The sequence below is a fragment of the Maribacter polysaccharolyticus genome (assembly GCF_028882255.1).
Lineage (GTDB): Bacteria > Bacteroidota > Bacteroidia > Flavobacteriales > Flavobacteriaceae > Maribacter_A > Maribacter_A polysaccharolyticus.
This window is the reverse complement of sequence record NZ_JARBUY010000002.1, coordinates 12,342-70,012: the sequence shown is the minus strand read 5'-3', so window position 1 is coordinate 70,012 and position 57,671 is coordinate 12,342. Positions and strand designations below refer to the sequence as shown.

The following is a 57,671-nucleotide window of genomic DNA, read 5'->3' as shown; positions in this document are numbered from 1 at the left end:
CACAGCTCTGGGATATCGTGAATACCTTTACCCATGCGAAATGCGGCAACGATTCCCGACCCAAGTTACAAATTGCCCTTTACCAATACGGCAATGACAACCTTTCTTCAAGGGAAGGCTATATACAGCAGGTATTGGATTTCAGCAGCGATCTGGACGAAATCTCGGAGAAACTATTTTCCCTGACCACCAATGGAGGGGAGGAATATTGCGGACAGGTCATAGCGACCTCTTTAAAGCAATTGGACTGGGGCAAGAATCCCGACCACCTAAAGATGATCTTCATTGCCGGCAACGAACCTTTTACGCAGGGAAAATTAGACTATAAGGATGCCGTAGCCCATGCCATGGAAAAAGAGGTGGTCATCAATACCATATTCTGCGGCAATTATGAACAAGGCATTTATACCGATTGGAAAAAAGGGGCCGTGATGACCGGAGGGGAATACATGGCCATAGACCACAATAAGCAAGTCGTGCATATCGACACCCCCTATGACAACCTTATCATTGAATTAAACGGTAAATTAAACCAAACCTACATATCGTACGGTAGTCTTGGGGCCTCCAAAAGGGCCATGCAAAGCCAACAGGATGCCAATGCCAAAGCCCTTGAAGAGGTGGTCATCGTTAAAAGGGCCGTAAGTAAAAGTTCAAGGATGTACAATAATGCATCTTGGGACTTGGTCGACGCCATGGAAGACCGGGATTTTGATGTTACCAAACTCGAAAAGGAACAATTACCTGCCGAACTGCAAAAGAAGTCCACCCCCGAGATAGAGCGTTATATCGAAGCCAAAAAGAAAGAACGCAGCGCCATTCAAAAAAAAATCCGGGAATTGAATACGAAAAGGGACGCCTTTATTGCGGAAAACCAAAAAGAAAACACCCAAGGGGAATTGGAAAACGCCATGTTGGCCGCCATAAAAAAACAAGCTGAAAAGAAAAAATACAAGTGGGAATAAACCTATTGGAATTTGCTTTACGCCATCTGCCTTGATCCCATAATCGATAAGGCGGTTGGCGTTTGGTGATTTTTGTCCCGATCAATTGGCTGCCGGGCAATAACAATCGTATCTGCGCTCGGATTGCCCAAAATCGTACCCCAAGGTAATCTGATGGAACCCTCCATTATCGAAACGGACATCGCCCATCTGATAGGAATAATTGTAAGAGACCATAAAATTTTTGATGTTCGCCCCTACGATCGGCGTAATCAATTGAAGGCGCTGTTCCCCAAAACTACCATCGACCAAGTACTGCGCCCCATCGAAGCTTCTACGGTACGACAAACCTCCCCAGATCCTTCCAAAATCGACATCCTTATATACCTTGAAATTGATATCCATCGTTTTTTCCTCGGTAAATTCGGTAAGCTGAAAAAGAATGGATGGCTCATATTGCCATTCGTTCCTTCCAAAAACATATCCCCCGGAAATCAAATACCTCCTAAGGTTATCGAACTCATTGGCCGTATAAAGATCCCTTCCACTCCCCAGAATATTCAAAACGGCAAAGTGGGCATAGAACTCCATAAGGCTATAAGACATCCCCAAATCCAAATTAAAATAACTGACACTATTTTTTCCGCCTGTGATAATGGGATCGGGAATGACCGAACGAAATTCGGATTCATCCAAGTTACTCTGTAACAATCCGGCACTCATACCGAATGACAATTGGTTCAAATAGCGAACATCGCCCCCCAATTTCAAATGATGGGCATAGGTCAACTTGAGACCTGTTTGGGAATGATAGCCATTGGCATCATTAAAAAATATCGCCCCTACCCCGCTAGGGCCATCCCCTAACCGAAAATGGGCATTCAACGTCTGTAGGTTGGGGGCATCATCAACGGAAAACCATTGTTTTCTAACGGTAGCCCGTATTTTACCTCCTTCCCCGATCCCTGCCATTGAAGGATAGACCAAATAGTAATTGTCCGACAAATAGTCAAAATACACGGGAACACCCTCTTGTGCCATTGACCGAAAGCCAAAAGCCATAAAAGCGATCATTAGCAGCAAGCGAAATTTCATACGGATTATGGGAATTGCTAGATTAAAGTCGACCAAACACTATCTATAACGGTTGAAATGCCACATTATTATATTTCCTTGAACTAGCAATAAGTTTGTACTTTTGCAGAAAACAAAATTATATGAAAGCGTACTCAATCTCCGTAAAAGAAACCAATAATCCAGCGGTTTTAAAATTTGAGACCAACCATTTCATTACCAAGAACACGAATTACGAATTTAAAAATATAGATGAGGCCAAAAATTCACCCTTGGCCCAACAATTGTTCCACCTGCCCTTTATCAAGACCGTGTATATATCCGGGAATTTCATTGGACTGGAACGTTACAACATCATCGAATGGGCCGATGTTCAGGAGGAAGTTGCACAGCAGCTGGCCGATTATCTGAATTCGGGGGATCCTGTGGTCATCGAAGAGGAAACCGGTAAAAAAGTACCCATTACCGTGTATGCCGAAGTAACCCCTAACCCTTCGGTAATGAAATTCGTATGTAATATGCATATTGTCCCGGCTACTTTCGAATTCAAGAACATCGATGAGGCCAAGGACTCTAAATTGGCCATGCGGTTATTCCAATTCCCATTTGTAAAGGAAGTATTCCTGGATGAGAATTATGTTTCGGTAACCAAGTATGATGTTGCCGAATGGAATGACGTTACCATGGAACTTCGTGACATGATACGGGAATTCATAGCCGATGGCAATGAAGTGGTTTCCGAAAACAGTATCGCCGCCTCAAAAACCGCGTCCCAAAAAACATATACCACCACCGATTTCATGGACGAAACGTCTAAACAAATCATCGATATCCTGGAGGAATATGTGAAGCCTGCGGTGGCCAGCGATGGGGGCAATATCCTTTTCCAATCCTATGAATCGGAAAGCAAAACGGTAAACGTTATCCTGCAAGGGGCTTGTAGCGGGTGTCCGTCTTCCACCTTTACCCTGAAAAACGGTATAGAAACCATGCTCAAGAACATGTTGGGGGACAAAGTGAATGAGGTCGTTGCCCTTAACGGCTAAGGACCCAATACCGATCCCATACGTTATAAGTGACCGAAAAAATCACTTATAAAGTTCATCGACCTACGGTCGGAATAAAGACAAAACGCCCCAAAAAGGGCGTTTTTTTTACCCTATACTTTGTTAACCCATTGCAAAAATCGCCCCCCTTGCCACATCCTTTCAAGATTAACATTTGTTTAGTGATTTAAATTTGACAAGGAATTGGAATTATCATTTTTTTGCAAAAAATTTTAAAGTACATGAAAACACTTAAAGTCTACGAAGAAAATATTGTCAAAGCCCAAGAATGGCTATGGGATATCTTACCGGGATTGATCACCGCCCTAGTTACGGCCACTATCATTTTAATAGTCGGACTCTGGGTCATTAAACTGATCAACGGAATGGTGAAGAGATTCTTCCGTAAAACCGAATACGACCCTTCTTTGGAAACTTTCCTGCAAAGCTTTCTCAACATTGGCCTAAAGCTCATGCTTTTCGTATTGGTCGTTACCCAGTTGGGCGTACAGTCCTCTTCCTTGGTAGCTGTTATCGGTGCGGCGGGTTTGGCCATTGGTTTGGCCCTCCAAGGTTCCTTGGCCAATTTTGCGGGCGGGGTGCTTATCCTAGTCTTCAAACCCTTTAAGGTAGGAGATTTTATCGCTGCCCAAGGTGTTGAAGGCACTGTAAAGGAAATCACCATTTTCACTACCAAACTAAGCACCTTTGGAAATCAAATTGCCATAGTGCCCAACGGGCAACTGTCCAATAACAACATCGTTAATTACAACGCCCAAAACACCCGAAGGGACAAGATATCCGTAGGGATAGGATATGGTTCCAACATCAAACAGGCCAAGGATATTTTACTCCAGATCTGTGCGGAAAACGAGAACATCCTTAAAGACCCCGCACCGGAAGTATATGTTGCGGAACTGGCGGACAGTTCGGTTAACCTTTCGCTGCGCTTTTGGGCGGAGAACGAAGTTTTCTGGGCGGCACATTTCCATGTCATGGAAGAATTGAAAAATAGGTTCGATGCAGCCGGAATTGAAATTCCATTCCCACAAAGGGTCATACATCAAGGGTAATCCTAGGATTTTTTACGTTGTACCATAAAATCCTTTAGATAATAAGGTTCAAAGTAAGCCACATTCTCAAAGTCGCTTGCTTTGAACTTTTTAAAGGACAATTTTCCCATATCCCGTGAAGAGGGCACGATTTCGGTATTGAACACCACATTTTCGTGTGCTATTTCCCCTATACATTTTTCGGCCCCACTACCTACTAAAAGCACTTTACCCGTACTGAGGTATTCGTGAAAGGAATCCCCATCGATGATTTCGGCCTTGGTGGCCCGTACCTCCTGTAGGTGCTTATCAAAAATGGTCGCATACACTTCCATCCGGCGGGCGTCCAACATGGGAACGATAAAATCCACTTCAGCACCTTCGACCTGTGCGGCCATACTCTTGAGGGTAGGCACCGAGATCAACGGCAGATCCAAAGCAAAACACAAGCCTTTAGCTGCAGATACCCCAATGCGCAATCCCGTATAAGACCCTGGCCCTTTACTGACGGCCACGGCATCTAGGGCATGCCGGTCGATGCCGGCTTCTTTCAGGACCTCTTCGATAAAAACATGCAACTGTTCCGAATGGGAATAATTAGGGGTGTCATGCTCTTTAATAGCGACCACCTCCCCATCCTTAGCAAGGGAAACGGAGCAATTGGTCGTAGCGGTCTCTAAGTTCAGAATCAAAGCCATAGCCCGCAAAGATATACCTAATGCCTAAAAATAAAAAGGCCCATGATCAGAATTAATCATGGGCCATATATTCGGTGAAAATGGTTTACTCCAACGAGATAGGAATGCCAAAATAGAATTCGAGGATCTTTAATCGAAAGATATAGGCATATTTGGCCCGTATCACCTCTGCCTCGGCATTATCGACCCTCGCTTGGGCCTGACTGTAGTCAAACGAATTCATCAGGCCGACGTTAAACCGTTCCTTGGCATACTCATAGGCCAGTCTTCGGGCTTCCAACGTTTTTTCGGCCGCTTCGTACGATTTGTAAAAGGTGGTAACATCCACATAGGCCTGATTGACCGTGGTTTCCAAATCCAATTTATCCTGCTCGAATTGCAATTTTGTTTTCTCCAAATTGATTTTATACCTACTTACACTATTACGTGTACTCCAACCATTGAAAATAGGCAGGCTCAAAGATGCCCCATAGGAGATACCATCAAAAATCCACATCTGGTCCTTAAACCCCGGCGTATAATATACCCCATCGGTATTGGGGATTTCCGTCGCATCGGAATAACGGTTATTGTATTGAAAAAAACCGGACAAGCTAGGGTAATAAGCCCCTTTGGCGATCTGCAGGTCTTTTTCGGCTAGCTCGACATTGGTTTTGGAGAGTTTGATATCGTTACGGAACTCCAAGGCCTTGGCGAATATGGTCTCTGCTGAATTGTTCAAAATATCGGACGGTGGAATCTCAAAGGCTTCGTCGGCCACATCAAAATTCCCATAATCGGTAATCTGTAAAAGCTGGGCCAGGTTGATTTTTGAAATCAATACCAATCCCTCATTATTTACGATCTGCTGTTCCTGGTTCGCCGCTGTGGCTTCGATCTCCAATAGATCACCTTTGGCCACCACCCCGGATTCCACCAACTCCTTGGTACGTTTCAAATCCTGCTCGGTAACCGCATATTGTGCCTTTGACACCTTTAGGGCTTCCTTATTCGACAAAACCTGAAGATAGGCATTGGCCACGTTCAAACTAATATCATCCTTTAGATCATCCAATTGATATTGGCTCGATATGGCCGCCAATTTTGCCCGGCCCAAAGACCGGATACTCTGTAACCCGTCGAACAAAGTGACCCCGGCGGTTAGACTACCACTATAGTTGAACGTCGTACTGTTGGTGGGAAGGTTGTTGGTCGGGTTGATCGAGAAACCCGTATTGCTCGAAACCGATGAGGACCCATTTAAAGAAGGCAATAAATCACCCAAGGCATCTTTCCCATCTATTTTCACATCTTCGAGGTTCAATTCGTATTGGGCAATGCTCAGGTTGTTTTCAAGGGCATAGGCAACACATTCCTCCAAGGTCCATTTTTTTTGCTGGGCCGACACCCACCCGACGGTCAATACCAAAAGTATTGCTGTTAATTTAAATTTCATTTGTTGATTTTTTGATTATTGATCGATGATTTATGCTTCACTTTCCTCGGAATCTTCATCCTCCCCTTTTTTGATCGGTTCGGTCTTGTTCCATTGTTTTATTTGATCATCCTCAGAGATTCCGGATATGATTTCCACATTCACCCCATCGGAGATACCGATTTCGATATCCTTACGTTCAAATTTTTGATCATCCACATTACCAACGGCCACTTCAACATAGGGTTTATCGGTTTTCTTATCAAATTGCAACAAAGCCTCAGGAATGACAAGGACACTATCTTTTTTCTCCAAGACCATTGAGGCGTTGGCACTATAACCCGCCCGTATGAATACATCTTCCTTAATCTCAACATCCCCTTCGATCTTAAACTGTACGGCTCCTGTTTCTTCGATGCCCTTAGGGGCGATAAACCGCAATTTGGCATCCAATTCCGTTCCTTCAACAGCGCCAAGGCTTATTTTCAAAGGCGTTCCTACCTGTAGTTTCCCCACTTCCCCTTCATCGACCTTACCTTCAAAGATCATCTTGCTCAAATCGGCAATGGTCGCGATGGTCGTACCATCGTTAAAATTGTTACTTTGGATAACTTGATCCCCTTCCTCTACGGGAATTTCAAGAATGGTACCTTCAACAGTAGCCCTTATATTGGTATTTGCGGTCGTAGAGCCTCCGGCAGAACCCCTTTGGATAATTTGGTAATCGGCCTGGGCATTACTTAATTCCTGCTTTGCCTGATCATATTGCAATTGTAGGGTGTTGAAATCCTGACTGGATATAACCCCCTTCTCGAACAAGGCCTTGTTCCTATTATATTCAATGGTCACGTTGTTCAAAGACAATTCGGCATTCCGTACCCGTCCGCGGGCCTGGTTCAGCGATTGTTCATTGGGCACTACCTTGATCGTGGCTATGAGGTCGCCCGATTTTACTTTGGCTCCTTCTTCCATATAGATTTTTTCGATGATCCCGGAAATCTGTGGCTTGATCTCGATTTCATCTTCAGGAACCACCTTACCCGTAGCAACCGTTTTCTTTTCAATATTGGAAATGAACGGTTTCGAAGTCTCGTAGGTCACGGCAGATTTGCTGTTCGATTTTATAAAGAATGCCGCAGCCCAAAGTGCCCCTAGTACTAGAAGTCCGATCAACGAATATTTTAAAATTTTGTTCATCTTGGTAGTTGTTTATTTATATACTTATTATTTTATTTTTCTTTTTTATTCTTCACGTAAGGCATCAATGGGTTTTATGCTTACCGCACGTTGGGCCGGAATCAACCCGATCAAGGTGCCCAATACCACCATGATCACCAATGCCCCCAAAACATAAGGTATGGGAACGGTGGGGTTTGCATAAGGAAAATCGGCCCCTTCGGTAAAACCATTGATAAGACTAAGGGTACCGGCCCCTAGGATAATTCCCATGATACCCGCTATAACGGTCAAGAAAACCGATTCAAGGATGATTTGTGATTTTACCTCATTGGGTGTTGCCCCCAAGGCCCTGCGTACGCCGAGTTCCTTGGTACGTTCCTTTACCGATATCAACAGAATGTTGCCTATGCCGATGACCCCGGCCAAAATAGTGGCAATACCTACCACCAAGGACAAGAACGTCATTCCTTTGGCAAAACCTACGATCCTATTGAAAACCTCCCCCAGGTTAAAAGAACCAAAGGCCCTTTCATCTCCAGGATCCACACGATGTATCCGCTTTAGCACGGTCTTCACATCGGCTTCGGCCTGTACCACATCGGCATCGTCATAAGCCGCGATCGTCAGCCATCCGACATTATCCCCCGTGTTGTACAATTTTCTATAGGTTGTAAATGGGATATAAATATCACTATCGGTTTCAAAGCCTCCTCCAGGGGTGAATTTATGAACACCCACGATTTGGAAATAAATATCATCGATCCTAATATAGGCCCCAATGGGATCCTCATCTTTGTTGAAGAGCTCACTTTGTGTCCGCTCACCGATCACACATACCTTCCTGGTTTGATCGATATCATCATCATTGATAAACCTACCCCTGTCGTATATTTTTTTGGTGGCGATCTTTGTAAATACCGGGTAATCGCCATAGATCGAATAATTGCCCGATTTTTGGCCATTGACGACCAGGGCCGGTTCATCACCGAACACCCCTTTTGCATTTCGGGGAGCGATATTCTGGATGGCAGGTACCCGATTCTGCAATACGGTTACATCGCCCATTTTCAATTGTAACTGCCTTCCGGTCTTAAACCCTTCATAGGGCATACTGGTTTGTTGGGCCCAAACGAACATACTGTTCATGGCCACGGTTTCAAAGGCTTTTTCAAACCCATTGTCCAAGCCTTTGGCCGAACCGGAAAGTGCTATGTAGATAAAAATACCCCAAAGAACCCCGATTACCGTGATAATGGTCCTGGTTTTGTTCTTTCCGATAGAACCAAAAATCTCCTGCCACGTATTTTTATCAAAAATGAAATTCATCTTATTCGTCCCTTAATGCTACAATCGGTTTTATTCGTGCTGCGCGTCTTGCCGGTATATAGCCCGCCAAGGCCCCGAAAATTATAAGTACTACGGTCGCAAAAATTGCCGTACCCAAATTGATATTGGGATTGGTAATGAAATAATCCTTTAGTTTTTCCCCTAACGAACCCAAGATCCCTATTCCGATCAACATACCGATAAACCCAGAGATCGTCGTTATGAAAATGGATTCCAAGAGTATGGTCCCGATTACGGATCTTGGCGTTGCACCAAGGGCCTTTCGAATGCCCAATTCCTTGGTACGTTCCTTGACCACGAATACCATGATGTTACTGATCCCAATGATTCCGGCTATTATCGTCCCGAAGGCCACGAAAGCCACGATCAGCTGCAAGACCCTGGCAAACTGCTGGTTTTGTTTTAACTGGTCCGCTACATTTCGGATAAACAATCCGTTCTGATCTTTTGGGTTTATATATTTCTTTTCCCGTAAGAAGGTATTCAAACTTTTTTCAAAAGCCATGGCCCCGGCATACCCCAATTCGGGTTTAAAGGCCAAAACGATCTGATCCAATTTATCGTTGTTCTTTTCGATCAACTGCCTTGTGGTGTATGGGATATAGATATTCCTTTCCTCATTATCACCCCCATCATCCTGGAATACCCCGATTACCTTAAAAGCACTACCGGAAATATCGACATACTCCCCAATCGACGTATTGGTCCCGAACAGATCCTTCTCGACCAATCGTCCGATTACCGCATATTTCGTTTTATTCTTGATGTCCTCCTTATTGAGGTACCTCCCTTTCATCATTATGGTTTTCTCTGCATATTGATAATCGGGACCCACGGCACGTGTGGAATAATTGTTCGATTCCTCTTTATACTTTACCAAGCCACTTCTAAAGATACGTGGTGTTGAATATTCCAAAAAGGGCGCAAAATTCTTATTGATATCCGCAAGATCCCCATTATCGAATTCTATCTGCCGATTGGATTTATACCCCTTATAGGGCATGGAGGTCCTTCCTGGAAAAAGGTAGAACACATTGGTGGCATCGTCCCCGAAAAAGTCGTCAAAAGTATTGATCAACCCATTGCCAAAACCAAAGAGCACCACAAAGATGAGAATCCCCAATGCGACGGTAAACCCTGATAAGAACGTTCGGAGTTTATTCTTTTGGATCGTCTCGAATATTTCTTTCCAGTTGTCCCTGCTAAACATATTGCGAAGCCCTTACCTGTGTCACTTTTTCATCTTTTTCGATCACCCCGTCCTTTAAATGGATAATGCGTTTGCACATGTGTGCGATATCATCTTCATGGGTGACTACCAATATCGTATTGCCTTGATCGTTTATTTTTTGGATCAGATCCATAACTTCATAAGAAGTGGTGCTGTCCAATGCCCCGGTCGGCTCATCCGCTAGGAGCACTTTCGGCTCTGCAGCCATGGCACGGGCAATCGCAACACGTTGTTTTTGCCCCCCGGACAGCTCACTGGGCAAATGATGGGCCCATTCTTTCAAACCCACTTGCCCCAAATATTTCATGGCCCTTTCTTGTCGCTCCTTTCTTGGGATCCTTTGGTAATATAACGGGAGGGCCACATTCTCCAAGGCACTTTTGTAGTTGATCAAATTGAAGGATTGAAAAATGAATCCCAAAAATTTATTCCGGTATTTTGCCGCTTTCGTTTCATTGAGGTTTTTGATGGGAACCCCGTCCAAGGTGTAATCCCCCGAGTCTGCCTCGTCCAACATTCCAAGGATATTGAGCAAGGTGGACTTCCCTGAACCTGAAGAGCCCATTATCGCCACCAATTCCCCTGATTCTGCCGTGAAATTTATTCCCTTGAGGACATGAAGGGAATTACTTCCCATTCTATAGGATTTATGAAGATCTTTAATTTCAATCATGTTGGTTTGTTTGTTGTTCGGAATCGTCCCTTTCGAAATACTACCATAGGACTTCTAAGTTGTTTAATTGTTACAACATTAACTCCAAATATTATGTTAAAAATTTTGATATACCGCTTCCGGGACCTAATGAATTTTAAGTCTTAATAGTGATTATGGGTATTTGGATCAATCTGAAATACCGTCGGAACCGATCTTATTCCAGACCTTGATCTTATCCCCTTCCGATATGCCCGATTTTACCTCAACGAAAATACCGTCACTGATTCCCAACGCGATATCCTTTCGTTCAAATTCCTGATTCCCGGTTTCGATTTCCACAAAAGGTTTTTTTGTATCCGGATCAAACTGTACCAGGGCCTCCTTAAGAGCCAGAACACTATCGGCCCTACCTAGGATGATGGATGCGTTGGCACTAAGTCCGGCCCTTATGAATATCGAATCCTGCTTTTTCAAAGTGCCTTTTATCTCAAATTGGATGGCCCCATTCTCTTCTTCCCCCTTAGGGGCTATATAATCGAGGACAGCATCGAAAACTTTGTTCTCGATCGCCCCAACAGTGATCTCCAAGGGTAGGTTTTCTACTATTTTACCCACTTCGGACTCATCGACCTTACCTTCAAATATCATCTTCTCAACGTCTGCAATAGCCGCAATGGTGGTACCCTCATTGAAATTATTGCTTTCAATGACCTGGTTGCCCACTTCCACGGGTACGTCCAAGACCATGCCACTGACCGTAGCCCTTATCATGGTATTTGCGGCATTGCCGTAGCCACTTGTGGTTCCCGTCTTTATGATGTCGTACCGTTTATTGGCCGCTCTGTAGGACTGTTGGGCCTGATCGAAACTTACCTGGGCCCGCTCCAGATCCACTTTGGAAATCACCCCTTTTTCAAAAAGGCTCTTTTGCCGATCCAAATTCCGTTTTTGATCCTCAAGACCGATTCGTGCCTCATCGATACTGTTCCTGGCATCGTTCAACGCATTGAGGTTGGGTACCACTTTGATCCGTGCCAACAGGTCACCCGATTTCACATAATCCCCTCCCTCTACGAAAACCTCCTCGATTACCCCGGAGATGTTCGGCTTTATAAGTACTTCCTCTAAGGGTAGGATGCTTCCCGTAGCCACCGTTTTCTTGATGATGTTCTTTTTACTGGGCACTTCGGTTTCATAAACCACGGGGTCTTCCGCATTTTTTTGATACAAATAATACATAGCCCCTCCGAAGGTCACTACGAGTATCAACAAAATAATTAGGGTTACTGACTTTTTCATTCTTTATCCTGTTTTATGATTGATTGATCTATTCTGTTCTCAAAGCATCTATGGGCTTGACTTTTATGGCACTTTGGGCCGGAATGAACCCGGCAAGCAGTCCTGAAACCACAAGGATCCCCAAGGCGGCCACCACCACTTCGACACTGACACTAGGGCTTAAAAACATATCTACGGGACCGTTGGCATCCAATAGGGCATTGATTCCATAGATAACGAATGCCCCGAAGGAAATTCCGGCCATACCTGAAATAATGGTCAGAAAAAGGGATTCCATCACAATCTGTAACTTTATTGACCTGGGATCTTCCCCCAAGGCCCTACGAATGCCGATCTCCTTGGTACGTTCCTTAACAACGATCAACATAATGTTGCTGACCCCTATGATCCCTGAAATCAAAACCAATATTCCTACGAAATAGGCAATGAACCTTAACGCGGCAAAAAGGCCCTCTACCCTTTTAAACTGTTCATACAGATCAAAATAACCCACAGCCCTCTTATCATCGGGGTGTATTTTTCGATTTTGTTTTACGATCGATACGATTTTTTCCTTTAATGAGGTAATGGAACTTCCATCTTGGGCGGTAATGGCCATCCAACCCACATTATCGGCCCGATTGAAAGCCTGTGAAAAGGTAGTGAAGGGAACGAAAATCTCTTTTTGGGCCTCTTCCCCGTCACCATTGCCAGTTCTTTTTTTATACGTGCCGATAACCATAAAATTGACCCCTTGGATCTTTATATAGGTGCCTATAGGCTCTTCGTCCTTCCCATATAAACCGGTCTTGACCCCGACCCCAATAACGGCAACCTTTCTTTTTTCGTTGATATCGGAATGATTGATAAAACGCCCCGAGGTAATGGTCATCGGGTCTTGATTGATGATTTCCGGATAGTCACCATAAACATTGAATGCCCCTGTATTGATCCCCCTGGTCACATTGTTCGCCCCATTGAAACCGCCCAATTGGTTTCTTGGAGAAACAAATCGCAGATTGGGCACCTTGTCCCGAATGGCCCGGACATCATCCAGTTTAAAATTATAGCGCCGTCCTTTGGGCAACCCCATATATTCCTTGGTCGTATTCCTTGACCACATGAACATGGTATTGGTGGCAATATCACCGAAATCGGCCATTACCCCATTTTGAAACCCTTTCCCTGCGGCCAAAAGGACGATCAATATCAAAATACCCCAAAATACCCCAAATGCCGTTAGGAGTGTCCTAAACCAATTGCCGGTAAGTACCTCCAAAATCTCTTTCCAACGATCTTTATTGAACATTTTTCCTTTTTTTACCTATTCGTCCCTCAAGGCATCGATGACTTGAATATTTGCCGCACGCCACGCCGGGAAAAACCCCGCCACCGCACCGGCGAAAATCAACACAAAAACCGTGGTCAAAGCAACATTGAAATTCACGGTGGGATTCAAAATATAATCCACCTCGATATAGGGTCCGAAAATTTCCAAAAGCCCCATACTCACAATCAATCCGGCAAAACCCGAAATCGCGGTAACGAAAATGGCCTCATGGAGGATCATGCCCACGATAGACCATGGCTTTGCCCCAAGAGCCTTTCGAACCCCTATTTCCCGGGTTCGCTCCTTCACTACGATCAACATAATGTTACTCACCCCAACGACCCCGGCGATAATGGTGCAGATACCCACAAACCAAAAGAACATTTTAATGCCGGTAATCAAATTGAAAAACCGCTTCACTTCTTCCAAGGTATTGAATACGTTGATCGCACTTTCATCATCGGGGGATACGGTATGCGCCTCTTGCAGATAACTTTTCATATCCTTGGAAAACTTCATGGATTCGGCGACTGCCTGCTCAAAATTTTCAACAGGCTTAAGTGTAAAGTACAGGTTATTTACGCGGTCGGCCCCATTAAAAACCCTTTGGGCCGTTGACATGGGGATAAAAATACGTTCCTCTTCCCGTTCCCCAGCCATATCGCCATACACCCCAACAATCTTGAATTTCAATCCGGAAATATCCAGATACTCCCCCAAGGGATCTGTACCATCCTTGAATATTTCCTTTTTAATGGTATTACTTATTACGGCTACTTTGGAAACATTCCTATGATCTTCGTAATTAATATAGCGACCTTGGGAGATGAATTGGTTCTCGATAAACTGATACCCCCCATGAATCCCCTGTACACTGTACCCAACTGATTCTTTTTTATAATTCACCAAGGCATTACGCACCCTGAACATCCCCGACCGGTCTTCCAATTGGTCTGAAAACCGTGTTTCGATATGGTTTAAGTTCCCATTGCGCATTTGAATGGAACGACCGGGATTAAGGCCTTTATACGCTTTGGTGGTCACTTGGGTCCAAACCGCAATACGATTGGAGGCATCATTCTCGAACTCTTTGGCAATACCATTTTGCATGCCCTGCCCAAAACCCAATAAAATAACCAGGATAAAAATTCCGGAAGCAACGGACAGCCCCGTTAAAAAGGTCCGTAATTTATTCTTACGGATAGTATCGAATATCTCCTGCCACCTTTCAATGTCGAACATACCATAGATTGATTTTGATTGATGCGTACCCTATTGAAGTAGGGTACTATCATAAGACTACAAAACCAAACTTTTGTTACAGTGACTTTTGGAAATAAATGCCCGAAAAAATAAAAATCACGCTTTCATCTTCCTGTAAATGAAGTAGAACACGCCGGCCACCAATATATAGGGTATTGCCATAAGATAAACAATGCCATTATTTATGCCTTCGGCCGCAGCGGTACTGCCCTCACTTTCCAAGACCGCCCTACACATAGCGCATTGTGCCCCCATGTCCTGGGGCAGCAACATGAAAACAATTAGAATGACAAGGGTAAATTGAATTTTCATTGGAATACATAATAGGGTGAAATCATCAAATAGACCACTACCCCCGTTATGGCCACGTACAACCAAATGGGAAATGTTATTTTGGCCAACCGCCTATGGGCATCATACTTTTTCAGATACGCCCTTGCATAGGTTTTGAGCACCAAGGGTATTATCGCAATCGACAGGACAATATGGGTAATCAATATAAAATAGTATACATATCTAATTATTCCCTCACCCCCGAAAGGTGTGGAATCGGAGGTCATATGATAGGCAACGTACATGACCAGGAACAATAGCGAAAGAATGATACAAAAAACCATCAATTTTTGATGGAGTTCCCTTTTTCCGTTTTTTATGGCCACTACGGCAAGAACCAACACTACCGCCGTAAGGCCATTGATCGAGGCATAAATGGGAGGCAACATATGCAAGGGCTCCACATTGGGGAGCTTTACCCCGAACAGGACGGCCACCACGATGGGAATGGCAATGGATACCAAAGTTATTAACCTGTTGAACTTTTTTTCCCGAATATCGACTGTACCCATGTTATTTTTACTCGTTTAATAGTTTTTGAATATCTTCCTTTAAGATGGAAACCTGTTCTTTCTCCCCTTCCCCATTCTCGCCTTGTTCCTCGGTTATGGTACCGCGATAATAAATAATGGGATTTCCGAATTCATCGACCCTGGACCTTATATACCCTTTCTTGTCTATGAGCGCAAAGAGTCCGGCATGCTCAAATCCACCGGGGGCATTGGGCATCTCCGAAACGAATATATTGAACCCTGAATTGGCCAACTCATAAATAGCCTCTTGAGGCCCCGTTAAAAAATGCCAATCAAGATTGGTCACCCCATGTTTTTCAGCATATTCCTTCAGTACCATAGGTGTATCATACTCTGGGGTAATCGTAAAGGAAGCTACCCCAAAGTTATTTGAAGTTTTGAACTCTTCCTGTATATCGACCAGATTGGTGGTCATTATCGGACAAATGGAAGGGCAGGAGGTAAAAAAGAATTCGACCACATAAACCTTACCCAAATAATCCTTATCGGTAATCACCAAACTGTCTTGGTCTATAAATTCAAATGATGGCACCCGACGTTTTTTCCCATCCAAATAAATATAGGCCAACTCCGCATTATTATCCTTCAGGTTGATGCGGTCATTTTCAACCACCGTTCCTGAACCCAAACGTTCAACGATCCTAGGAACAAAGATGATACCAAAGACCAATATTACCAAGGATACCCAAACATAGGTGTATTTGTTTTTCATATACTTTTACTTTTCCGATCTATTTTGCCAACGAAAGCAACCCTAAGAGACGTTATTTTGAAATCGAAACCCGATCCACTCTATAAACTTTCAAGTTGTCGTATTTAAAATCATTGGTTTTTACGTTCGGCATTGTTCTTTTTCAACGCCAACCGATATTCCGCCAATATTATTTTTACGTCATCTTCCATCTTGTTGTTCAAATCGGCCACGGATGTGGCGTTAAAACCAAATTTCGTACCTTCTTCCTCGTCGTCGGTCCTTCCGCGAAGGTTCCTATCCTTATCGATGATAAAAACGTATGGCGTAGCCAAATCCCCATCTAAGTACAAATCGGTTTCCAGTCCCTTGAAAAGACGTTGTATCTCCGCTTCTTCTCCATAGGCGAAATTCCATTTCACGACATCGGCCAATTTTCCCAATTCGGATTTTAGGGCTTCTACCTTTTTTTCGGAACCTTTAGGCACTACCATTACAAATTGGAAGTCGTTGAATTCATAGAACCTTTTGTAGATTTTCTGATTCAAATTGAAGGCAACCCCTTTTTTGTTTTCCAAATCCCGACCTAAAAATCCAAGTATGGTAATTTTATCCTGAAGGACGCAATTGGCATCAACCTCGGAAATATCGGGAATGTCCTTGGTAAGGACCGGAAGCTTGCCGAAATTATTGATGCCGGAAGCAAAAAAAAGGTAGGCTACAATAGGCAGGATAAACAATACTACTAAAACGAAGGTCTTTTTCATTCGGGATCCGATCACCAATATTCGACAAATTACCAAAAGATGCCGAGAGTTTTCCGGCAAATACAAAAATAAAAAAAGACGGTCCTTAAACCGTCTTTTAATTTGTTAATAATATCTTATCAGAAGTTCCAGGTCAAAAATCCATCCTTAAATACATTGTAGATGTAATTCCCTTCCACCAAAAGTATAAAGGTCAAATACGCGATCAAGAATATGGCGGTCCAAACCACGGCCCTACGAAGTGAACTTTTTTCGTCCCTTAAATGCATAAAGTCCCACGCGATATAATAAGCCTTCACCAGTGTCAAAATAATGAATATCCAATTCAAGATCTTCATTCCCAAAATCGTATTGCCCGTGAGCGCATGGGGTTTTATAATCCCCAAAGCCACTTCTACTGCCGTTACCAAAGTCAAGAATACAAGTACCCCCCATATTTTTTGGGTATTCGACTTGAATTTCAATAGTCCCCGGAATATTTCCAACTTATGTGCGTGTGCCATGCTAAAACTGTCGATTATTTTTTTGTTATCAAATGCTAAAAACCAGTAAGGATCGGGTTATACCAAATAAAAGAAGGTAAATACGAATACCCAAACCAAATCCACAAAGTGCCAATAGAGTCCAACTTTCTCGACCATTTCATAATGGCCTCTTTTTTCATAGGTACCCAAAGCCACATTAAAGAAAATGATCAGGTTGAACATCACCCCTGAAAAAACGTGGAAACCGTGAAAACCGGTAATAAAGAAAAAGAAATCGGCGAACAACCTGCTCCCATATTCATTATGGATCAGATTGGCCCCTTCAACTACCTGGGTGGCATTTTGGAGTTTTGCCAAAGATTCCTGCCTTGACAGTACTTCTTTTTCCCCCGCTTCATTGATGGTTTCGGTACGTATGACGATATTGGAATTTGCTTTAAAACCTTCCAAGACCTCGTTTACCGAATAGGTTGGCAAAGATCCTTCTTTATAGAACCAGACCCCATTTTTTCTTTCGTGTATGGCTCTTTCCTCTGGAAGGGTCACGGCAAAATCGGCCAATGCAGCCCTTTCCCCGGTATCTGCGTTTACGAATTGTAAAATACGTCCTCCTTTGGTTTCAACGGCACCATAATCCCCACGAATGAAGGTCGCCCACTCCCAAGCTTGGGATCCGACGAAGATCGCACCACCGATAATGGTCAAGAACATGTACCAAATTACACTGTTCTTCTTCATCTTATGCCCTGCATCGACAGCCAACACCATGGTAACGGAAGACATGATCAACACAAAGGTCATAAAAGCCACATAATACATGGGATAATTACCATGAAAGAAGGGTACATGTGTAAATACTTCATCCGCAATGGGCCAAGTTTCAATGAACTTAAAACGTGAAAAACCGTATGCAGCCAAAAATCCGGAAAATGTCAATGCATCGGATAATATAAAAAACCACATCATCATCTTCCCGTAGCTTGCACCTAAAGGGCGGTTATCACCACCGCTCCAAACGCCTTCTTCCACTCCCGTTGTTACCGTAGAATCCATAAATTAGTCAGTTATCGTATAATTAGAATTTTCACAAAAATACATTTTTTCGGAAGATACAAAAGTCTACGACCAAGAAATCAAAAAAAAAAGGAATTTTAGTCGACCAAAACCATAAATGCAAGTAGATACACCCAAAGGAGGTCCAAAAAGTGCCAAAAGGTAGCCCCTAGGGACAACCCTAAGTATTCCTTTGAGGAATATTTACCCTTATATTGATTGTACAACACCACCAACAAAGATAAAATCCCGGCAACCACGTGAATGACATGTACCGCCGCGATAAGGAATATATACGACATTTTCACACTACTTGTCGGTCCGGTAAAATAATACCCTTGGGCGATCATTTGCGAAAAGCCATTGAATTGGAGTATTATAAAAACCAATCCGAGCCCCAGGGTCAGGAGCAACCAATTGGCACATGATTTGACCGCATCCTTTTTTATGGCCTTCTTTGCCAGAATATAGGTTAGACTACTAAGGACGATAACCACACTACTGATATAAAAAGAAGACGGAACTCCAATATCGCTCAACCAATCTTCCCTTTTGCTACTGACGATATAAGCACTTGTCCACCCCGCAAAGGCCATTAGCAAACTAACAATGCCGAACCACAGCATCATTTTCTTTGACCTATCATTCTTTTCTTTTTGGGTACCTTGGGTTAAATCCATAAAATCCTATTCGTATAAATTAAAACAATCTGACATTTTTATTGAACATCATAATGAAAATACATGCCTTGAATGATCAAAAAAGGAGGCCGATATATTTATCGGACACATAAACCAATTGCATAAAGGTTATATAGGTAACACTGGCCAACATCAATTTCCGAGCGGATACATTATCCCTTTTTTCATATAACCTGAAGGCAAACCCCAACATAACTGCTCCCATTATAAAAATAATGATCGCCGCTGTAATCGATAGATGTAGGCGACCGGTAATCCCAAATGCCGGAACCACCGATATGATCATCATCCAGATCGTATACATTATTATTTGCAAGGCCGTTCCCCCATCCTTCTTTCCCGTAGGCAGCAATTTAAAGCCCCCTTTTTTATAATCCTCATCCAACATCCAAGCCAAGGCCCAAAAATGGGGGAATTGCCAAAAGAACTGGATCATAAACAAAGTACCGGGTTCAATACCAAATTCATTGGTAGCGGCCACCCAACCCAACATAAAGGGAATGGCTCCGGGAAAAGCCCCAACAAACACCGAAAGTGGGGTAATCGTTTTTAAGGGCGTATAAATACTGGTATACAGAAAAATGGATATGGCCCCGAACATGGCCGTTTTTGGATTTACGAAATATAGCGACACCACTCCGAGCACAGTCATTGCTATCGCGATTGTCAACCCAAGTTTCACAGACATCCTTCCCGAAGGTATGGGCCTGTTCTTCGTCCGTTTCATCAGGGCATCAAGATCCCTTTCGATAATTTGATTGTATGCATTGGACGCCCCCACCATGCAATAGCCACCAAAAGCCAGTAACAGCAGGGCGACAACGCTAATTTCATAAGCCCCCAATAAATAACCGGCAATGGAGGAAAAAACAACACTGACCGCGAGCCTTACCTTTGTAATTTCTTTAAAATCAGCAAACATCATGGCCAAAGTGGCATGTTTCACTGGTTTAATCGCAGTTTTCATTGTCATTTTTTATCAAACGCAAATATAATCGGTGTAGGTAAAGTGTGCAACCAATTGCCAAGGTTTATGATTTTCCCGAAAATCACCCGGAATCACATTCCCTGTACCCCTTTTACAACAACCGATATACAAGTACTCCTTAAGATTGTCGCTACCACGGTCTATGGCTACATTGAAAGAATGGATCGTAAAAGTCGTATACGCATTATCATGCCAAGCAACCTATGGTTTAGGTCCCAAAATCGAGAAATGCTTGAGAAACACCCCCCTTATCCCTTCTAGAATTGCCTTGAGCTGCTCCGAGAATGAAAAATGACATTTGGCCGTGATCCATTCAATGCCGATCTATGGTAGAGGGGTATAAAAAAAAATCCCGAACCAAGGTTCGGGATCTAAATATTAAATATGATATTTTTTACTGCAACCTAAAGGTAATAGGGATACTGAAAGGAACCCTTACTGCCCTTCCCCTTTGTTTACCAGGTGTCATTTTCGGAAGCTTACCGATAATCCTTGCTGCTTCCTTTTCGAGGTTTTTATCCGGTCCACGCATTCTTACGCCTCCGATACTTCCGTCTTTTTGGATTACGAACATAACGTTTACCCTACCTTGAACCCCCATTTCTTGGGCAATCTCAGGATAACGGAAATTTTTGGCGATATGCTTTTGCATTTTTTCTTGAAAACAATCACGCATTGCTTTTGCCCCTTTACCTTTTTCAGATTCACAACCTGGAAAAATCGGTACATCCTCAATTACGGCGAAAGGTACATCTATATCTTCCTCTATTTCTTCCACTTCCACATCCTCTACTTCGATGATCTCTTCTTCTTGACTTGTTTCGGTAGATTCGATAACGGTTTCTTCCACTTCAACCTCATCCTCAACGATTTCGATGATTTCCGGCGCAGCTGGTGGTGGTGGTGGTGGTGGAGTTTTAATCTGTTCGGTCATTGGAACTTCCTCATCCAACATATCCTCAACATTCATGGAAACATCATATTCATTGGTCTTCTCATAAGTTTTCCATTCCAAACCTCTCCATACCAAAAACATCACAACCGCAAGTCCTATAACAAAGTACGTGCCGCTATTTTTTCTTAAATCTGCTTTTGGGTTCTTTTTTAATTCCATATTTAATTTTTTTTAAGGTTCGCTAATTTAACTAAATAATTGACAAAAAAACAAGTATTACTTTATTTTAACCCTCTTTGCCCGTAAAATATGGACAAAATGGCGATAAATCCTATGGCAACACCGGCACTATTGGCCATCGCATCGTAAATATCCCCTGACCGGGCCACCGTCATTGTACCTTGAATCACCTCAATAACCATACCGAATATTATGAGTGAAATTGCCAATAACTTAATTTTTTTCAAAATATCCTTTCGCCCCCCCTTTAGCTCCATAAGATACAGTGATCCAAGGATAAAACCGACAAAATAGAATGTGAAATGTACTATTTTGTCCATAAAAGGGATGTCAAAGGAAGGAAGGTCGCTCCCTGAAAATGAATATAAACTGGAAAAAGTGACAAACACCATCCAGCCTACGAACATCAGTGCGAACAAGTGCTTTTTACGCACCAATCAATGCTTTGTACTCTTCAGCACTCAACAATTCCTCGATTTCGGCAGGATCCGCGATTTTCACCTTGATCATCCAACCATCACCATAAGGATCGGTATTGACTTTCTCGGGCTCATCTTCGAGTCCTTCATTGAATTCAATGATCTCGCCCCCTAATGGCAAAAATAGATCGGAAACGGTCTTGACCGCTTCCACAGAACCAAAAACACCATCCTTTTCCATGGTTTCATCCACGGTCTCAACCTCTACATAAACGATATCCCCCAATTCCCCTTGGGCAAAATCCGTAATTCCTACTGTTGCCATTTCCCCGTCGACCCTTACCCATTCATGGTCCTTAGTGTATTTCAATTCTGAAGGTATATCCATCATAAACATTTTATTGTTAGAAAAACAAATGTAAATGTTTTGATTCCGATATTCAAAAAAAAAGTGGATTCATGGCGCTTCTAAATAGATAAGGCTTTAATGCAGCGTTACCCATGGGCCGACAATCAATTCCCGAAGTTGTATTTTATGGTAAAACCCGAACTTATCGTGGTTTGTGGATAGGCCGTGGAAACCGCAAATTGGGAGTATGAATGGTCATAATAGAACAGGGCGCTCAGGTTTTTACTTAGTGCGTAATCGACGGTAAAATTAAGGGAAAACAGATCCTGCCCGGAGGTTATCTGGTTATTATCGATATCGAGATACCTGATTATCGTAATATTCTTCCTTAAGGTGGCGTCTACTTTAAAGTTCATATCCCCCTTTAAACGGGTTTTATTACCTCCTATATTGGTAACGAATTGCACGTCCTTCAATCTATATCCCAGCCCAAGGGTGTATTCCTTTCCATTGATCTCGGTCAAAAGATCATTGTCAAAACTCAACGACAATGCCCGATCACTACTGACTTCCGCGGTAAAACTCAGCGAATTTTTCATTTCGAAATCGACCCGCACCAAGGGGTTGAATTGATCCGTCAATACCAAATTACTCAAAATAAGGTCGGGCAGCCTATCCCCTGTATCACTATCGAATTCATAATTTTCCTTTTCCAGGTTGGTCTGGAAGGAATTGATACTGTATGAGGCCCTATAGCCATGGCTCAAGGAAAAACGCTTGAATTTCTTTTTAAACCATTTGTTACGCATCAAACCGGTATACTTAATGCTCCAGTTCGGGATTGGTATTTCCCGAAATGCATCGAGATTGACCCGATTGACATCCTGACCGGTATAGGCCGCAAAGAAGGCCGGAAGCAATACATCTTGTTGCGTTTTGCCATAGTACTCCGGAAATCCGTCTTCGTCTAGCTCCCCAGGTAGCTCTCCCCGATCGGCCACCAACCGGTTGGCAATGGTAATCCGGTTTTCCTTGAACTTCTCGAAAAGCTCGGAGCTGCTTTCATCACTTTTACTGAAGGCCGTACCGATCATCATGGTCGAAATACTGAAATTCCCATATTCGTTACCTAATTGGTCGATATACTCATATTGGCCGTTGCCCAAATCGCTAACCTCGAAATTCTCTTGATAACTACTGGTATACTGCCTGTCTGCCGAAAGATCAATGGTCAGGTCCTTCGTTGGTTGGGCGGTTGCCGATACACTCAGCTGCTTATTGGTCCTTTTTATGAACTGCTCATTAAAATCGGTATACGTGGTCAACCAACCGTTCTTTGCAGCTTCGTAACGCACGTCGGACTGACTCCCGAAAACAAAACCTACGGTGGGGCGGGCCGTACCAATGAAACCTACAGACTGGGTATACCCAGGGAGTACGGTTCCATTATTCTCACTATAATTCAAGTTAAATCTTTTGACCATTGTCACCACATCTATGGCCGTACCCAAAATCGCACCTGTTTTCTTTTTGGGTTTTTCCTCATCGCCCTTACCAATTCCCAGTTTGTCCTTTCTGGAGACCTTGGACGTCGTCGCTTTCCCGTCATTCCTTTTCAATCCTAAAAAATCATAGAACTTTTGCATAGACAACGATGCGGTAATATTGTGGGTACTGGCATTCTGCACCGTATTAATCGTTGTTTCATAGCCAAGGGCCTCACTGGCCACCTCTGCCAATGCGTCTCCCCCCCGTTGCCAATCAAAATCACTGGTATAGGAATACTGGGCGTTGATAAAGTCCAATGCAGGCACCTTATTAAAAGGCAATTGGTAATTGAATTGCAATTGTTGTGAATGCCTATTGGGCTCCCCAAGATCCCAGAAACCATCCCATAAGCCGAGGGCCTCGTTGATTTCCGAGTCGGTATTCCCTTCCTCGGTATAATAATTCCGAACGATATTGTTATTACTGGCCGTTAGACTGAAACTCAATGATTTCGTAAGGCTGTAATTAATCGAATATTGCCAATTAAAATTGTAATCCCGTTGTTGAAGGAGGGGTAAATCCAACGACTCGACCCCTTCTTCGAATACACTGCGGTAACGTTGTTGGGTAAATTCGCGGTTAATATCCGAAGTAACCGAAACACTGGCCGGTAACAGATTCAAATTCAGATCTTTCAACCATTGCCAATATTTACCCGTCAACATCGAATCTTTATTTGCGAACGGTGCCACTTCCACCGGTTTAAAATTGTGGTTGTACACAAATCCGGTCACTACACTTTGATCCCGCATATTGGACACCTCATAATCCCGGTGTTCGGTCTCGTTATATGAATAATTAAACGTGAAATTCTCAATATCGTAAAAATTGGCATCGGCATCCTCTCCCCTATTCTTACGGACCCCGATCAAATTCACACTGGTACGTTTGGTGTAATCCTGGGCCTGCTCCAATATGGCATCGGCCTCCTCATCGGTTTCAGCGGCGGCAATGCGCTCATCCAGGGTCAGGTCTTCATAGACCGGATCATATTCAGGGGTAATCAACTCTTCGGATATACTATAGGTAAGCGGTATTTGCACCCCCCACTTTTCGGGCAATAATTGACCGACATTCACATTGGTAACCAAATCATAGGAGACGGCATCCTCAACAGACCTTTCGCTAGATGTCTGGTCTATCGATCCAAATCCGGAAGTACTCTTACTCCCTGTTGCCGATACGCTCGCAAAATCCGCAATGTTCGCATCCAAAGAGGCGAGGGCCGCCCAACCCCCATCTTCATCCATACCGGCCAGCCGTAGTTCGTTGAACCACACCTCCCCTTGGGCAGGAAGATCATCGATGTTCTTGACACCGATCATTATATTATTGATACTCCCCAATGAAGGGTTACCTATCATCCCTATCCTTACCGTCCCAGCCGTTCTGTCGGCAAATTCCTCAACCGCGACCACTTCATCATCATCCATCTCGAAAAATTGAAGCTCACTGAGGGAAACATCCGCAATATTGGCAATGCGATATGATTTCACGGCCGTCAAATCACTCAACAATACCTCCAACTGATTGTTATCGGGCCAGACATCCTCATCAAGGGTCGCCCCATAGGAGGTAAATTCCAACGGCAATTCAACCTGATAGTAATTCTCGGTCAGGTCGGTCCCTATCCGCAAGAAGCCCACCAAGGGGGTTTCATCGTCTGAATAATCCCCATCATTTAATTTTTCGGCATGCATGAACATCTTGAGTTTTTCATACTGCCGCATATCGATGTCCACACTTTTGAAAACACCCCTCGAATCCTCAACCTCCAAGTTCTCTACGGTAAAGGACAAAGACTGCTCATCTTGCTGTATAATGGTATTGTTACTGTTCAATTGTTCCCGTTCAACCCCCGGAGGCAAAACGTAGGCTATTGGGGTCCTGGTACTGTTCTCTTCAATACTGACCGTGGTCACATCCACTACAGTGCCATCATCGGACGGATCGCTATCCACGGTATCGTCTTGCAGGGTATTGGTATAGGTCAACCAATCGCCACGTACCAGATCCAAGGTGGCAAAACGAAGGACAACATCGTCACTGAAACCCGTAAGGTACATTCGCATAAAACTGATGGACCTAAAATCGGAAATACCCCCTATCGCATCGGTAAAATCACTCAATGGTATCTTATATTGGATCCATCTACGATCCAATTGGCTGCCATTGGGCAGATCAGGGGTAAGCCCTTCATTGATATCGGTCACATATTCATCATCGATAGTGGTATTCGGTTTTATGGCAATCCTATATTCGTAATAGCTATTGACCGTATTCATGGTCAAATCGCGATCAATATCCTCGACATCGGGCAATGTCGTTGAACCCCGGTCGGTATCGGTAACATCTACCGGTGAGTTCCCTTCCGGATTGTTGTAATTATAATAGCGTTCCAATACATCCCCCTCCCGATTCAGGAAATACTCATAGTTGTCCAATGCCGGGTCATCGCCAGTACCGTATATTGCCGCCTCGGCCGCATCGTCCAAACCATCATAACCCAAATCCTGCAGCGCCCTATGGCTCTCGTCGGTATCAAAGGCATAGACCAGGGACTGGGTAGCCGGAACGACCCCCCATGAAGGCTCATAGGTCAGATCACCATCATCGACCGGCAAACCGTTTTCATACTGCTTTCTTCCATCCTTTAAAATATCCTCGGAGATATTCCCCAAGTTGATCACAAGTTCCCCTGCATCGGCGGCCATACCGTCGACATAGGGATCCAATACCCAAAACTGCACAAACTCCACATTCGATTGCTCGAAATCCGTACTGCTCAACGACCTCATGACCCCCCCCCATTTATCTTCGGCAGGTTCGTTGTCAAAATTGTCATTGGTGTTATAAGGCCCTTTATCGTTTGGATAATAGGCCAAATCCAAGGTACTTTGTACGGTAGTCTCCCCTTGGGCGATATCGGTTTCGGGAAAAACCTCATCCACATATACCCTACGGGTCGCATTGGTGGATATATCATCATCGGTGATTTCGGAAGGTCTTGAACTGGTATAAAAGGTTGGATCTATCGTATACCATGCCATTTTCGCCCTACCGTGGCCATTTATCAGGTTATCGGGATCTTCCGGGGAACTGCCATAAAGGCTCTCGCCGGGTACGAACTCCAATGGGGTACTGGCCAACGACCACCCCAAAGAAGAGCGGATATCGATCAAAGCCTGGGCCCCTTCGAAATCATCCAAATATACGGTGGTCTCCCCATCAAAATCGGAACTATCGGGAGAGCTGGGTTTTAACCAGGCCACTTCCCCACGTACCGACAGGTTCGAAGGCACATCGGTATCTATGTTCGGAAGTTTGTTCACCAAGCGTGTCAAGAAGGGGACCTCGGTCGAAAAGTTTCCGTTAAGTCCAAAAATGGTATTGTTCACCGATTCGGACCCGTAATTTGACTTTTGGGTCAGGGGTCTTTCATTCAAGTTCAACAGGGTCGCCCCCAAAACGAAATTCTCATTGACCTGATGTTCTACATTGACTCCGGCAAACCTTTTTGTTTGTTGGCCGAAAACCGCATTATTCTCTACGGAAATATTAATAGGGGTATCCGATGCTTCCAAACTGGGATCCAAAATCTGTACCGTACCCGATTGGTAATTTACCGTATAATCGATTCCTTCTTGCAAGGTTCTTCCACCGGCGGTAACGGTGACCGAACCTTGGGTCACATTATAGGCCCCGATCGAGATACCAGAACTGCTTTCAGACTTATATGACCCATCGAGGAAGAACTTATTCTTGTCGGTATCCTGTAAAGCCGCCGTCTTTGTAAGCTCATACATGTCCTTAAAAACATATTTCGCCTGATTATCATTATAAGTACTCTCACTATCATAGGCGCCCCCACCCCCGAGTAAATCGTATAAATATTCGCCAAAAGGCTCTACTTTGGTGAATATGATCCTCCCATTATCGGCATCAACGGTAATTCCCGACTCGAAATCAAAAAAACCGTCCCCTCCCGATTGAACGTCACCATAAGTGTTAAGTCGGTCAAAATTAAAGACCTCCAACAACACCCTTTCTTCCAATGGGCCGTCCGCACTTGTTTCGTCGGGCCAACCAGACCCTGCCCCTTCCGCTACCGGGGTAATATAATTTTTGGAAGATGGATCGGAATACAGGATATTCATCACAAAATCATCCTCACTAAGACTATACGCCCCTAGGGCATAGATATTCTTCATCATCAAATCCCATAAGGGATCGCTGATATTGGTGATATTACTTTTCAACAATTTCAATACCAAGGTATTGTTCTCCACTATGGAATCGTCATCCGAGGAAACCGTGGTGGCATCCGAACTGCTATTGGCAAACTCACCCACTTGGTACACACTTCCGTTATAAGTATACTGAAAAGCAACTGCCAACACTTCATCATTGCTCAATTGTTGGTTCAACGAAATATACCCCAATTGTGAATTATAGTCATAGTCACTCCCATCGGTAAGTTTCCTGGCATTTTCAAGGATCGCATAGTCATACCCTTGATTCATCTTATAAGTCGACAGATTGAACCCCGACTCCACCGTGGCAATATCCCTAATACTCGATGTCAATGCCCCTCCCGACCCTATAAGCGAAGGATCAAAATCGTTGGCCCCGTTTCTAGGCAACGCGTTACTGGGATTGTTATAGAAACCGGAAGGATCCCCGTTGTTCTGACCTATTCTTGTATTGTCCTCGATGGCTTCCCCCAAATCTTGCAGGGCGACCACATTCCGAACATTCGAAGTTTGCTGACTGGTGTTGGTCACCCATACCTCCAATCGGGTAATTTGTACTTGACTTTGTATATACGGATAATTGGTAAGGGCATCATCATATTGGTCCCTAAAATAGTGGGAGAGGAAAAAGTGCCTGTCCTCATCGTAATCCAAAGCCGATACGGAAAAGTCATTTATAGTACCGCCGCCTTGGGCCACTACCGTATTGGTTTCCGAACTTTGTTCCGAGTACACCGCCGTAACGGTGGTCTTACCGAATTGCAATTCGGTCTTTACCCCGAACAAACTTTGGGCTCCAGTGATCAAGGAACTGTTCAAGGGCATACTTACGTTACCCAATTCTATATTCTGAAGAATATCATCCTCCGTAGGGGTATAATCGAGTTTTACGACATTCTGGAAATCAAAGGTCGCCTCGGTATCATAGTTGGCGGTCACCTCAAGACGTTCCCCTATTTTACCCAGCATACTTAAGCTGATACGCTGGTCGAAATCAAAGGATAGGTTGGTACGGTTTCTTGGCGAAAGCGATGGATTGTCATTCTTTTGCCAAATGACCCCTAGGTCCATGGCAACCGAGCCCTGTGGGATTATTTCAATGGTGTTCCCCCCAAATACAGATTCAAAAAAGTTGTTATTGACATAAAAATTGGGCAAAAGATTTTTCCGTGCATCTTCACTTCCTTCTTTCTTCCCTGTATAGGCATCGTGTTTATCCTTAAAATAATCTTTTATACCCTCTTTACGCACCAGTTCCAAATATTGCTCCGGAGTAAGGATAATAGGATAGCCGATATTGAATTCGCCCACTTTTTCAGTATAGATATACCTATCGAGTTGTGGGTCATAGATGTATTTGGAAGTGATACTCTCGGGATTGTCCAATTTTAACCTTCCTAGGGCAAAACCGGTTTGAACCGAGTCTTGAACCTGGCCTTCAACGCCTTCACCTTCGGTTTCCTGACCGTAGGAATATTCTACAATCCCAAAGAAAAAAGCGAATAAGATGATAAGCTTAAACGAATATTTAAGAAATTTTTTTGCCCCGTTTTTCAACCTTATTACAAATTTTTAAGTGCGTGTTTTATAATGTTCTCTACACTTAGTGAAGGGTCTTGGCTTACTACCTTGTCCACGACCTTTTCGGCCTGTCTTCGGACAAACCCAAGAACCTCTAATGCTGATAACGCTTCTTCTTTATTTGTATTGTTCGGATTGATGGAAACTTCGTCAATATCGTACACCTTTAAAATCTTATCCCTTAGGTCCAAAATGACCCTTTGGGCCGTTTTCGCACCTATCCCCTTGATACCCTGAATCGTAGCCACATCCCCATTGGCAATGGCATCCCTTATTTGGATCGGGGACAATGAGGAAAGCATCGTCCTGGCCGTACTCGCCCCGATGCCGGAAACGGATAATAACAACCGAAAAATCTCCCGTTCGGATTGCTCTGCAAAACCAAAAAGTGTATGGGCGTCTTCGCGTACCTGTAAATGGGTGAACAAGGTTATGTTCTCCTGATTCTTAATATTCGAAAAGGTGTTTAGGGAAATATTCACGAAATATCCCACCCCGGCGCACTCTATGATAACATGGGTAGGGTTTTTCTCGACTAATTTTCCGTTAAGATGGTGTATCATGGGAACAAGGTTTCAACTTCACGTTTAAGCACGAAGGAAAGTGCTTTGGGGATATTGGTTTTTCGGTTCTGTGGTAATTCAGTGGTATACATCGCTTATGAACCCCTGGAAACCCTACCCCCTTTATGGGCGGTAGGGGTATAGGTCATTTCATTTTATTGCGTTTTCTCTTTTCCCTTTCTTGGGCATCGATTACGGCAACAGCCGTCATATTGACCATTTCATCAACATCGGCCCCCAGTTGCAGCACATGCACCGGTTTTTTCAACCCCAGCATGATCGGTCCTATGGAGTCGGCTCCGTTGAGCTCTTTCAATAATTTATAGGTGATATTTGCCGATTCCAAATTAGGGAATATGAACGTATTGACCTTTTTACCCACTAATTTTGAAAATGGGAATTGGCTTTGGCGCAATTCCATATTAAGGGCAAAATCGGTTTGTATCTCTCCGTCAATAATCAAATCGGGGTGGTTGGCATGTAAGATCTCTACCGCTTTGGCCACCTTTTTGGCATTTGGATGGGACGAAGATCCAAAATTTGCGTAGGACAGCATGGCAATCACCGGCTCAAAACCAAATGCCCTCGCCAAGTTAGCGGTCATTACGGCTATTTCGGCAAGTACCTCGGCGGTCGGATCGATATTGATCGATGTGTCGGCCAAAAACAACGGTCCTTTTTCCGTGTTCATTATATTCACCGTAGCGGCACGTTTTACCCCGGTAGCCCTACCGACCAATTCGAAAATCGGTTTAATAACCGTTGGATAGGCCCTTGAATACCCCGAAATCATTCCATCCGCATCTTTCTCATTGACCATCATGGCGCCGTAATAATTACGTTCGCGTAAATTGGTCTTGGCACCATACAAGGTTACCCCATTTCTTTTGCTGGTTTCCCAATATTTTTCGGCATATCGGTTTCTGGTTTCCAAAGATTTATCGGACTTGGGGTCGATGATGGTAATATCATCCTTGAAACCCAGTTCTTTCTTTAATTCCTTGATGGTTTCCACATCCCCCAATAAAATAGGAATTGCGATTTTCTCCTCATAAACCACTTGGGCCGCTTTTAAAACATCCAAATGATCGGCTTCGGCAAAAACGATTTTTTTCGGGTTTCTTTTGGCCCTTTCATGAACCAAACGCACCAATTTATTATCGCTACCGGAGCGACGCAGTAATTTTTCCTTATATTTTTCCCAATCCTTGATCGGCTCTTTGGCCACCCCACTATCCATTGCCGCCTTGGCAATTGCCGGTGGAATTTCAGAAATCAATCGGGGATCGAAAGGTTTGGGGATAATGTAATCCTTTCCAAAAGCTAGTCTGGTCTCGGAATAAGCGATATTCACCTGTTCGGGTACGGTCTGTTTTGTCAGTTCCGCCAATGCCACTACCGCGGCCATTTTCATTTCCTCATTAATTTTAGTGGCCCTCACATCGAGTGCCCCCCTGAATATAAAAGGGAACCCCAATACGTTATTCACCTGGTTGGGATGATCGGACCTACCTGTAGCCATGATAATATCCTTTCTGGTCTTTATAGCCAATTCATAGGATATTTCCGGGTCGGGATTGGCCAAAGCAAAAACAATGGGATCCTTGGCCATACTTTTCAGCATTTCCGGAGTCACAATATTCGCGATGGAGAGTCCAATGAAAACATCGGCATCTACCATGGCCTCGGCCAAGGTTTCCACAGTCCTATCTGTGGCAAACTCAAGTTTCTCTTGGGTAATATTCTCACGGTTCTTATGGATCACCCCCTTACTATCGCACATGACGATATTTTCGGATTTGGCCCCAAAAGCCTTATACAAACGGGTACAAGAAACTGCAGCGGCCCCTGCCCCACTGATGACGATCCGCACCTCCTCAATCTTCTTTTTGGTGATGGTCAAGGCATTCAATAAGGCTGCAGAGGAAATAATGGCCGTCCCATGTTGATCATCGTGCATTACGGGAATATCCAGCTCCTCTTTTAAACGCCTTTCTATTTCAAAAGCCTCCGGCGCTTTTATGTCCTCTAGGTTTATCCCCCCAAAGGTCGGGGCAATGATCTTTACGGTTTCAATGAACTTTTCCACATCGGTAGTATCCAATTCGATATCGATACCATCGATATCCGCAAAAATCTTAAACAACAAGCTTTTTCCTTCCATGACCGGCTTAGAAGCTTCCGGCCCAATATTTCCCAATCCCAAAACTGCGGTTCCGTTGGAAATGATCGCCACCAAATTGCCCTTGGAGGTGTATTTGTACACATCATCGACATTTTTGGCGATTTCGAGACAAGGTTCCGCGACGCCTGGGGAATAAGCCAGCGCCAAATCGCGTTGACTGGAGTAGCTTTTCGAAGGTATTATTTTTATTTTTCCAGGTTGTGGCTTGGCGTGGTAGTTCAATGCCTCGCTCTTTTGCTTTTTTTCGGACATGGTATATTAATTGGAGGTCAAATTTAAAGGTAAATTATGGAAATAAATAAGTTCTCTGCCCAAATGTTAATGAAATAACAACTTATCCCTTGCTTAAGTCTTGTGACAACAATTATCGGCCCTTTATGAAGCCCATGCCAAGTCGTGAATCTAAAATCGCACAAAAGGTATTTTGTTGTCGAACGATCTTACGATGCAGATATCCTTTACATAAAAACCCAGTCCGTCAAAACCCGCCCATGGGTCGGGCCATGTTATTTTTTCAAAAAATCGATGTTCCGTTTCAAACCGGAAAATTTGGTCCGTTTCACGGCAGATTTTTTAAAGATCTTCTGAAATACTTCTTCGGTAATTTCTTCCCAATCCTTTTTACTAAAGGACAACAATTCGGGATGGGGGTTAAAAAGGGGCTCCTTATGTGCCTTTGAAAATCGGTTCCACGGACAAACATCCTGACAAACGTCACAACCGAACATCCAATCATTGAACTGCCCTTTGAATGTCGCAGGGATTTCATCTTTCAACTCAATGGTAAAATAGGAAATACATTTACTGCCATCAACCACATGGGGTTCAACGATGGCTTGGGTGGGACAAGCGTCCAAACAGGCCGTACACGACCCGCAATGATCGGTCACGGGATGGTCATAATCCATCTCCAGGTCGACAATCAATTCGGCGATAAAATAAAACGAGCCCGTTTTTTGGGTCAACAGATTACTGTGCTTCCCAATCCAGCCCAACCCGCTCTTTGCCGCCCAAGCCTTATCGAGGACCGGAGCGGAATCTACGAAAGCACGCCCATGGACCTCCCCGATTTCTTCGGTCATAAATTCCTGCAGCTCCCTAAGCTTGGATTTGAGGACATGATGGTAATCCTGTCCGTAAGCATATTTCGACACTTTATAGGTATCCCTGTTCTGTTGGTTTTCGGGATAGTAATTCCACAATAAGGAAATGACCGATTTTGAGCCTTCGACCAATTTGGTAGGATCCAAACGCTTATCGAAATGGTTCGCCATATAATGCATTTCGCCATGCATATTCTTATCCAACCATTTTTCGAGTCGGGGTGCTTCATTTTCCAAAAAAGCAGCCTTTGAAATACCACACGACAAAAAACCGAGGCGTTTGGCTTCGGTTTTGATCAACTGCGCATAGTTTTTTGAACCCATGCTTCGAAGGTAAGCGAAAAATATTTTTCAGGGAAGAGCCCTACGAAGTTGGAGGTTCATAGGCCGGAACCCGATTTTCTATGGGAGGTATCGTTTTCAAATATTCAAAAACGGCTTCGATATCCTCATCGGTCAAATAGGCATAATGCTGCGGCATAGGTGGCATTATGGGCCTGCTATTATCCAAGCCCTTGAACTTTGCTTCCCTTAACGCTTTTTTGAACTGCTCCAAACTCCATGTACCTATCCCTGTTTCATGTGGCGTAAGATTACCGGAATAGGATGTGCCCCATGGGCCTACGGCCGCCGTAAGTTCCCCGCTAAAGAGGATCCATGGCCCCAAAGGAACATTTTCGGGAATAGGAGGCAAAGGCCGGGACGCATCGAATCCCATCAAATACTTGTCCATATCGGGAACCGGTCCCTGCTCGGTCATCTTCTTTGGGGTATGGCAATCCGTGCAGCCCAAAATATTCACCAAATATTCCCCATGTTCCACGATATCGGTTTCCAACTTAGGAATTTCTTCGGCAACTGCTTCCGTAGGTTTCTTTTCACCACATGCAGTTACCAGCATGATAAGGGATACTAGTACCCCATAAACTGTTGACTTCATATCGCCTGTTTTAATGGTTATCTTTCAATTTACCCAGAATTCCCGAACGATACCCCCGGTTTTGTATCATTCGGGTCGATATTTGTATAACTGGTAAGCTAAGGTTCATCCCTGCATCTTACCAAGGCACCCCTTAAGTGAAGAAGGGATAAGCCAAAAGTAAAAACGGCTACCCATGATGTTTTTATGGGCGGGAGATAAGCAGTAAAGGGGCAACCCCCGAAATCAGCGCGTTACAAATCGCAAGGGTACCGCTTTCGGTTTCAATGAAATCAAGGGATTGATCTCAACGGCGTTTATACTGGTTTTCAAGGAATACTTTTTAATGATCTCAGCAATGGTCATGACCATCTCGTACATCGCAAAATTATTCCCCACACACATTCTAGGACCCGCTCCGAAAGGGTAATAATACTCCTGAAGGTTTTTTGTGTTATCCTCTTTAAATCGATCCGGATTAAAATCCCCCGGGGAATCCCAAAAACCGCTGTACCTATGCAGTTCGTAAATCGATAGTAATATCAAGGTGTTTTTTGGTATTTCAATTTCCCCCAAGGAATCATCTTCAATGGCCATGCGATCAATGATATACACCGGGGGATACAGTCGCATCGCTTCCTCGATACATTGCTTGGTATACTTCAGTTGTGTAATGTGCTGCAGGATATCATCACTGGCCCATTCAACTTGCGACACTTCCTTAAAGACCCTCTCCTGTATCTTTTTGTGTTTTGCCAACAAGAACAACGTAAAACTTAGGGCATTGGCCGTGGTCTCGTGCCCTGCAGTGAACAAAATCAATACTTCGTCTATCAGTTGTCTACGGGACATGGGCGAACCGTCTTCATACCTTGCCTGTAGCAACATATCCAACAAATCATCTTTTTCCTCCCCTGAACCTATACGCGCTTCAATTATGGTATTCAGTAGGTCACGGGCAACTTGGGACAGCTTGATGTGCTGCTTGATTTGCCCCCTTAACCCAAACCACCATTTTAGATAAGGTTGGCGCATTTCCTTGATCAGCATTTTTTGGTTGGCCTCAGTGATTTCTTGGAGTTTGGCCATATCCTCCTGTATATCACTTCGGCTAAAAAGGGATTTTGCGACCACTTGAAAGGCCAAATCCCCCATTAAGGGATAGACATCTTCCTCGACGTTGGGATTGATTCTTTTTAGTTCACTTCGGATGGCCAGGCGCATCATTCCCAGAAGCCCCTCAAGCTTCTTTTTATGGAATGCGGGTTGCACCATTCTCCTATGGGTACGCCAATGCTCCCCATTGGAGGTTAGGATACCATGCCCGATGTACTTGGCAAGGTCCACCGTCTGTAAGGGGGATTTATGGTACTTCTTATGCTGTGTCTGTAGCACCTGCCTAATGTGCTTCGGGTTGCGAGTGAAGACGATCGACTTTCGAAAGCCAATATGCACTTTGAAAATATCCCCGAATTTTTGAAAATTCCTATGATGGAAGGGTAAGGGGTTCTTAAGTATTTGATTTCGATACTTAAACACCTCAAATCGTGAAATAGTGGGTAAATTATCCATCGTTCCTTTACATCCGTTTTAAATGGCTTCTTTAGGTTGAAAAGTTTCATGTTCCAAAAGGGTGCATTTCATTTTCCCTCCTTTCAAAGCTATTTATTGACAAGCTTTTCCACAGAAAATAATCCACAAGTAAGGCGGTGTATGTCGAAGACCTAAAGGATTACCATTGCACACCGCAAAATACAGCATCCCAAGATTCCTATACCATTTGAAGCATCACAACCTATTGACCCCTAAACTAATTTGGATAATAGCTACCTGGCATTGGACCTAGACCTTGCCCGGCATTAAATTAAAACAGCCCTGGCTGTGTTCCTCCCTTGATCCTCCCCAAATGCTTGTAGGCAAGTTCCGTTACTTCCCGCCCCCTGGGCGTACGCATGATAAACCCTTGCTGGATCAAAAAAGGCTCATAGACCTCCTCGATGGTCTCGGCACTTTCAGATACCGCAGTGGCCAAAGTGGTAATCCCTACAGGGCCTCCCTTGAACTTATCGATTATGGTCGTCAAGATCTTATTGTCCATTTCATCCAGTCCATGGGCATCCACATTCAGGGCTTTTAAGCCGTATCGTGATATTTCGATATCTATGCGGCCATTTCCTTTTATCTGCGCAAAATCACGAACCCTTCGTAACAACGCATTACAAATCCTCGGTGTTCCCCTACTTCGCCCGGCTATTTCGATTGCCGCCTCCTGTGAAATGGGCACTTTCAAAATCTCGGCGCTACGCTCAACAATCGTTGACAACAATTCGGTGGAATAATATTGCAATCTACTTTGAATACCGAAACGCGCCCTCATGGGAGCCGTTAAAAGGCCCGAACGGGTCGTCGCACCGATAAGGGTAAACGGATTTAAATTGATCTGTACCGAACGGGCATTGGGCCCGGTCTCGATCATGATATCGATCTTATAATCCTCCATGGCGGAATACAAGTATTCTTCCACGATGGGACTAAGCCTATGGATCTCATCGATAAACAGCACATCCCTTTCCGAAAGGTTGGTCAAAAGGCCCGCCAAGTCACCGGGTTTATCAAGAACCGGCCCTGAAGTGATCTTGATACCAACCCCCAATTCATTGGCCAATATATGTGCCAATGTCGTCTTACCCAGACCAGGGGGACCGTGAAACAACGTATGGTCGAGTGCCTCCTCCCTTTGGTTGGCAGCCTCCACAAAAACCTTTAGATTTTCGAGCACTTGTTCTTGGCCCGTAAAGTCATCAAAAGTAACCGGTCGCAGCGCTCTATCTATATCAATTTCTTCAGGGGAAAAGTTGCCTGTTGTTGGATCCAAATACTCATTCATATAGAAACAAAGATAATGAAAATCAAATGTTAAATTTGACATTAAGTTAACCAACTATATCGTAATAGTTGATTAACTTGTAGGAATCATGACAATTGTCATCTTTTAACCGATGATAAATATCAAACTTTGTAGGTAATTAATTAAAGGATTTATCAAAACATAAATAAGTTAACAACCATTTAAAAGCAGAAAACAATGTCGAAAACATTTGATCTAAAAAAGTACGGTATTGATACCGAGAAAATCTATAGGAACAGCAGCGTTCCTGTTTTATATGAACTTGGCCTTCGTTTAGAAAAAGGAACTGCTATTTCCGACGTAGGGGCATTAATGACCTATTCAGGAGAAAAAACAGGACGTAGTCCCAAAGACAAAAGAATAGTGCGTCATCCCGATTCTGAAAAGAACATTGATTGGGGTGATATCAATATGGGATTGGATGAGCACACTTTCATGGTCAACCACGAAAGGGCCCTCGATTACTTGAATACCCGTGAACACCTTTACGTTGTCGACGCATTTGCCGGATGGGACCCTAACTATAGAATCAAAACCCGAATCGTTTGTACAAGGGCTTACCACGCATTGTTCATGCAGAACATGTTGATCATGCCCACAGAAGAAGAATTGGCCAATTTCGGAGAGCCCGATTACGTTATTTTCAACGCGGGACAGTTCCCAGCGAACCGCTACACTTCCGAAATGACTTCCAAGACAAGTGTTGATTTGAATTTGGAACGTAAAGAGATCGTTATTTTGGGTACTGAGTATGCAGGTGAAATGAAGAAAGGTATTTTCTCTGTAATGAATTACTTAATGCCTTTACAGGATGTATTACCCATGCACTGCTCTGCCAACGTTGGCGAAAAAGACGATGTAACCATCCTATTCGGTCTTTCAGGTACAGGTAAGACCACCTTAAGTGCAGATCCAAAACGTAGATTGATCGGAGATGACGAACATTGCTGGACTGACCAAGGTACCTTCAACATTGAAGGTGGATGTTATGCCAAAGCAATCGATTTATCCGCCGAAAAAGAACCGGACATTTACAATGCCATTAAATTTGGTACGGTCTTGGAAAATGTGGTTTATGACAAAGAAACCAGAACGGTTGATTACACAGACACTTCCATCACTGAAAACACCAGGGCCTCATATCCTATCAATTACATTGAAAATGTACAGATCCCTTGTGTTGCCGGACACCCTGAAAATGTCATCTTCCTTACTTGTGACGCTTTTGGTGTATTGCCTCCGGTAAGTAAACTTACCCCTGAGCAAGCCAGTTACCACTTTATCTCAGGTTATACCGCTAAGATGGCAGGTACTGAGATGGGTATTACCGAACCTACTCCAAACTTCAGTGCATGTTTCGGAGCTGCCTTTATGATGTGGCACCCTAACAAATATGCGGAATTATTGGCAGAAAAGATCAAAACACACAAAGCAACAGCTTGGTTGATCAATACAGGTTGGACCGGTAGTGGATCCAGAATGAAATTGAAATATACCAGAGCCATGGTAGATGCCATACACCACCACGATTTTGATAATGTCGAATTCGTGACGGATGAAGCCTTTGGATTCCAGATCCCTACTAGTTGTCCAGGTGTACCCTCTGAGGTATTGATTCCAAGAAATACTTGGGAAGACAAAGAAAAGTATGAAGCCACCAAATTGAAATTGATCAACCTTTTCAATGAGAACTTCAAGCAATTCGAAGCGAATACAAATCCGGAGATTATAGCTGCAGGCCCAAAAGCCGGAGTTGCACTATAACCCTAACCAATACCCTTTTACACTAAAATCCCCATTGCCTTGGCAATGGGGATTTTCTTTTTTTAAAAGGGGCGTCTCATGCGGATAGGTGTCGCCCTTTTAATTTTCCTTATGCAATTGGGAAGTGTCCATAAAAGCATCTATGGTTATTTTAGGATTGCCGTAGAGTTGTACTTTCGAAGACCCTCGTGAGGACAGTCTAAATTCCTCAAGAGCCCTTAATTTGGTGTTCGGGGAGCCCTCCAAATCAGCCGTTACGGCAATCGCCTCCATACTTTCGGCTTTTAAGTTCGCATTTCCCTTGAGCACCACCTTCAGATGGTCTGAGCTACCTTCTACACGGGCACTTGCATTTTCAGACATTTGGAGGGTATTGGACCACCCTACCGCATAGACCCTGGCATCTACCCGATTCTTTAAGGAAATATGCAACGAATCGCTCGCCAGATTGAAATCCCCCGAACTCATCCCCTTCATATGTACATCGATTACAGGGGCAGTGGCATTCAATTCCAAACGTGAAGGACCATCAAGGTCTACCGAAAACCGATCGGAAGAAATTACATCTTTCATATTTACCTGGCCATCTTTCATGGCAATGGCTTCCAATTCGGTATAATTCACCAAGATGTCCAATTTCTTTTTGGAAGTGATCTTGTAGAATGAACTGATTACCAGAACACTATCCGTTACCTTAAATTTAAGTACATCTATCAAATTGTCATCCGCATTGATGGTATAGGATCCATTTGAGCCTTTCTGAAGCACTATCTCCAAATCATCGATCAATTCAATGGCATTGAAGAAAGGGAGCTCCTCACGCACCTCAATGACATTCTTACTGCCTTTTATCTTAGGTTTTCTTTGCGCGAAGGTTTGAAAGCAAACCATTAACACGACAAGGGTTATTATTTTCTTCATTTTCAATGGTATGTGTTTTATCAAGGACTATACTGTCATGGTCCTTTTCGTTCTATTAAATATATCACAAAAAAGACAAATAGCCCTTTAATGGGTATATCAAAAAAAATGCCCGACTCATGGAGTCGGGCATTTTTTGTACATATAAGTTTTATACTTAATGATTTTCCTCTTCTTCATGCTCCTGTAAAGGGACATCCTGTGGAATGAAATCCTGTCCGGGAATAACATATTCACCATTTTCACCGGTCTTACTGTAATCGTAAGCCCAGCGGTGTACTTGGGGTATGGCTCCAGGCCAGTTGCCGTGGATATGCTCTTGTGGGGTGGTCCACTCCAACGTATTCGATTTCCATGGATTTTTAGGTCCTATCTTTCCATAGAACATACTATAGATGAAATTTCCTAAGAAAACCAATTGGGCAAGTCCGGCTACCAATGCAAAGACCGTCATCAAAACCTGGACATCGGTCAATTCATCGAACATCGGGAATGCCGTATTTTCATAATATCTTCTAGGTACCCCGGCCATACCCACAAAGTGCATGGGGAAGAAAACCCCATAAGCACAAATGGCAGTGATCCAAAAGTGTACATAACCCAGGTTCTTGTTCATCATCTTACCCTCGAACATCTTTGGGAACCAATGGTAGACCCCGGCGAACACCCCGTAAAGTGCAGAAATACCCATTACCAAATGAAAGTGGGCAACGACAAAATAGGTGTCATGTACATTGATATCCAACGTACTGTCCCCAAGTATTATACCGGTAAGTCCGCCCGTAATAAAAGTGGATACCAGACCAATGGAGAACAACATGGCCGGATTCAATTGTAAGTTCCCCTTCCATAAGGTTGTTATATAATTAAAAGCTTTAACCGCTGATGGAATGGCAATCAACAATGTCGTAAAGGTAAACACAGACCCCAAAAACGGGTTCATACCTGATATGAACATATGGTGACCCCAAACAATGGTCGATAAAAAGGCGATCGCTATGATAGAGGCGATCATTGCCCTATAACCGAATATGGGTTTACGGGCATTGGTTGACATGACCTCTGAAGTAATCCCCAAAGCGGGCAACAATACGATATATACTTCCGGGTGACCCAAGAACCAAAAAAGATGCTCATACAATACGGGTGATCCCCCTTGATAATGCAACACCTCTCCTTGGATAAATATATCGGAAAGGAAGAAAGAGGTACCAAAGCTTCTATCCATGATCAATAATAGTGCCGCCGACAATAGTACGGGAAATGACACCACCCCGATGATGGCCGTAACAAAGAACGCCCAAATCGTCAAAGGCAATCTAGTCATAGACATCCCCTTTGTTCTCAGGTTGATGACCGTTACAATATAATTCAGTGAACCCAATAGGGACGAAGCGATGAATATGGCCATGGCCACCAACCAAAGGGTCATCCCCAAGCCAGATCCCGGCTGTGCCATCGGAAGGGCACTCAATGGAGGGTAAATCGTCCACCCTGCAGCCGCAGGCCCAGCCTCAATGAACAATGAAGAGAGCATGACTACACAGGATATAAAGAACAACCAATAAGAAACCATATTCAAGAAACCAGAGGCCATATCCCGTGCCCCGATCTGTAACGGAATAAGCAGGTTACTAAACGTACCGCTCAATCCGGCCGTAAGTACGAAAAATACCATAATGGTACCATGTATGGTCACCAAGGCCAAATAGATATCGGCATCCATGACCCCACCTGGGGCCCATTTGCCCAATAAGGCTTCGAAAACCGAAAAAGATTCCCCTGGCCAGGCCAGTTGCATCCTAAACAATAGAGACATTGCAATACCTATAAAGCCCATAAACAATACCCCTGTTATCAGGTACTGTTTTGCGATCATCTTATGGTCTTGGCTAAAAATGTATTTGGTCACAAAAGTCTGCTTGTGCTGATGCCCGTGATCATCTGCGTGGTCTTCAATATGTGCTTGTACCGTGGCCGACATAAATATTTCTTTTTTTTAAAATTTTTATTAACTCTATTGAACTGATGCCATTGATTGTGCAAAGGTTTGCTGTTCAGCAAGCCATTTATTGTAATCTTCCTCCTCTTCCACAATAATCTTCATTTGCATGTTATAGTGGGATTTACCGCATATCTTATTGCAAAGCAAAATATAATCGAATTCCCAGGGATCGGAATTCTCGACTCCAGCTGCCGCCTTTTCGGCACGTATGGCATTGGTTCTTTTGACCTTTTCAATAATTTCAGGTTTATTCCTCATATCCGCAGTGGTAATGGTAGGCGTAAATGAAAATTGTGTGATCATACCGGGAACACAGTTCATTTGAGCCCTAAAATGAGGCATATAAGCGGAATGCAATACATCTTGGGAACGCATTTTAAAGTTCACCTTTCTACCAACGGGTAGGTGCAACTCTTTAACGATAATGTCGTCATTCGCATAATTGTCCGATTCATCAACCCCCAGGATATTGGCCTTATCAATATCAATCATCCTAACATTGGCATCTCCCAACACATTATCCGCACCTGCATATCTGGCCGTCCAGTTGAACTGTTGCGCATACAATTCGACAACAATGGGATCATCCTCATCGTTGATATCCATGATATTGGTCCAAGTATAAAGACCCCATAGAATCAAACCTGCCAAAACAATGACCGGAATAATGGTCCATATAAACTCCAGTTTATCATTATCCGCATAGAAAAGGGCTTTCTTCCCTTCCTCACCTCTATATTTATATCCAAAATAATGCAGCAAGGCCTGGGTTATCGTCTGCACAAAGAATATGATCGCAAAGGACACCACCATCAATTGGTCGTATTCCCCCCCATGCTCAGAGGCTGCTACGGGTAACAACATCTTGCCATACTTTGCAAAACTGAAAATGGTTATCCCATAAATGAATATCAGAAACACGAACAACAAATACCCATTGTATTTATTATCGGCATCGTTCGCAATTTGGGAGTTTACAGCTTTAATTTGTGACAATTCGAAAATTTTGGTCATTTGCCATATTGCAATTGCCACTAAAACCAAAACGGCTAAAATCAAAAATGTAGTCATTGTATTATTTAAAATTTCGCTAAACTTAATAAAAAAAACTGAAACCCACTATCGCGGAAACAAACCCCACCAATAATGGGTTAAAACATTGATCCCACACCACCCAGTGTTTACTGGGAAGTACGGGATCCAAACTTTTAAAATTAATAATGAAAATGTCTACTCTCTTCAATAAACGGATTGCGCTTGGGTTGAAGAGGCGCTTTGGTCAATGCCGTGAACACCCAGAAAATAAATAATCCGGCAAAGAACAACACCGATCCGATTTCAGGAATACCGATAGACCATTGATCGCCTACGGTAGACGGCATGATCATGTTGTAAATATCCATATAATGACCTGCTAAAATAAGAATACCCGTAAGGATGACGAACCAATTGACCCTTTTAAAATCACTGTTCATCAACAACAATAAAGGCAGTACAAAGTTCATCACGACCATTCCAAAGAATGGAAGCTTATAATCCTGGATTCGGGTCACATAATAGGTAACCTCTTCAGGTATATTGGAGTACCAGATAAGCATAAACTGTGAAAACCAAAGGTAGGTCCAAAAGATACTGATCCCGAACATGAATTTCGCCAAATCGTGAATATGGCTATTGTTAACCTCTGGCAAATAATCCTTGGATTTCAGATAAATCGTAACCATGGCTATCACCGTGATGCCCGAAACGAACATACTTGCAAAAACATACCAACCGAAAAGGGTACTGAACCAATGTGGATCGACACTCATGATCCAATCCCAGGACATCATGGATTCGGATATCAAATAGAACACCAAAAAGGCAGCAGAAATCCTAAAGTTCAATTTAAAGTTGGTGTCATCATCCGATTCATCTTGCTTTAAAGACAACTTTCTTGAATATTCCCGATACAAAATCCAACCTCCCAAGAACACAGCGGCACGTACCAGGAAAAACGTTGGGTTCAAATACCCTGCTTTACCTTGTAAGAGGTGGTCATGGGCGACCACATCGGCATCCATCCAAACAAACAGATGATTCATATGCATTACCGATAATACCAAGATAACGAAGACCACTATACCTCCAGGCACCAAATACGATGTAATACCCTCCATTACCCTGAATAACAAAGGCGACCAACCTGACTGCGAAGCCCGTTGTATGGCATAAAAAGCCAAAACCCCCAATGCAATCATGAAAAAGAAGAATGCAGCAACATACAAAGCTGACCATGGCTTGTTTTGCAATTGATGCAATACATGTTCATCGTGTGCGGCATCGTGGCCCTCGGCATGATGTTCCCCTTCCCCACTTACCATTTCATGCGATGCCTCTTCGGCATGTGCATCACCATGACTGGCCACAATGGCCTTAGCTTCCTCAACCGTGCTTGGGGCTGACATAAATCCTATTCCGATACCCAATAAGCCCACAATCATCATTATGAAAGAAGCCATTTTTAGTCTGCTTGAAAACGTGTACATATCTTAATCTATGTATTATTTTATAAATCTTGTTTCAATTTCATTACGTATTCGGCAACTTGCCAACGTTCTTCATGGTTCAATTGTACAGCATAAGACCCCATGGAGTTTAAACCATAATAAATAACATGATACGTACTACCGACCGTAATGTCGCGGGCTGCATCGGCATAATTCGGCACACCCAATATCTTTTCCCTTTTTACCAACGTACCTTGACCATCCCCTTTCGTTCCGTGGCAAATAGCACAATAGATATCAAAAAGTTCCTTTCCCTTGGCCAAGTTGGCCTCGCTATTCAAGGAGTCCAACGGACTTGTATTCGACCTTGAAAGTTCTTTTCCCTCCATGGTATTCTCGAAATCATAGGGCATCCACCCTCTGGGAATCGTATTGTCTGGTGGCAACATGGCTTCAGACACCCCTTTGAACAAAGCAATCCTTGTTACATCCTCCTCATTGAACCCTTGATAGGTCTCATAGCCAACAGGTTCATACATGTTAGGCATGTACTGATAATTAGGTCTATTCTGGTCGGCACATGAGGCCAACAACAGTACCGTTACAAATGCTATTCCTACTTTAATAAAATCGTTCATCATCTTAGGACTACTTTTCTGAAACATTGATTTCCACCGCACCGGTATCCATCAATAAGTTCTTTAATTCATTTTCGTTGTCATGAATGGCCAATTCCATCACAAAATGGTCATCGGTCGTTCTTACATCGGGATTCTCCGCTTTTTTAAAAGGCCACAATCTACTTCTAAGGTAAAACGTAATCACCATTAAATGCGCGGCAAAAAACACCGTCAATTCGAACATGATAGGAACAAAGGCCGGCATGTTCTCCAAATAACTGAAACTGGGCTTACCACCTATGTCCTGTGGCCAATCCTCGATCATGATGAAATTCATCATGAGTATCGCTACGGAAAGACCGACACAACCGTATAAAAACGAAGTAATGGCTATTCTGGTCGGTGCCAGACCCATGGCCTTATCCAACCCATGAACCGGAAAAGGACAGTACACTTCCTCTATATGATGCTTGGCGCCCTTGACCTTTTTGACCGCGTGCATCAGCACGTCGTCATCATTGTAGTATGCATGTATAACTTTAGATGCCATATCTTCTTACTTGTTATTTAATTTTTTTGCTTGACCTGCCCAATCATCACGTTGTGCCCTACCGGGAAACGAACCAGTAATGGAATCCAATAAATCATATTCCTTCTCGGTCATTCGACTGACCTGGGCAAAAGTAAATATCCCTATTTGATTCAAGGTCTTTTCCATTTGGGGGCCAATACCTTTCACCTTTTTAAGGTCATCCGCTTTTTCCTTTGTCGCATCGAAGGTACCAAGGGAGTCCAAAAGACTTGATACATCTTTTTCTGTATCCTTTGGAGCCTCTTCTGCTTCTTCTTCCACGACTTCTTTCCGGATAACGGTATCGGCACTGATTTGATACAAAGGCTTACCTGCTTCCCTTAACTTCTTATATTTCTCCCCTGAGGATTTCAAAATGGTTTTCACCTCTGCTTGGGCAATCACCGGGAAGGTCCTTGAATACAAAAGGAAAAGTACAAAGAAGAAACCTATCGTACCTATGAACGTACCTATATCGATAAAAGTAGGTGAGAACATACTCCATGAAGACGGCAAGTAATCCCTATGTAAGGAAGTAACGATAATCACGAACCTTTCGAACCACATTCCGATATTCACGATAATCGAAATAAAGAAGGAGAACATGATGCTTGTACGCAACTTCTTGAACCACATGAACTGTGGTGAGAAAACATTACAACTCATCATGGCCCAATAAGCCCATGCATAAGGCCCTGTGGCCCTATTCAAGAAAGCGTATTGCTCATATTCCACTCCGGAATACCAAGCCATGAATAATTCGGTGATATAGGCACATCCGACTATCGAACCCGTGATCATGATCACGATGTTCATCAATTCGATATGCTGTACCGTGATATACGCTTCCAAACCGGAAACCTTTCTCATGATGATCAACAAGGTATTTACCATTGCAAATCCGGAGAATACCGCCCCTGCCACAAAATATGGTGGGAAAATCGTGGTATGCCATCCCGGAATAACGGAAGTTGCGAAGTCAAAAGATACAATGGTATGCACCGAAAGTACCAAGGGAGTCGCCAAACCGGCCAAAACCAGGGAAACCTCCTCAAAACGTTGCCAGTCCTTCGCACGACCTGTCCAACCGAAACTCAATAAACTGTATATTTTCTTTTGGAAAGGCAACACGGCCCTGTCACGTATCATCGCGAAATCGGGTAATAGACCTGTCCACCAGAACACCAATGAAACGGATAAGTAGGTGGAAATCGCAAATACATCCCATAGCAATGGGGAGTTAAAGTTCACCCAAAGCGACCCGAATTGGTTTGGTATGGGCAATACCCAATAGGCCAACCAAGGACGCCCCATATGGATGATGGGAAACAGACCTGCCTGAACCACTGAAAATATGGTCATTGCCTCTGCAGAACGGTTGATCGCCATTCTCCATTTTTGCCTAAACAGCAAAAGAACGGCAGAAATCAATGTTCCTGCGTGACCTATCCCTACCCACCAAACAAAGTTGGTAATATCCCAAGCCCAGTTTACGGTTTTGTTCAAACCCCAGGTTCCGATACCCGTAGAAATAGTATAAATAATACAACCGATACCCCAAAGGAATGCTGTCAAAGCTATGGAGAATACTATCCACCAATGCTTATTGGCCCTTCCCTCTACAGGAGCGGCTATATCAACAGTTACATCATGATAGCCTTTGTCTCCAAGTACTAAGGGTTTTCGTATAGGTGCTTCGTAATGCGACGCCATAATCTTTTATAGTTACTTTGCTAAATAATATTTTTACGCTTCGTTGTTATTTCTCACTTTAACGTGATAGAACACATTTGGTTTTGTACCAATATGCTCTAAAAGGTGGTACATACGATCACTTTGTTTCAACTCAGCGACCTTACTCTCCTTATCATTGACATCACCGAATACCATTGCCCCATTATCACAAGCCATGGAACACGCTGTCTGGAACTCACCGTCTTTGATCACCCTTCCATCCCTTTTGGCATCAAGGATGGTCTTTTGTGTTTTTTGGATACACATGGAGCATTTTTCAATAACCCCTCTTGAACGGACAGTTACATCCGGATTGATGACCATTTTACCCAAATCATTGTTCATATGGAAATCGAACTCGTCATTATTATTGTACAAGAACCAGTTGAACCTACGAACTTTATACGGACAGTTGTTCGCACAATATCTTGTACCCACACATCTGTTGTATGCCATTTGGTTTTGCCCCTGACGTCCATGGGATGTCGCAGCAACCGGACAAACGGTTTCACAAGGCGCATGGTTGCAATGTTGACACATTACAGGCTGAAAAGCCACTTGTGGATTCGCAGCAGGACCTTCCAATTCCCCAAAGCCGCCCAAAGATCCTTTTTCTCCGGACAAACCATCGAATTCTTCCTTTTTGGTGTTATCGGCCTCGAAAGTATCTTCAGAAGAATAATACCTATCGATACGCAACCAATGCATATCCCTGGAACGTCTTACCTCTTCCTTACCTACGACCGGAACATTGTTCTCTGCACTACAAGCCACTACACAAGCCCCACAACCCGTACAGGCATTTAGATCGATGGACAGGTTGAAATGGTGTCCTATTGAACGATCAAAGCTATCCCATAAATCCACGGACGTAGCTTCTACCTCTTGATGGTTCAATGAGACCATCGGAACTTCATTCCACTCAGCGTGATCTTTTGTATTAAAGATCTCCAAAGTGGTTTCTTTTATTATATCGCCCCTACCCATAAGGGTATTGTGCAATTGGATACATGCGAACTCATGCATACCAGCTGACTTTTCAAGGGTCACTGACTGTACATTGTTGAATCCTTGATATAAGGGATAAGCATTGACACCGGTTTTCATCTCCTCTTTCATACCCACCGTACGGCCATAACCAAAAGACAAACCTATAGACCCGGGAGCCTGACCTGGCTGAATCAAAACAGGAACACCATCCAAGGTCACCCCATTCACGGTCAACTTGGCATAACTACCATCCAATCCTCCGTTGGCGGCATGCTCATTGATCAATCCCAAGTTTGCGGCATCCGCTTTGGAAACCGTTACATAATTGTCCCAGGACACCCTGGATATCGGATCGGGAAATTCCTGCAACCATGGGTTTCCGGCCTGTTGCCCATCACCCATACCTACCTTGGAATACAAAGTAAGTTCCAAACCTCCGCCACTAACGGATTTGGAAAGACTATTGACTGCTGATGAAACATCCACTACAGAGACATCGGTCTCCCCACTATCATCGATCGTATCCGCAACCGGAACATATACCCCATCATGCAGGGCCTGGTTCCAGTCACCACCGCTCAACACCTCAGTATTCCATGTTTCCTTTATATAATCGTAATACCCCTTATCACTATCCATCCAAGCCAACAAGGCACTTTGGAACTGTCGGGTATCAAAAAGTTCTTTTATCGTTGGCTGTATAAGACCATAGTGGCCTTTTTTAATTTGTGTATCGCCCCATGACTCTAAATAATGATTCGCAGCAGCGGCATAAGGCACGCTTTCACAAGTTTCATTCCAATTGGCAGTAAAGGTAACCGACAGATCCACTTTACTAAGTCCTTCGGCGAAATCAGCAGCATTAGGCAAGGTATACATCGGGTTCACCCCATCCATGATCAACGCACCAACACGACCGGCTTTCATATCGGCCACAAGGGCATCCAAACTTTCAACACTACCTTGACGTACATATTTAGGAGCCTTGGCATCAAAAGCCTTACTTCCCAAACTTTCGTTGATCGCCAGGACAACGGCTTGCGCATTTACATCCTGCAACCCGGTAACGACAACGGCAGCGCCTTTATTTTTTTCTATCTCCGCCACAACACCATCAATGGCCTGTTGTGCATATTCTGGGATTTCACCCCCAACGGAAGAGCCATTTAATTTGGCGTACAACTTGGCAAGTGCCACTTTTTGTTGCATTGGGGTCAACGGCACACGTTTATCGGCATTTGCACCGGTCAAAGACATATTGGCCTCAAACTGCACATGCTTGGACATTTTACCATCCTTTGGTACGCGCCCTTTGGAATACCCGCTACCATATCCGCCTCCTTGCCAATCCCCTAGAAAATCGGCACCGAAAGAAACAATGACATCCGCTTTCCCAAAATCATAATCAGCCAAAGCCCTTTCACCATATCGGGCTTCGAAGGCCGACAAGGCAGCATCTTCCGAAATAGCATCATAAACCACATGGTTCACGGCTCCGTACATTTCTGAAAATTCAGCTATCAATTTGGAAGTTGACGGACTCGCATAAGTCTGGGTCAATAAAGCAATCTGCTTACCAGTACCCTTTAAGGCATTTAATTTAGCTTTTACATCGGCATCCAGGGAATCCCATTCTATAGGCTCCCCGTCTTTCATCGGTCCTTGTAGACGTGTACTATCATATAGCGACAATACCGACCCTTGGACCCGGGCATTTGCACCCCCATTGACCTTCGCATCCGTATTGTTCTCTATTTTGATCGGCCTACCCTCCCGGGTTTTTACCAAGATACTTGCAAAGTCAAAACCATTCGCGATGGTCGTGGCATAATAGTTCGCCACCCCAGGTATGATCCTTTCCGGCTGAACGACATACGGAATGGATTTTTTTACCGGACCTTCACAAGCTGCCAAGGATGCCGCAGCGGTACTAAAACCGACATACTTTAAAAAATCCCTTCTATTGGTACTTGTCGAAGACAAATTCTCTTTGTCCCCTAAAAATTCATCAACAGGAATTTCCTCGACAAACTCGTTTTGTCTTAGCGCCTCAACAATGGAATCGTTTGGATTTAACTCCGCTTCGCTTTTCCAATATTTTTTGTTTGATGCCATACTATATCTGTAATTAGCTACTTTATTTTATTAATAATGACATTTTCCACATTCCAAACCACCCATTTGGGCAGCAGTAAGCTCCTCGACCCCATATTTCTTGGAAAGCTCTTCATGTATTTTCGCATAATATTCATTGTCCTCAACCTTTACATTGGTCTCCCTATGACAGTTGATACACCATCCCATGGTCAGCGGGGCGTATTGGTACATGATCTCCATTTCCTCCACGGGACCATGACAGGTCTGGCACTCAATTCCCGCTACCGAAACGTGCTGTGAATGGTTGAAGTAAACCAAGTCGGGCAGATTATGAATCCGCACCCACTCTACAGGTTTACTTTCGCCCGTATAGCTTTGGTTCTCTTCATCCCAACCAACAGCCTTGTATAATTTCTTGATTTCACCCGTATAGAATTCGTTCGTATACCCGTTGGCCAAATCCTCTTTGGAAGGCCCTTCGGCATTACCCTTGTATTCGTAAATAGATTTGTGGCAATTCATACACACATTCAAGGAAGGTATTCCCGAATGCTTAGAAGTACGGGCCGATGAATGACAATACTTACAATCTATTTTATTGTCACCCGCATGTATCTTATGGGAATAATGAATCTCTTGTATAGGCATATACCCTTGATCTATACCTACCTGCATCAACCAACCATAAGCAAAATATGCCCCTGACAGCAACAGCAACACCACGGTAACCAAAACCAAGAACTGATTCTGGGCAAATGCTTTCCATAAAGGCAGGCCTTTTTCCGCCTTTTCCCGTTCCAAATCCAAACCATTGGCAACGGCAATTCGCTTTAAGGTCCTTTGCACCAACACCAACATCATGACCAAAAGCCCAAAAATAATCACAAGCGCCCCTAAAATCAACTCATTGGATATGCCGGACGACGCCCCGCTTACCTCCTCTGCCACGGCAGTTTCAGCAACCACCGGTGCCGGTGGCGGTGCAGCCGTATAAGCCAAAATATCATCAATATCGGTATTCGACAATGTAGGGAAAGGAGTCATCAGCGCCTGGTTATACTCACCGAACACCTTATTGGCATAGGCATCCCCGGATTTTATAACCCCCGAACTATTTTTTACCCAAGCATAGATCCATTCCCGATCCAAGCCTTCATCCTCACTCAATCGCGATTCAACATTGGCCAAAGCAGGCCCCGTCATTTTTCTGTTCAATGCATGACATGCTGCACAATTCTGATTAAAGAGTGCCTTACCTTTTACCGGATCACCCCCGGCAGCTTCATCCTGCCCAAAAACAGTACCGGAAAAAAGTAGGAAAACTACTAGACTAAAACCAAAAACCCTAGAAATTTGATTGCGGTATGTTACCTTTTTCATATATAGAATATTTCAATCGAAATTTTGGCACGGTTATTACTATAATAAAGGAAAACACATTCAAAGAAACCGTACCTGCAATGAAGGCAAAAATAAGGATTAGACTTTATTTGCAAAATGTTAAGGTATTGATAATCTTAATTTATATTTAATCTAAATAAGAGGGTTGCACCTACCTTTATCATTAAAAATTTACTTTTGTAAAATCAAAAAAACACAATAACTATATCATAATGAAGACATTCATAATTTTAGGGCTGATGGCATTCTCTTCAACCATTGCGTTATCCCAACAAGGCAACATACAAATTGAGCAAGACCATCGGATAGGGGAATTATTGAATATTTACAAATTATCCAATGAAAGCCACGAATATTACAAGATACAAATAGGTTTTGGATCTTATGCTGAAGCACAAGAACTTAAGGAAAATGTGGAAAACGACTTCCCCGATCTTTTTTCCAAAATAGATTTTGATTCCCCGACCTATCGGGTTCGGGTAGGACGTTTTAAAACAAAGCTGGAGGCAGAACGTAAATTTATCGAGGTCCGCGCAAAATATCCGGATGCGATGTTATTAAAACCAAAAAAATCGACTTGATCAAGTCGATTTTTTTTTGATATGTTGTTACCTGCTTATTTTGACTTCAGTTTCTTCTTGACCTCTACTTCCTGGAAGGCCTCTATGATATCCAATTCTTTGATATCATTGTAGTTCTTAACCTGTAATCCACAGTCATAACCTTTGGCCACTTCCCTAACATCATCCTTAAATCGTTTCAACGATGCCAACGTTCCCGTATAAATTACGACCCCATCGCGAATAAGACGAATATTGGAGTTACGGAATATTTTACCATTGGTCACCATACAACCTGCAATGGTACCGACCTTCGATATCTTGAAGGTCTCGCGAATTTCAGCCGTACCGGTAATTTCCTCCTTCATTTCCGGAGAAAGCATACCTTCCATCGCATCCTTAAGATCATTAATGGCGTCATAAATGATCGAATACATACGGATATCGATCTCCTCTTTTTCTGCCACCATCCGTGCATTACCCATAGGCCTCACGTTAAATCCGATAATAACGGCATCGGAGGCGGAAGCAAGAAGTACGTCGGACTCGGTAATAGGACCAACACCTTTATGTATGATATTCACTTGGATTTCCTCAGTGGATAATTTCTGGAAGGAATCGGTCAAAGCTTCAACCGAACCATCCACATCACCTTTTAGGATAATATTCAATTCCTTGAACTCGCCCAGGGCAATACGCCTACCGATTTCGTCCAAGGTAATATGACGTTGTGTACGCACCGATTGTTCCCGCTGTAATTGGGACCTTCTGGTAGCGATTTGCTTTGCTTCACGCTCATCTTCCAACACATTGAACTTATCACCCGCTTGTGGGGCGCCATCCAACCCAAGTATTGAAATGGGGGAAGAAGGCCCTACTTCATGGGTATCTTTACCTCGTTCATCCTGCATGGCCTTAATCTTACCACTGCAAGTACCTGCCAACACATAATCCCCTATTTTCAGGGTACCCGCTTGGACCAATATTGTTGAAACATAACCTTTTCCTTTATCCAAAAAGGCCTCTACAACAGTACCTGAAGCCAATTTATCCGGATTCGCCTTCAACTCCAACAATTCCGCCTCAAGCAGTACTTTTTCCAAGAGCTCTTTTACCCCTGTCCCGGCTTTGGCCGAAATATCCTGGGATTGGATCTTACCTCCCCAATCCTCTACCAATAAATTCATTTGGGCAAGACCCTCCTTGATCTTATCGGGATTGGCCGTTGGCCTATCTATTTTATTTATCGCAAATACTATGGGCACCCCAGCTGCTTGCGCATGGCTAATGGCCTCCTTGGTTTGCGGCATGATGTCGTCATCGGCAGCAATAACGATAATGGCAATATCGGTCACTTGAGCACCACGCGCACGCATCGCCGTAAAGGCCTCGTGACCCGGAGTATCCAAGAAGGTGATTTTTTGTCCATTAGAAAGCGTCACTCCATAAGCACCTATATGCTGGGTAATGCCCCCACTCTCACCTGCAATAACGTTTTCTTCCCGAATATAATCCAACAAAGAAGTCTTACCATGGTCAACGTGTCCCATAACGGTCACTATCGGCGCCCTTGGTTTTAAATCCTCGGGTGCATCCTCGGCCTCTACGATACTTTCCTCGATATCCGCGGTTACGAATTCAACCTCATAACCAAATTCATCAGCCACTATCGACAAGGTTTCCGCATCCAACCTTTGATTCATCGTTACCATAATACCCAAAGACATACAGGCGGAAATAATTTCCGTAGTACCTACATTCATCATGGTCGCCACTTCACTTGCCGTTACGAACTCGGTAACTTTAAGCGTTTTGCTTTCCAGTTCTTGTTGTTCAAGATCTTTTTCGGTCTGTTGACGGTGCTGATCCCTTTTATCCCTACGGTATTTTGCCCCTTTTCCTTTTTTGGATTTCCCTTGGAGTTTCTCCAAGGTTTCCCGTACTTGTTTTTGCACATCTTCTTCAGATGGCTCCACCTTGTTTACGGTAGCAAAACGTTTACCCCCTTTTCTGTTTCCAGGACCTCCACTTCTTGGTACTGAACTACGGCCAGGGGCACTCCCCGGCTTACTGACAATCCTTTTCCTTCTTTTCTTCCTGTCCGCATCCCCGGAAGTCTTGGGCTCTTCTTTTTTCTTCTTTGGCCTATTGAATTGGCTAAGGTCGATTTTATCACCCATTATCTTAGGACCGCTAAGTTTTTGATATTGGGTTTTTATCTTTTCTTCCTTCCTGGGCTCTTCACTTTTTACAGCTTGGGCGGGTTCTTTGGCCTTCTCTTCTTTCGGGGCCACCGTTTTTGGTTTTTCAACCTTATCAACTGCCTGTGGCGCAACCTCCTTGACCGACTCCGTTTCGGTCTTTTCTTTTGGCTGTACTACCTCTTGAGCTTCCTGAGGTTCTTGCTTTACGACCTCTTCTTTTTTAGGCTCTTCTTTTGGAGGTACAATTTCCGAGGGCTCCTCTTTCTTGACCTCCTCGGTTTTTTTCACGATTTCGGGACCGCTCTTTTTCTTTGGATCCAAATCTATCTTACCTACAGTTTTAGGTCCGGCAAGCTCGACTTTGGCCTTAATGATTCGCTCAGAGGCCTCTGCCCTTTTCTCACGAGCCAAACGCCGCTCTTCCTGCTCTTGCTCAACTTGTAATCTTATGGCTTCCTTCTCTTTCCTTTTTTCCTCCCCGACTTCTTTAGAGGCAACCTTCTTGCTCATATCGGTCTGGAACTCATCCAATAGCACTTGATGTACCTTCTCGGATATCTTTGTAGTGGGCCTAGCCTCAACCTCATGACCCTGTGACTTTAGGAAATCCACTGCCCTGTCCAAAGAGATATTGAGCTCCCTTAGTACCTTATTAAGTCTAATTGTTGCATTGTCTGCCATAAATATTACTTCCTTATTCTAAAACTGCCGCTAATATATAGCTAATCTTCTAATTCTTCTTTAAGTATACGAACAACTTCCGAAATCGTTTCCTCTTCCAAGTCCGTTCTTTTTACTAGATCGTCCACATCTTGCTCCAATACGCTTCTTGCAGTATCCATACCGATTTTCTTGAACTCCTCGATGATCCAAGCATCGATTTCATCCGAAAATTCGGTCAATTCCACATCTTCCTCCACTCCTTCGCGGAACACATCTATTTCATAACCCGTTAGCTTCCCGGCCAATCGGATGTTATGACCGCCCCTACCTATGGCCTTGGACACTTCCTCTGGCCTTAAGTAAACCTGTGCAGTCATTTTCTCGTCGTTTAGTTTCACCGAAGAAACCCTAGCAGGGCTCAAAGCCCTAGTTACCAACAATTGTGGATTGTTCGTCCAGTTGATAACATCAATATTTTCATTGCCCAATTCCCGAACGATACCATGGATACGGGAACCTTTCATACCCACACAAGCCCCAACAGGATCTATTCGATCATCGTAGGAATCAACGGCAACCTTCGCTTTTTCCCCAGGAATACGTACGGCTTTCTTAATAGTAATCAAGCCATCGAAAACCTCCGGAATTTCCTGAAAGAAAAGTTGCTCCAAAAAGCGGGGGGAACTCCTGGACATGATGATCGTCGGCTTATTTCCCTTAAGCTCAACACTTTCGATAATACCCCTTACATTATCCCCTTTTCTAAAAAAGTCAGAAGGAATCTGACGATCTTTCGGCAAAATGATCTCATTGCCCTCATCATCCAATAATATAACCGCCTTATGTCTGATATGGTGTACCTCGGCCGTGTAAATTTCACCTTCAAGATCCTTAAACTGCTTATAAATGGTCGTATTGTCGTGTTCATGGATCTTGGATATCAGGTTTTGACGCAAGGCCAAAATCGCCCTTCTTCCCAAATCGATCAATTTCACTTCCTCGGAAACATCTTCACCGACCTCAAAATCAGGTTCGATTTTCCTCGCTTCCGACAATGAAATCTCCTCATTGGGCTCTTCAACCTCTCCATCTTCAACAACGACCCGGTTTCTCCATATCTCCAAATCCCCTTTATCCGGGTTGATGATAATGTCAAAATTATCATCAGAACCGAATTTCTTCTTAAGCGCATTTCTAAAAACATCCTCCAAGATCGCCATAAGAGTAACCCTGTCAATGAACTTATCATCCTTAAATTCCGAAAAAGATTCAATCAGCGCAATATTTTCCATCAGTAAACTACAATTAATATTTTAATATAACTTTTGCTTCTTTGATTTCAGAAAATAAAATCCCCTTTTTTTTCTGAACCGTTGTTTTCCCTTTTCCTATGGGTTTGGGTTCCCTTGCTTTCCATTCGAGTTCAATACCCTCATCATTGGCCTCGGCAAGTGTACCTTCATACTCTTCTTCCAAGGTCCGCACTTTGATTTTACGGCCAATATTCTTTTTGTATTGGCGCGGATCCACCATTGGGGAAGCCGCTCCCGAAGAGGTTACGGTCAAGGAAAAATCTTCCTCTTCCCTATCCAGGTTATGCTCAATGGCCCTACTCACTTTAACGCAATCCTGGACACTGACTCCATTGTCCCCATCCAACACCACATGAATACTGTTATCCGCACCCATGGTGAAATCTATCAAAAAGAGTGATTCGTCCTGGGCCAGGGCATCGCTCAAAAGGGCCTTAACTTTATCCTTCAACATAATTTTCAGTAACAAAAGAGGGGACAAATTGTCCCCTCATGAATACTTTAATATCCTTTCAGTGGCACAAATATACAACATTTTTACAATCCACAACAAGCTTACTATCAAGATCCGGACTATAAATTCACCTTCTACTTTAATGTACCGCACAAATACTTATCCCAACCTTTGGAACATATACATACCTATATCCAAATTCCCATACATTAAAAGGCGGCTACTGAAACCAAGTCACTACATCAATTGATATTCTTTGATTGGCAACCCCACAGCACAACACCGTTATGACGCTGCTGCGACCTAAAAAAGATCGGTTCATGGCTAATGGAACCCAAATCCACAAACCACATCATAAAATACGTTATTAAAGGAACTACGGTTGTTTTTCCCGAAAAAAAATCCAAAAAAAATCCCGATATCGAAAGACATCGGGATTCAATTCAACTTGTTGGCCTACTAGGACTCCCTTCGACGCCGCTCAGGATAAACTTCTCGTCCTAAGCTTGTTCCTAAATGAAAAAATCCCGACATCAACGGACATCAGGATTTAATTCATCTTGTTGGCCTACTAGGACTCCCTTCGACGCCGCTCAGGATAAACTTCTCGCCCTAAGCTTGTTCCTAAATGAAAAAATCCCGATATCAACGGACATCGGGATTTAATTCAACTTGTTGGCCTACTAGGACTCCCTTCGACTCCGCTCAGGATAAACTTCTCGTCCTAAGCTTGTTCCTAAATGAAAAAATCCCGACATCAACGGACATCGGGATTTAATTCATCTTGTTGGCCTACTAGGACTCCCTTCGACTCCGCTCAGGATAAACTTCTCGTCCTAAGCTTGTTCCTAAATGAAAAA

45 protein-coding genes (1 of these 45 only partly in view) are annotated in these 57,671 nt (G+C 43.6%); 5 read left to right on the top strand and 40 right to left on the bottom strand.

Annotation, left to right across the window (positions count from 1 at the left end):
• Nucleotides 1–965, top strand: partial view of a vWA domain-containing protein gene (locus PHU20_RS06335; protein ID WP_274824519.1) — the 3' portion only. It extends 220 nt beyond the left edge of the window; the window shows 965 of its 1,185 coding nt (coding positions 221–1,185); its start codon lies off the left edge, out of view; its stop codon occupies nucleotides 963–965.
• A gap of 81 nt (nucleotides 966–1,046) precedes the next feature.
• On the opposite strand, the gene PHU20_RS06330 is transcribed toward PHU20_RS06335, so the two are convergent.
• Nucleotides 1,047–2,039, bottom strand: a complete 993-nt coding sequence (locus PHU20_RS06330; protein WP_274824518.1) for a PorP/SprF family type IX secretion system membrane protein — start codon at nucleotides 2,037–2,039, stop codon at nucleotides 1,047–1,049.
• Between the two features lie 122 nt (nucleotides 2,040–2,161).
• On the opposite strand from PHU20_RS06330, the gene PHU20_RS06325 reads away from it, so the two are divergent.
• Together PHU20_RS06325 and PHU20_RS06320 are read left to right on the top strand one after the other, a co-directional pair.
• Nucleotides 2,162–3,064, top strand: a complete 903-nt coding sequence (locus tag PHU20_RS06325; protein WP_274824517.1) for a NifU family protein — start codon at nucleotides 2,162–2,164, stop codon at nucleotides 3,062–3,064.
• Nucleotides 3,065–3,306: 242 nt separating this feature from the next.
• Nucleotides 3,307–4,137 carry a mechanosensitive ion channel family protein gene (locus PHU20_RS06320; protein WP_274824516.1) on the top strand — a complete coding sequence of 277 codons (831 nt, stop codon included), beginning with the start codon at nucleotides 3,307–3,309 and terminating at the stop codon, nucleotides 4,135–4,137.
• 2 nt (nucleotides 4,138–4,139) lie between these two features.
• Here the strand turns inward: PHU20_RS06320 and tsaB are convergent, their stop codons facing one another.
• The 27 genes from tsaB to ruvB all read right to left on the bottom strand — a co-directional run bounded on the left by tsaB (nucleotide 4,140) and on the right by ruvB (nucleotide 37,004).
• Nucleotides 4,140–4,814 carry a tRNA (adenosine(37)-N6)-threonylcarbamoyltransferase complex dimerization subunit type 1 TsaB gene (tsaB, locus tag PHU20_RS06315; RefSeq protein ID WP_274824515.1) on the bottom strand — a complete coding sequence of 225 codons (675 nt, stop codon included), beginning with the start codon at nucleotides 4,812–4,814 and terminating at the stop codon, nucleotides 4,140–4,142.
• 85 nt (nucleotides 4,815–4,899) lie between these two features.
• The gene (locus PHU20_RS06310) at nucleotides 4,900–6,249 is read right to left on the bottom strand and encodes a TolC family protein (RefSeq protein ID WP_274824514.1); all 1,350 of its coding nucleotides are present in this window, start codon (nucleotides 6,247–6,249) and stop codon (nucleotides 4,900–4,902) included.
• A gap of 30 nt (nucleotides 6,250–6,279) precedes the next feature.
• Nucleotides 6,280–7,425 (bottom strand): efflux RND transporter periplasmic adaptor subunit, encoded by a 1,146-nt coding sequence (locus PHU20_RS06305; RefSeq protein WP_274824513.1) that lies wholly within the window; start codon nucleotides 7,423–7,425, stop codon nucleotides 6,280–6,282.
• Between the two features lie 45 nt (nucleotides 7,426–7,470).
• A complete protein-coding gene (locus tag PHU20_RS06300; RefSeq protein ID WP_274824512.1) occupies nucleotides 7,471–8,733 on the bottom strand; it encodes an ABC transporter permease in 1,263 nt (420 codons plus the stop codon).
• 1 nt (nucleotide 8,734) lies between these two features.
• Nucleotides 8,735–9,964: an ABC transporter permease gene (locus PHU20_RS06295; RefSeq protein ID WP_274824511.1), complete on the bottom strand. Its 1,230-nt coding sequence runs from the start codon at nucleotides 9,962–9,964 to the stop codon at nucleotides 8,735–8,737.
• Entirely contained in the window at nucleotides 9,957–10,658 is a 702-nt protein-coding gene (locus PHU20_RS06290; RefSeq protein ID WP_274824510.1) for an ABC transporter ATP-binding protein, read from the bottom strand. The genes PHU20_RS06295 and PHU20_RS06290 overlap by 8 nt, the downstream gene beginning before the upstream one ends.
• A 168-nt stretch (nucleotides 10,659–10,826) precedes the next feature.
• Nucleotides 10,827–11,939: an efflux RND transporter periplasmic adaptor subunit gene (locus PHU20_RS06285; RefSeq protein ID WP_274824509.1), complete on the bottom strand. Its 1,113-nt coding sequence runs from the start codon at nucleotides 11,937–11,939 to the stop codon at nucleotides 10,827–10,829.
• Between the two features lie 28 nt (nucleotides 11,940–11,967).
• Nucleotides 11,968–13,227 (bottom strand): ABC transporter permease, encoded by a 1,260-nt coding sequence (locus tag PHU20_RS06280; RefSeq protein WP_274824508.1) that lies wholly within the window; start codon nucleotides 13,225–13,227, stop codon nucleotides 11,968–11,970.
• Nucleotides 13,228–13,242: 15 nt separating this feature from the next.
• Entirely contained in the window at nucleotides 13,243–14,490 is a 1,248-nt protein-coding gene (locus PHU20_RS06275) for an ABC transporter permease (protein ID WP_274824507.1), read from the bottom strand.
• 117 nt (nucleotides 14,491–14,607) lie between these two features.
• Entirely contained in the window at nucleotides 14,608–14,823 is a 216-nt protein-coding gene (locus PHU20_RS06270) for a hypothetical protein (protein ID WP_274824506.1), read from the bottom strand.
• Nucleotides 14,820–15,356: a DUF420 domain-containing protein gene (locus PHU20_RS06265; protein WP_274824505.1), complete on the bottom strand. Its 537-nt coding sequence runs from the start codon at nucleotides 15,354–15,356 to the stop codon at nucleotides 14,820–14,822. The genes PHU20_RS06270 and PHU20_RS06265 overlap by 4 nt, the downstream gene beginning before the upstream one ends.
• Nucleotides 15,357–15,363: 7 nt before the next feature.
• Nucleotides 15,364–16,089, bottom strand: coding sequence for an SCO family protein (locus tag PHU20_RS06260; RefSeq protein ID WP_274824504.1), 726 nt, complete (start codon nucleotides 16,087–16,089; stop codon nucleotides 15,364–15,366).
• Between the two features lie 110 nt (nucleotides 16,090–16,199).
• Nucleotides 16,200–16,835: a thioredoxin domain-containing protein gene (locus PHU20_RS06255; protein ID WP_274824503.1), complete on the bottom strand. Its 636-nt coding sequence runs from the start codon at nucleotides 16,833–16,835 to the stop codon at nucleotides 16,200–16,202.
• 119 nt (nucleotides 16,836–16,954) lie between these two features.
• A complete protein-coding gene (locus PHU20_RS06250) occupies nucleotides 16,955–17,338 on the bottom strand; it encodes a cytochrome C oxidase subunit IV family protein (RefSeq protein ID WP_274824502.1) in 384 nt (127 codons plus the stop codon).
• A 57-nt stretch (nucleotides 17,339–17,395) separates the two neighbouring features.
• On the bottom strand, nucleotides 17,396–18,373 hold the full coding sequence (locus PHU20_RS06245; protein ID WP_274824501.1) for a cytochrome c oxidase subunit 3: 978 nt from the start codon (nucleotides 18,371–18,373) through the stop codon (nucleotides 17,396–17,398).
• A gap of 98 nt (nucleotides 18,374–18,471) precedes the next feature.
• Nucleotides 18,472–19,053, bottom strand: a complete 582-nt coding sequence (locus PHU20_RS06240) for a cytochrome c oxidase subunit 3 (RefSeq protein WP_274824500.1) — start codon at nucleotides 19,051–19,053, stop codon at nucleotides 18,472–18,474.
• Nucleotides 19,054–19,129: 76 nt separating this feature from the next.
• Nucleotides 19,130–20,041, bottom strand: a complete 912-nt coding sequence (gene cyoE, locus PHU20_RS06235) for a heme o synthase (protein ID WP_274824499.1) — start codon at nucleotides 20,039–20,041, stop codon at nucleotides 19,130–19,132.
• Nucleotides 20,042–20,456: 415 nt separating this feature from the next.
• Nucleotides 20,457–21,176 (bottom strand): energy transducer TonB, encoded by a 720-nt coding sequence (locus PHU20_RS06230; protein WP_274824498.1) that lies wholly within the window; start codon nucleotides 21,174–21,176, stop codon nucleotides 20,457–20,459.
• A 62-nt stretch (nucleotides 21,177–21,238) separates the two neighbouring features.
• On the bottom strand, nucleotides 21,239–21,631 hold the full coding sequence (locus PHU20_RS06225; protein WP_274824497.1) for a VanZ family protein: 393 nt from the start codon (nucleotides 21,629–21,631) through the stop codon (nucleotides 21,239–21,241).
• The gene (gcvH, locus tag PHU20_RS06220) at nucleotides 21,624–22,004 is read right to left on the bottom strand and encodes a glycine cleavage system protein GcvH (protein WP_274825168.1); all 381 of its coding nucleotides are present in this window, start codon (nucleotides 22,002–22,004) and stop codon (nucleotides 21,624–21,626) included. The genes PHU20_RS06225 and gcvH overlap by 8 nt, the downstream gene beginning before the upstream one ends.
• A 125-nt stretch (nucleotides 22,005–22,129) precedes the next feature.
• Nucleotides 22,130–29,323 carry a T9SS outer membrane translocon Sov/SprA gene (sov, locus tag PHU20_RS06215; RefSeq protein WP_274824496.1) on the bottom strand — a complete coding sequence of 2,398 codons (7,194 nt, stop codon included), beginning with the start codon at nucleotides 29,321–29,323 and terminating at the stop codon, nucleotides 22,130–22,132.
• 5 nt (nucleotides 29,324–29,328) lie between these two features.
• On the bottom strand, nucleotides 29,329–29,910 hold the full coding sequence (gene ruvA / locus PHU20_RS06210) for a Holliday junction branch migration protein RuvA (RefSeq protein WP_274824495.1): 582 nt from the start codon (nucleotides 29,908–29,910) through the stop codon (nucleotides 29,329–29,331).
• 145 nt (nucleotides 29,911–30,055) lie between these two features.
• The gene (locus PHU20_RS06205; protein ID WP_274824494.1) at nucleotides 30,056–32,347 is read right to left on the bottom strand and encodes an NADP-dependent malic enzyme; all 2,292 of its coding nucleotides are present in this window, start codon (nucleotides 32,345–32,347) and stop codon (nucleotides 30,056–30,058) included.
• Nucleotides 32,348–32,601: 254 nt separating this feature from the next.
• Complete coding sequence (queG, locus tag PHU20_RS06200; protein WP_274824493.1) at nucleotides 32,602–33,522, bottom strand: tRNA epoxyqueuosine(34) reductase QueG; 921 nt, start codon at nucleotides 33,520–33,522, stop codon at nucleotides 32,602–32,604.
• 40 nt (nucleotides 33,523–33,562) lie between these two features.
• Entirely contained in the window at nucleotides 33,563–34,138 is a 576-nt protein-coding gene (locus PHU20_RS06195) for a c-type cytochrome (RefSeq protein ID WP_274824492.1), read from the bottom strand.
• A 225-nt stretch (nucleotides 34,139–34,363) separates the two neighbouring features.
• Nucleotides 34,364–35,689, bottom strand: coding sequence for a cytochrome P450 (locus PHU20_RS06190; RefSeq protein ID WP_274824491.1), 1,326 nt, complete (start codon nucleotides 35,687–35,689; stop codon nucleotides 34,364–34,366).
• 292 nt (nucleotides 35,690–35,981) lie between these two features.
• Nucleotides 35,982–37,004, bottom strand: coding sequence for a Holliday junction branch migration DNA helicase RuvB (ruvB, locus tag PHU20_RS06185; RefSeq protein WP_274824490.1), 1,023 nt, complete (start codon nucleotides 37,002–37,004; stop codon nucleotides 35,982–35,984).
• Nucleotides 37,005–37,202: 198 nt separating this feature from the next.
• On the opposite strand from ruvB, the gene pckA reads away from it, so the two are divergent.
• Entirely contained in the window at nucleotides 37,203–38,789 is a 1,587-nt protein-coding gene (pckA, locus tag PHU20_RS06180; protein WP_274824489.1) for a phosphoenolpyruvate carboxykinase (ATP), read from the top strand.
• 99 nt (nucleotides 38,790–38,888) lie between these two features.
• Here the strand turns inward: pckA and PHU20_RS06175 are convergent, their stop codons facing one another.
• The 9 genes from PHU20_RS06175 to PHU20_RS06135 form a co-directional block, all read right to left on the bottom strand.
• Nucleotides 38,889–39,710 carry a GIN domain-containing protein gene (locus tag PHU20_RS06175; RefSeq protein WP_274824488.1) on the bottom strand — a complete coding sequence of 274 codons (822 nt, stop codon included), beginning with the start codon at nucleotides 39,708–39,710 and terminating at the stop codon, nucleotides 38,889–38,891.
• 157 nt (nucleotides 39,711–39,867) lie between these two features.
• Complete coding sequence (locus PHU20_RS06170) at nucleotides 39,868–41,694, bottom strand: cytochrome c oxidase subunit I (RefSeq protein WP_274824487.1); 1,827 nt, start codon at nucleotides 41,692–41,694, stop codon at nucleotides 39,868–39,870.
• A gap of 33 nt (nucleotides 41,695–41,727) precedes the next feature.
• Entirely contained in the window at nucleotides 41,728–42,786 is a 1,059-nt protein-coding gene (locus PHU20_RS06165) for a cytochrome c oxidase subunit II (RefSeq protein ID WP_274824486.1), read from the bottom strand.
• A gap of 143 nt (nucleotides 42,787–42,929) precedes the next feature.
• Nucleotides 42,930–44,243, bottom strand: coding sequence for a quinol:cytochrome C oxidoreductase (locus tag PHU20_RS06160; RefSeq protein WP_274824485.1), 1,314 nt, complete (start codon nucleotides 44,241–44,243; stop codon nucleotides 42,930–42,932).
• 20 nt (nucleotides 44,244–44,263) lie between these two features.
• Nucleotides 44,264–44,842 (bottom strand): c-type cytochrome, encoded by a 579-nt coding sequence (locus PHU20_RS06155; RefSeq protein ID WP_274825167.1) that lies wholly within the window; start codon nucleotides 44,840–44,842, stop codon nucleotides 44,264–44,266.
• A 10-nt stretch (nucleotides 44,843–44,852) separates the two neighbouring features.
• Nucleotides 44,853–45,374, bottom strand: a complete 522-nt coding sequence (locus PHU20_RS06150) for a DUF3341 domain-containing protein (RefSeq protein ID WP_274824484.1) — start codon at nucleotides 45,372–45,374, stop codon at nucleotides 44,853–44,855.
• 6 nt (nucleotides 45,375–45,380) lie between these two features.
• Nucleotides 45,381–47,108, bottom strand: coding sequence for an NrfD/PsrC family molybdoenzyme membrane anchor subunit (gene nrfD / locus PHU20_RS06145; RefSeq protein WP_274824483.1), 1,728 nt, complete (start codon nucleotides 47,106–47,108; stop codon nucleotides 45,381–45,383).
• Nucleotides 47,109–47,141: 33 nt separating this feature from the next.
• Nucleotides 47,142–50,234, bottom strand: a complete 3,093-nt coding sequence (locus PHU20_RS06140; protein ID WP_274824482.1) for a TAT-variant-translocated molybdopterin oxidoreductase — start codon at nucleotides 50,232–50,234, stop codon at nucleotides 47,142–47,144.
• Between the two features lie 30 nt (nucleotides 50,235–50,264).
• Nucleotides 50,265–51,596, bottom strand: a complete 1,332-nt coding sequence (locus PHU20_RS06135; RefSeq protein WP_274824481.1) for a cytochrome c3 family protein — start codon at nucleotides 51,594–51,596, stop codon at nucleotides 50,265–50,267.
• 233 nt (nucleotides 51,597–51,829) lie between these two features.
• Between PHU20_RS06135 and PHU20_RS06130 the strand changes: the two genes are divergently transcribed.
• Entirely contained in the window at nucleotides 51,830–52,198 is a 369-nt protein-coding gene (locus PHU20_RS06130) for an SPOR domain-containing protein (protein WP_274824480.1), read from the top strand.
• Nucleotides 52,199–52,233: 35 nt separating this feature from the next.
• On the opposite strand, the gene infB is transcribed toward PHU20_RS06130, so the two are convergent.
• From infB to rimP, 3 genes are read right to left on the bottom strand one after another with little or no spacing between them, the layout of a single operon-like run.
• Complete coding sequence (infB, locus tag PHU20_RS06125) at nucleotides 52,234–55,062, bottom strand: translation initiation factor IF-2 (protein ID WP_274824479.1); 2,829 nt, start codon at nucleotides 55,060–55,062, stop codon at nucleotides 52,234–52,236.
• Between the two features lie 41 nt (nucleotides 55,063–55,103).
• Complete coding sequence (gene nusA, locus PHU20_RS06120; protein WP_274824478.1) at nucleotides 55,104–56,336, bottom strand: transcription termination factor NusA; 1,233 nt, start codon at nucleotides 56,334–56,336, stop codon at nucleotides 55,104–55,106.
• A 13-nt stretch (nucleotides 56,337–56,349) separates the two neighbouring features.
• Nucleotides 56,350–56,811, bottom strand: a complete 462-nt coding sequence (gene rimP / locus PHU20_RS06115) for a ribosome assembly cofactor RimP (RefSeq protein WP_274824477.1) — start codon at nucleotides 56,809–56,811, stop codon at nucleotides 56,350–56,352.
• Between the last annotated feature and the right edge of the window lie 860 nt (nucleotides 56,812–57,671).

What these genes read in the sequence shown, in the direction of transcription:
- PHU20_RS06300 (WP_274824512.1), bottom strand. Translation starts at nt 8,733, where the DNA reads ATGAATTTCATTTTTGATAAAAATACGTGGCAGGAGATTTTTGGTTCT.
- nrfD (WP_274824483.1), bottom strand. Translation starts at nt 47,108, where the DNA reads ATGGCGTCGCATTACGAAGCACCTATACGAAAACCCTTAGTACTTGGA.
- nusA (WP_274824478.1), bottom strand. Translation starts at nt 56,336, where the DNA reads ATGGAAAATATTGCGCTGATTGAATCTTTTTCGGAATTTAAGGATGAT.
- rimP (WP_274824477.1), bottom strand. Translation starts at nt 56,811, where the DNA reads ATGTTGAAGGATAAAGTTAAGGCCCTTTTGAGCGATGCCCTGGCCCAG.
- PHU20_RS06135 (WP_274824481.1), bottom strand. Translation starts at nt 51,596, where the DNA reads ATGAAAAAGGTAACATACCGCAATCAAATTTCTAGGGTTTTTGGTTTT.
- PHU20_RS06260 (WP_274824504.1), bottom strand. Translation starts at nt 16,089, where the DNA reads ATGAAAAACAAATACACCTATGTTTGGGTATCCTTGGTAATATTGGTC.
- PHU20_RS06140 (WP_274824482.1), bottom strand. Translation starts at nt 50,234, where the DNA reads ATGGCATCAAACAAAAAATATTGGAAAAGCGAAGCGGAGTTAAATCCA.
- PHU20_RS06205 (WP_274824494.1), bottom strand. Translation starts at nt 32,347, where the DNA reads ATGTCCGAAAAAAAGCAAAAGAGCGAGGCATTGAACTACCACGCCAAG.
- ruvA (WP_274824495.1), bottom strand. Translation starts at nt 29,910, where the DNA reads ATGATACACCATCTTAACGGAAAATTAGTCGAGAAAAACCCTACCCAT.
- PHU20_RS06190 (WP_274824491.1), bottom strand. Translation starts at nt 35,689, where the DNA reads ATGGATAATTTACCCACTATTTCACGATTTGAGGTGTTTAAGTATCGA.
- PHU20_RS06160 (WP_274824485.1), bottom strand. Translation starts at nt 44,243, where the DNA reads ATGTACACGTTTTCAAGCAGACTAAAAATGGCTTCTTTCATAATGATG.
- gcvH (WP_274825168.1), bottom strand. Translation starts at nt 22,004, where the DNA reads ATGGATATACCTTCAGAATTGAAATACACTAAGGACCATGAATGGGTA.
- PHU20_RS06155 (WP_274825167.1), bottom strand. Translation starts at nt 44,842, where the DNA reads ATGAACGATTTTATTAAAGTAGGAATAGCATTTGTAACGGTACTGTTG.
- PHU20_RS06265 (WP_274824505.1), bottom strand. Translation starts at nt 15,356, where the DNA reads ATGGGTACAGTCGATATTCGGGAAAAAAAGTTCAACAGGTTAATAACT.
- PHU20_RS06130 (WP_274824480.1), top strand. Translation starts at nt 51,830, where the DNA reads ATGAAGACATTCATAATTTTAGGGCTGATGGCATTCTCTTCAACCATT.
- pckA (WP_274824489.1), top strand. Translation starts at nt 37,203, where the DNA reads ATGTCGAAAACATTTGATCTAAAAAAGTACGGTATTGATACCGAGAAA.
- ruvB (WP_274824490.1), bottom strand. Translation starts at nt 37,004, where the DNA reads ATGAATGAGTATTTGGATCCAACAACAGGCAACTTTTCCCCTGAAGAA.
- PHU20_RS06250 (WP_274824502.1), bottom strand. Translation starts at nt 17,338, where the DNA reads ATGGCACACGCACATAAGTTGGAAATATTCCGGGGACTATTGAAATTC.
- PHU20_RS06240 (WP_274824500.1), bottom strand. Translation starts at nt 19,053, where the DNA reads ATGGATTTAACCCAAGGTACCCAAAAAGAAAAGAATGATAGGTCAAAG.
- PHU20_RS06275 (WP_274824507.1), bottom strand. Translation starts at nt 14,490, where the DNA reads ATGTTCGACATTGAAAGGTGGCAGGAGATATTCGATACTATCCGTAAG.
- PHU20_RS06170 (WP_274824487.1), bottom strand. Translation starts at nt 41,694, where the DNA reads ATGTCGGCCACGGTACAAGCACATATTGAAGACCACGCAGATGATCAC.
- PHU20_RS06285 (WP_274824509.1), bottom strand. Translation starts at nt 11,939, where the DNA reads ATGAAAAAGTCAGTAACCCTAATTATTTTGTTGATACTCGTAGTGACC.
- PHU20_RS06165 (WP_274824486.1), bottom strand. Translation starts at nt 42,786, where the DNA reads ATGACTACATTTTTGATTTTAGCCGTTTTGGTTTTAGTGGCAATTGCA.
- PHU20_RS06325 (WP_274824517.1), top strand. Translation starts at nt 2,162, where the DNA reads ATGAAAGCGTACTCAATCTCCGTAAAAGAAACCAATAATCCAGCGGTT.
- PHU20_RS06230 (WP_274824498.1), bottom strand. Translation starts at nt 21,176, where the DNA reads ATGGAATTAAAAAAGAACCCAAAAGCAGATTTAAGAAAAAATAGCGGC.
- cyoE (WP_274824499.1), bottom strand. Translation starts at nt 20,041, where the DNA reads ATGAAAACTGCGATTAAACCAGTGAAACATGCCACTTTGGCCATGATG.
- PHU20_RS06270 (WP_274824506.1), bottom strand. Translation starts at nt 14,823, where the DNA reads ATGAAAATTCAATTTACCCTTGTCATTCTAATTGTTTTCATGTTGCTG.
- PHU20_RS06280 (WP_274824508.1), bottom strand. Translation starts at nt 13,227, where the DNA reads ATGTTCAATAAAGATCGTTGGAAAGAGATTTTGGAGGTACTTACCGGC.
- PHU20_RS06195 (WP_274824492.1), bottom strand. Translation starts at nt 34,138, where the DNA reads ATGAAGTCAACAGTTTATGGGGTACTAGTATCCCTTATCATGCTGGTA.
- PHU20_RS06245 (WP_274824501.1), bottom strand. Translation starts at nt 18,373, where the DNA reads ATGGATTCTACGGTAACAACGGGAGTGGAAGAAGGCGTTTGGAGCGGT.
- PHU20_RS06330 (WP_274824518.1), bottom strand. Translation starts at nt 2,039, where the DNA reads ATGAAATTTCGCTTGCTGCTAATGATCGCTTTTATGGCTTTTGGCTTT.
- PHU20_RS06305 (WP_274824513.1), bottom strand. Translation starts at nt 7,425, where the DNA reads ATGAACAAAATTTTAAAATATTCGTTGATCGGACTTCTAGTACTAGGG.
- queG (WP_274824493.1), bottom strand. Translation starts at nt 33,522, where the DNA reads ATGGGTTCAAAAAACTATGCGCAGTTGATCAAAACCGAAGCCAAACGC.
- PHU20_RS06310 (WP_274824514.1), bottom strand. Translation starts at nt 6,249, where the DNA reads ATGAAATTTAAATTAACAGCAATACTTTTGGTATTGACCGTCGGGTGG.
- PHU20_RS06295 (WP_274824511.1), bottom strand. Translation starts at nt 9,964, where the DNA reads ATGTTTAGCAGGGACAACTGGAAAGAAATATTCGAGACGATCCAAAAG.
- PHU20_RS06290 (WP_274824510.1), bottom strand. Translation starts at nt 10,658, where the DNA reads ATGATTGAAATTAAAGATCTTCATAAATCCTATAGAATGGGAAGTAAT.
- infB (WP_274824479.1), bottom strand. Translation starts at nt 55,062, where the DNA reads ATGGCAGACAATGCAACAATTAGACTTAATAAGGTACTAAGGGAGCTC.
- PHU20_RS06320 (WP_274824516.1), top strand. Translation starts at nt 3,307, where the DNA reads ATGAAAACACTTAAAGTCTACGAAGAAAATATTGTCAAAGCCCAAGAA.
- PHU20_RS06255 (WP_274824503.1), bottom strand. Translation starts at nt 16,835, where the DNA reads ATGAAAAAGACCTTCGTTTTAGTAGTATTGTTTATCCTGCCTATTGTA.
- tsaB (WP_274824515.1), bottom strand. Translation starts at nt 4,814, where the DNA reads ATGGCTTTGATTCTGAACTTAGAGACCGCTACGACCAATTGCTCCGTT.
- PHU20_RS06150 (WP_274824484.1), bottom strand. Translation starts at nt 45,374, where the DNA reads ATGGCATCTAAAGTTATACATGCATACTACAATGATGACGACGTGCTG.
- PHU20_RS06175 (WP_274824488.1), bottom strand. Translation starts at nt 39,710, where the DNA reads ATGAAGAAAATAATAACCCTTGTCGTGTTAATGGTTTGCTTTCAAACC.